A 53,272-nucleotide genomic window follows, 5' to 3' on the forward strand; every position below is an offset into this window, starting at 1 on the left:
TGTTCCACCACGCGCACGGATCATCGGGATCGATGATTGGAGTTGGCGAAAGTCGCAGAACTACGGGACGATCATCATCGACCTCGAGCGTCGCGCCGTCATCGATGTTCTCGAAGATCGTGATGTCGTCACATGCACCGACTGGCTAAGGCGTCATCCTGAGGTGGAAGTCATAAGCCGGGATCGCTGCGGTCTCTACGCCCAAGCCGCCCGAAAAGGAGCGCCGCAGGCGGAACAGGTCGCCGACCGGTTTCATATCGTGCAGAACCTTCGCATGGCAATCGAGGAGCAAATGAACTTGCACGGTCGCGCGACTGGCAGAGCATTGCTCTCCGATGCAGACAACATCAGCACGGCCAGTAACCTTCTGAAGTCACGTCTTGCGCACCGCAAGTCTCGCGAGGAGATATACGAGACAATTCGGGCACTTCGGCAGCAAGGGCTGACGTGCAGCGAGATCGGGCGGAGGACGGGGTTTCCCCGACGTAGCGTCGCGAAATGGCTGCAGTTCGAGACGCCACCGGACCGAAAGCGCGCGGTCCTCAAACGCTCGTCTGCATGGTATTTTGAAGAGTGCCTGAAGGAATGCTGGGAGAACGGTATTCGCAGCGGCAATGCACTGCTCCCTTTGATCCAAGAACGTGGTTACGAGGGCAGCCTGTCAAACTTGCAGCGGCTCTTGGCCGGATGGCGCAGAGCCGAAAAACAGGAACAGGAGGGACCCATCAAGGAAGATCAGATCCTTGCACCGGTCCGGGACCCGGAAACCGGGCACGCGATTTCCCCGGTTATCGCGGCCGCACTCTGCATCAAACCAAGAGGAAAGTTCACCTTGGAACAGGCGAGAAAAGTCGAAGTTCTCAAGGAAGGCTCGCCTGCCTTCACAACAATGCGGCGCCTCGCCATGCGTTTCAATGGCATCTTGCGTGGTCGAAAAGCAGACCCGCTGCCCGCCTGGATCGACGATGCGATCGAAACGGACCTAGCGCCCATCGTGCGGTTCGCCCGAACCTTGAACAGAGACATTGATGCGGTCAGGAATGCCATCGAAATGGAGTGGAGCAATGGTCAAGCCGAAGGCCAGATCAACCGATTGAAGACCTTGAAGCGCGCGATGTATGGGCGAGCCGGCCCGAACTTGCTCAGGGCCCGAATGCTCCCTCTGCACCACACAAATTGAGGATGACCCCAATTAAGGGCTACGCGACAGCTCAGCTTCCTGCTTCGGCATGGGTTGCGATACGAGAATGGCAGTTACTGGACGAAGCGCCACCGCCGTTGGCTCGCCGAACTCCGCCGCTTCCGCTTCTCGCATCAGCAACTGGCCTTCGAGGAGTTGAAGCGGGCTGTCGACCAGGCGGAGACCCGCGTTGCGACGCTGGATCAAGCGATCGATGAAGCGGTTCAGACGTGGCGCTTCGTCCCTGTCGTCGATGGCCTTCGCGCATTGCGCGGCGTGAACACGATCATCGCAGCGACCGTGGTCGCAGAGATTGGCGACATCACCCGCTTTGAAAATCCACGCCAGCTTATGGCCTGGCTCGGGTTGGTCCCAAGCGAGCATTCCAGCGGCAACACGACGCGGCGCGGGCGCCTGACAAAGACTGGGAACGCCTTGGCCCGCACGATGCTTGTCGAAGCGGGATGGTCCTATCGCCACCCACCCAAGGAGGGGCAGCCGTTCCTGAAGCGGTCAGCGCATCTGCCGCAGGAGATCAAGGACATCGGCTGGAAGGCGCAGACGCGGCTTTGCAAGCGGTTCCGCCATCTGTCAAACGCTGGCAAACCTCAGCCGCGCGTGCTCGCAGCCATCGCGCGCGAACTCGCGGGCTTCATCTGGGACATCGCACGCAAGACGCCGTTGCCCGCGTAATGCGGCGGCTCATACTGCCTGTGCAGTACGCTGGAGATGGCGGCCATTGATAGGGAAATCCTCGGCATACGTTGGGAAACATATCCGTTCTTAGAGAGAGGTAACCCGTATCGAATTTGGTCAGGCGGTAACCAATCCGCGGATGAGAGCATGACAATCATCGATTCGGCCACCGTCTCCAGCGCCTGCACAGGCTACATATTTGACGAACCCGTGTCAGCGCGGTAGTTTAATAGTGTCAGGAAACCTGAAAACGCTCATGAGAGGGTGTCATTCTGCACTCACCGGCATTCGACCCCAGAGATGACGGATCCGGACCAGCAGCGGCGCAGCACAGGTCGCAGCGGCGGCGACAGCGGGTTTGTGGGGCCAGCAGACAGTTCGTCCTATCTCAAAGCCCGCACGGCGCTGACGGTTTATCAGGCGCAGGAAAAACAGCTGGCGATCCAGAAGCGCAAGGGCACGCTGGTGGATCGCGCCCGCGCGGAAGCGCTGGTGTTTCGGCTTGCGCGGCAGGAACGCGACACGTGGGTCACCTGGCCCAGCAGAGTCGCCGCATTAATGGCCGCCGAAGTGGTCGCGGTGGTGGAAAAACAATCGGCCAAGCCAGTTACAATCGAGGCCGCGATCCTGCAGAGGGTGCTGGAAACCCATGTCAGAGCGCAACTCGAAGCCCTCGCCGATCTCAGGGTTTCGCTGGGATGAAGATGAGGGGGGGGTAAGAAAACCCAAAGACGATAAGATCAGCACATCGACTGGATAGCCTTCGCAATTTTATAGACGCCACCTCATTCTTGAGGTCGATCTGGACAAAGTTGCGGGCGTGACTGACCTCCTCAGGCGTTGTGTCCGACAGCGGCGAATTGTCGCAGCAGGTTTTCATAGCGGGAAGGTCGGCACTCATGCTCCGATGCGACCGGTCGGGTTTCAGGCGGGAAATGGACACTTTTGCATATGCCAATTGTAGCCCGACATGGCAGAAAGCTGTACCTGAGCCACAGCGCCTGCCTGGCAGACCGTGAAGATGCCTGAACATCCCCATTCTGCGCAAAACACCTTTCGAGGTGCTCGGGTGCGATGCTCTTAAGCGGCATTTAAGGGAAGGGGATCAGACAGGGTTCAGCGCGTCCAAAGAGATGCCGAAACGATCCTTGAAGGAGATCCAAATGCTGACTGTAAAATATATTGCCCCCGCCTTATTCGGGATTGCTCTTTCGCTGACCCCTGTGTCCGGGTTCGCACAAAGCACATCTCATGACGGGCATGCCGCAAGCGAGCTCGCCCTGACACTAAACGCTGGCGCCAAATGGCAGGGTGACGACAACATGCACAAGGGAATGGACGCCATCCGGACGGCCTTCGCCGCCGATCTCGACGCGATTCACGAAGATCGCCTGCCCGCTGAAGACTACAAGACGCTAGCGGCTGAGGTGATGGCGCAGACAGATTTCATGATCGAGAACTGTGTGTTGGAGCCAGCTGTTGATGAGCAACTTCACAGCGTCCTCGGTCAGGTCATCGAAGGTGCATCCGACATGGAGGCAGGCAGCGAGCCCCGCGCCGGTGCGGTGCTGGTCGTTGAGGCCCTCAATGCCTATGGCGAGCATTTCGAGCATCCAGGCTGGCAGCCGCTGGACTGATCCAGCCGATCACAGACACAAGTCGCACGGGCCGCAAGCGATCGTGGCCCGTGCTTGCTTCGCCACCGGTTCTGACGTTCAGTGTTCGGGCGGCAGAAAATCGGGGAAACAGGAGTTCATTCGGGCCATGCGCATTCTGCTGGTTGAAGACGACAGCCTTCTGGGCAAGGGCGTGGCCGCAGGTCTTGTCCAGGCTGGCTGGGCAGTCGACTGGGTCGTCGACGGCCTTGATGCCGAAGCGGCTTTGCGCACCAATTCCTATGACAGTATCGTCCTCGACCTCGGCCTGCCGGGCATCGACGGGCTCACCCTGCTCGGACGGCTGCGTGCGACGAAGGACAGCACCCCGGTTCTCGTGCTGACGGCGCGCGACACCCTTGCGGATCGCATTGCCGGACTTGATGCAGGGGGCGACGACTACCTGGTAAAACCGTTCGAGCTGACCGAACTGCAGGCCCGGCTGCGCGCACTTCTGCGCCGGTCAAAAGGTGCGTCAGGCCCGCTTTTGCAGCGCGGCAGGGTCGTGCTTGATCCCGCCAGCCACGCCGTGCTTCTGGATGGCGAACCGGTGGAGGTATCAGCACGCGAATTCGCAACCTTGCAAGCACTGATGATGAATGCAGGAAGGGTGCGCACCCGCAGCCAGTTGGAGGACAGCCTATATGGCTGGGGCGAAGAGATCGGCAGCAACACGGTCGAAGTCTATATCCACAACTTGCGGCGCAAGCTTTATGCCGACCTCATCCGCACGGTCCGCGGCGTGGGCTATATCATTGCGGCAGATGACAAATGATCCGCTCGCTGCGCCAACGGCTGCTGGTGATTCTTGGCAGTAGTATTGTCGCGGCCTGGCTGGCCACAGCACTTTTCTCATATCTCGACACAAGACAGCTGATTGATGAGATGCTGGACACCCAGCTGATGCAATCAGCCGATCTGCTTATTATCTTGCTCGACCGCCTGCCGCAGGGCGATCTTGCGGAACCTATGCTGCAACAACCGGACGCGGATGCAAATCAGATGATTGCTTTTCGTGTGCAGGATGGCCCAGTTGGCACGACAGGCGGAACCGTGGGTTCATCGAATTTTCCAACGGGCCGTTGGCAACCAGGGCTTCGCGATGCAGCCAATGATGGTCAGATGTGGCGCGTGTTCGGTACATCGGACGGTGCGGGGCGACGTATCCAAGTGGCGCTGCGCCAAGATGTAAAAGGAAAATTCGCCGACCTCGTGGCCGTTCATATCCTGCATCCGCTGTGGATTGCGATTCCGCTTCTTGCAGGTTTGATCTGGCTGTCTGTAGGATGGGGGCTGCGCCCGTTGCAGGACATCACCTCCGCCGTGGAGCGACGCAGCCCCGATGACATGCAGCCACTCGGCGTTGGTGCCGCGCCCGATGAAATCCGGCCGCTGCTTGAAGCACTTAACCAGCTGTTTGGCCGTATCGCCCTGCTTCTTGATCGCGAGCGCCGCTTTGCCGCTGATGCGGCGCATGAGTTGCGCACGCCGCTCGCAGCCATCAAAACGCATGCTCAGGTCGCCCGGCAAGAACGAGACCCCGGAAAGTGCGCATTGGCGATCGACGGGGTGATCGAAGGTGCCGACCGGGGCACCCGCCTGGTGGAACAGCTGCTTGTGCTGTCACGGCTGGAGCAGGAAGCGGTCATCGGCCCCTGCGAGACCGTGAACATATCAGATTTGGTGATCGAATGCGTTGCATCAATAGCGCCGGAAGCCGCAACCGATGGTATCGATCTGGGGGCCGCTGACATGCTTTGTGGTCGGGCGGTTGTGAACGGGAACGCTGATCTTCTTCGGATCATGCTGCGCAATCTGCTTGATAATGCGGTTCGCTATACCCTTGAGGGTGGCGAGGTAACGGCCTCCGTCGAAACCGTCAATCAGGCTGTCATTCTTCGGATCACCGACGGCGGGCCGGGTATTTCCTCGGACTTGCAGCAGCGGGTGTTTGATCGATTTTACCGTGTGGCGGGGAGCGGGCAGCAAGGGTGTGGCCTGGGCCTTTCGATTGTTTTGCGCATTGCCGAACTGCATGGCGGAACTGTCAACTTTGAGGGCGGAGCAGGCGAAGGCACGTTTGCCGTTATCGTTACTCTGCCTATCGTCGACCGGATGAAATTGTCGAGCTGAGGGCCCTACACGCATCTCCTGCCGCTTTGAGACTGCGTATCCCAGAATGGGGATGCACTCCCAGTCCGCAGCGTGCGCTGCGGCCCAGTGTCGTATATCCGGGCCGATGAAACGTTCGGATCAGATTTCCGGCCCTTTGGTACATTTTTTTAGGCTTTCCGCCAGTGCCGGTGTCAGGAATTCCAGCACGGCGCGGATGCGGGCGGTGTGGCGCAGATCTTCGTGGGTCAGCAGCCACAGATCAAGGCCGAAGGACTCAGGCAGTTCTGCGACGCGGATCAGGTCGGGTTTTTGTTCGGCAATGGCACAGGGCAGAACCGCGAGGCCAAGGCCCGCCTTGGCCAGTTGCACGGTGCAGGCGACCGAGTTTGAGCGGATGGCAGGCCGCACTCCGGGCAAGAGTTGCGCGAAAGGCCGGGTCAGGGCTGCGTGGCCGCCATCAAGGCCGATCCAGCTATGCGTTGCCAGATCGGGGTCGGTATGGGCGGCACAATAATCCGGTGCGCCATAGACGGCAAACTTCAACTGGCCAACGCGGCGCCCCACCAAAGTCTCGGGCGGGGTGTTGCCGATGCGCAGGGCAATGTCGGTTTCACGCCGCGACAGGTCCAGCGTCTGGTTGCCAACGGCGATGCCGACCTCAATCTTGGGATAGGCCGCGCGGAACTTTGCCAGATGGTCCGGCAAGAGCCAGAGCGCAAGCATATCGGTCGCGGTGATCCGCACGGTACCACTAAGCCGCAAATCTTGCCCCGTCACGGTGCGGTCAAGCGTGGCGACGTCTTCCTCGATCCGTTCCACAATGCCCAGCGTCTCCACGCCTGCCGGGGTCAGCGCATAGCCGGTCGGCATCCTCTCAAACAGCCGCACGCCCAGCATCTCCTCAAGCCCGGCGATACGGCGAAAGACGGTCGAATGATTGACCCCAAGGCTGCGCGCGGCCGCTGACAGGCCGCCCTTGCGCGCGACCGCAAGAAACACCCGCAAGTCATCCCAATTCGCAAGCTGTGTATTCATGCAAAGACGCCTTTCATTTTTAGCCAGTTCCTGTGCGCTGATTGTGTAGCCATATCATAAGCAGACGCAACCACGATCCCTTGAAAGGAACCAACCATGGCCGATACAAAAATCCACACAAAACTGCGCAGCGACGAGCTTTCCTGCCCATCTTGCGTGCCGAAAATTGAAAAGGCGCTGCTGGCCTTGCCGGGGGTGACAAAGGCTGAGGTGAAATTTGCCACTGGCCGCATTGAGGTCGAACATGACCCCGCGCAAAGCGATGTGGCCGCCCTCATCAACTCCATCGCCAAGACCGGCTACACCGCCAAAGCGTCGGCATTCTGACCCATAAATCACGCCGCCCCCACCCACCGCACACATGCGGTGGGTTTTTCTTGAAAGGAGAGAGCACATGTTTTCCGGGCTCATGGATATCTACCGACACCCCGCTGATCGGCGCAAATGGCTGACCATCGCCAGCGGCGTGTTCATCACCGCAGCACTGACCGCCTGGTACGGCTTCGGGATCGCCGCCCCCTGGGCACCGCTGATGACGATTGCCGCCGTGCTGGCCGGCTATGACATTGCCCTGCGGGCCTGGGCGTCACTGAAGCTGCGCCATCTCAGCATCGAGTTGCTGGTGATCGTAGCGGCCACCGGTGCGCTGTTCATCAACAACCACTGGGAATCCGCCGCCGTCACCTTCCTGTTCATGCTGGGCGCCTGGCTTGAGACCCGCACCATGAGCCGCACCCGTGGCGCGCTGAAGGCGCTGATCGACGCGGCACCGGCGACCGCAACAGTCCTGCGAAATGGCGAGACGGTTCAAGTGCCCGCCCATGAGGTGCAACTTGGCGAAACCGTTCTGGTCAGGGCCGGAGAGCGGCTGCCGGTCGACGGCGAGGTGGTTGAGGGCACCGCCGCGGTCAATGAGGCCTCGATCACCGGCGAGCCGATCCCGGCCGAAAAATCTCCCGGCTCAAAGGTCTTCGCCGGAACTCTGGCCGAAAACGGTCTGCTGCACCTGCGTGCCACCGGCGTTGGCGCCGATACCACGCTGGCCCGCATCATCACCCGTGTTGAGGAGGCGCAAGAGGCCAAGGCCCCGGCGCAGCGGATGATAGAATCCTTTGGGCGCTGGTACACGCCCGGCGTGTTCGTGATGGCGGTGGTCAGCTATATCGTCACGCGCAACGTCGAACTGGCACTGACGCTGCTGGTGGTTAGTTGCCCCGGCGCGCTGGTCATCTCGACCCCGGTTTCGGTGGTCGCAGGGATCGGCCGTGCCGCCCGCGCCGGTATTCTGATCAAGGGCGGCGAGCATCTGGAGAACGCCGGGCGCATCACCGCACTGGCGCTGGATAAAACCGGCACGCTGACCGAAGGCCAGCCGCGTCTGGCCGAAGTCATCGCGCTGGCAGGCCAAAACAAGGCCGATGTCCTGCTCTGGGCGGGTATCGCCGAGACTGGATCGAACCACCCGCTGGGCCGTCCGATCATCGAGGCCGCGCGCAAGCAGGGCCCGCTGCCCACTGCCGCGTCACTTGAGGAAATCGCCGGCATGGGGCTGATTGCGCGCCATGACGGTCACGACATCGCCGTCGGCAGCCACCGCCTGTTCGATCACCTCAAGATCGCCTTCAACGCCGAGGCGAAAGACGGCATCGCCCGCCTGCACGGGCTGGGCCATACGGTGGTGATCGTCGCGCGCAATGGCGAAGTGGTGGGTCTGCTTGGTCTGGCCGATATGGCGCGCGCCAGTGCCAAGCCGATGATCGACCGGTTGCACGCCCTTGGGGTGCACCGCGTGGTGATGCTGACCGGCGATCAGCGCCCGGCAGCCGAGGCGATTGCAGCGGCGGTCGGCGTCGACGAAGTGCATGCCGGGATGATGCCCGACGACAAGCTGGAGCGCATTCAGGCAATGCGCGCCGAAGGCCTGCACGTGGCGATGGTCGGCGACGGTATCAACGACGCTCCGGCGCTGGCGGCGGCTGATATCAGCATCGCCATGGGTGCGTCGGGCAGCGACATCGCCATCGAGACGGCGGATATCGCGCTGATGACCGACGATCTGGGCAAGATCGCCGAGGCGATGGAAATCGCCCGCGCCACCTTGGCCAACATGCGCCAGAACCTTGTGATCGCGGTGCTGACGGTCGTGGGGCTGCTGTTTGGGGTCTATACCGGCTCGATCCACATGGCGGGCGGTATGCTGGTGCACCAGCTCTCAGTGCTGATCGTCATCCTGAACGCCATGCGCCTGCTGCGGGTGCCAGCCGCTACGAAAGCACACAGGGCTGAAGCCAAGGCCAAAACAGCCGTGGCATAGCGACACCACCATCAAGACCCGAAAGCCCGCGCCAGATTGGTGCGGGCTTTTCGACTCGTAGCGCGGCGTGTCCGGTCCATAAATGTTTGATGATATTCCAGCCTGCAATGATCTGTCGCAATGACATGAAAATTTCTTCCGATCACCCTTCTTGAAAACAAAATGCCCATAAAGTGGCTTTCCCAGGGGGGGATCAATATGCATTGGATAACCAAAACACTCGCGCCTAGCATCATCTTATGCGGCCTGATCGCCGTTGGCTTTTCGGCCACGGCACAGGAACAGAGAAAGCCCGATCTGGGGAAGATCACCGAGGCGTGGCTCTCCTCGCCCCATGCCGACCGAAGCGCGGAAGCCTTCAAGCACTGGAATGATGAGGACATCCGGATGGTGCCAAAGGAATGTTCGACCTGCCATACCAGTCGCGGGATCATCGACTATCTGGGCACGGATCTGCGCGCGGTGAATGTGATTGAGCAGCCGCAGCCGCTGGGCTCGACCGTGGATTGCGTGACCTGCCACAACCCGAAATCAATGGCGCTGCAAAGCGTGGTGTTCCCCTCCGGCGCGCGTGTTGATGGGCTGGGCAAAGAGGCGATCTGCGCCACCTGCCATCAGGGTCGCGCCTCGGGTACGGATGTAACGGCAGCGGTTGCGGGGCGCGAGGATGATGTGGTCGCGGGCGATCTGACCTTCATCAACGTCCATTACAAAGCGGCGGCGGCAACCCAGATGGGCAGCGTGGCGGCGGGCGGCTATCAGTATGAGGGCCAGACCTATGCCGGCATTTTCATCCATGTGAAAGAGGAACCATCGACCTGCCTGTCGTGCCACAACCAGCACAGCCTGAAGGTAAAACCGATTGACACCTGCGTGACCTGCCACAAGGGGGCGACCAAATATTCCGATATTCGCAGCACAGAAATGGACGTGACCGGAACAGGCGACACGGCGCAGGGTATTGCCCATTCGATCACAACATTGCACGCCATGCTGGGGGCCGCGATCCAGAAATACGCCGCCGAAGTTGCGGGGACGCCGGTTGTCTATGACCCGCACGCCTTCCCGTATTTCTTCATCGACACGGATGGAAATGGCGCAATCACCCCCGGCGAGGCGATCTTTCCGAACCGCTATCAAAGCTGGACACCGCGCCTGCTGAAAGCGGCCTATAACTATCAGTTCATCGCCAAAGACCCCGGCGCCTACACCCATAACCCGCATTACGCGATCCAACTGCTGCAAGACAGCATGGCCGATCTGGGCAAGGCGGTAGAGGTTGATATGGCCGGGATGGTCCGGCCGTAACCTGCGCTACCGTTGATGCTTGCGGCAAGGCTGCCAATCCCCGCCCCGGTTTACTTATCTGACCGGCGTGGGGTCTTCAGCGCCTTACAACAGTCCGTGTTCGCCAGCTTCTGACCATTCACCCTCTTTTGCCAAGCCCTCCGCCGCTTGACCAAACACGCGCCCAACAGGCATACTTCGAATGCTATCCGTATTGTCACGCAGCAAAAACAACGCGTCGAGCCTAAATTGTCGGGCAAGCGTCGCACCATCGTCCAAGCCCATAACCATCAGCGCGGTCGCCCAGGCATCGGCCTCGGCACAGGTCTGGGCAATGACGGTGACCGAGACAGGCGGGGCCAGCAATGGCGCGCCTTTGGTTGGGTCCATGGTATGCGACAGGCGGCGTCCCTGCACATTGACCCAGTGACGGTAATCGCCCGAGGTCGCAACGGCGGCGTCTTGCAGCGCCAAGATGGAATGCGGAGTGCGGCGCGTCATGTCGGGGGCCTCTACCGCGATCGTCCAGGGGGTGCCGTCCGGCCTTAACCCAAGCGCGCGCATCTCGCCGTCGATGCCGACAAGGGCGGAGGTAATCCCAAAACCGGTCAGCACCTCAGTCAGCCGGTCGACACCGTACCCCTTGGCAATCCCGTTCAGGTCTAGCGTGATCGGGGCACGCTTGCGCGCGCGCCCCGCTGCATCAAGGTCTAACACCTCATACGCAGGCAAGCGCGGCGCGCTCATCGCGGCGCGGATGTCTTCGGGTGTTGCGCATTGCGGACCAAAGCCCCACGCTGCCACGGCGTCGCCCATGCCAATATCAAACGCCCCATCTGTCGCCCGCCCAATTTTCAAGCCAAGGCGCAAAACCGTCATCAGCCGCGCCGGAACTGCCACCCATTCATCGACAGGTGCCGCGTTCAGACGCGTCAGATCGCTGGTGGGGTTCCATGTGGACATCTGATCATCCACCTCTCCTACCGCTGCTTGAAGTGCGGCCTGCACGGGTGCGGGGTCAAACCCCTCTGCCCTATAAAACAGCGCAGACCAGCGCGTGCCCATGGTGGGGCCGTTCAGCGCATGGCGCTGCAAGTCAGTAAACATCTTCGACATAACGCCCCTCTGCTTTCAGTGCGATTGGCGTCAGCCCAACGGGGGCGAGAATATCCGCCAGCGCATCGGCGACCCCGACGGCCATCTCTCGGCCGCCGCACACCATCACCCGCGCGCCATCTCGGATCAGTCGGGCAACCTCCGCCCCCTCAGCGCGCAACGCGTCCTGAACATAATGCGGCTTGGCCCCGCGTGATATGGCTGTGACCAGTCGGGTCAGGTGACCCTGCGCCTGCCAGACCCCGAAATCTTCGCCGTAAAGAAAGTCACTGTCGGGGTGGCGCATGCCAAAGAACAGGTGAATCGGGCGGTTGCGGGCATTGGCACGGGTGAAGCCTGCAAGCGGGCCGATGCCGGTGCCCGCCCCGATCAGAATCAGCGGTGCAGCGCTGCGGTCCGCGTGGAACCTGGGGTTGGGGCGCAGGAAGGCGGCCACGCTGTCACCGGGTTCCAACGCCATAAGCTGGCCGGAGCAAAGACCGCCGGGCAGTTTTCGGACCACAACCTCAACAAAACCATCCCGACGTCCCGAGGCCAGCGAATAGAAGCGGGGCAACGTCGCACCCTCGGGCAGGATGCCCAAAAGGTCGCCCGCCTGAAACCGACCAAAGCCACGGCCCGTCAAACGTCGCCAAAGCGAAATCTTCGGCAGGGCAAAGCGCAGGATTGCGGTCTGGGCCTGCACCTCGGCCCCGTAATCGCGGCGGGACATCAGCGTCAAAGGCTGCGATTGCGGCACAACCGGTAGGTGGGTGAGGGCAAGGGTGATGCCCATAGCGGCCCCAAGCGCCTGGCCCCAGCGGGCAAAATCCTGCGGCGATTGGCGGTCGACGGTATCAAAAGCAAGCAGCTCCTGCCAGCCTTTGGCCTCGGCGGCAGTAGATACCGCTTTGGCAAAGGTGCAGTATTGCGGAAAACTGCGATCCCCAAAGCCAAGCACCGCGAGCGGGATTGCGGGGGCGGCGTCACCCTGCTCAAGCCGGTCAAGAAAACCTCTGGCCGAGGCAGGTGCAGCCCCATCGCCATAGGTCGCGGCAAGCACAATAATACGGTCCGCACGCGCATAGCGTTTTGGATCAAAAGCCGACATCGGTGCGGCATGAACAGTTTGCCCGGCCTCGGTCAGCGCGCGGTGCAGCGTTGCCGCAAAGCCCCAGGTGCTGCCGCCCTCGCTACCAACCAGCAGAATCGTTTGCGCCTGCTCGGCGGGTTGATTGCCCCGGATCTGCGGCCTGCCGCGTCGCGCCGCCAGCCAGATCACAACACCCGTCACGCCCATCACCGGCACGCCAAGCGCCATCATCCCCAGCACCAACCCCAAAACTGCCGCCCCCTGCCCGGTATGCAGCATCACGATGGTTTCCGATGCCCGTTCCCACCCGGTCAGATCGGCCCAGCCAAGCAACGCGCCGGTGCCTTGGTCAAGGTATCCGGTGCCGCTGTCAGTCTTCAGCGTAAAAACATCAGTGGCGTCATCCAGATAGGGAAAGCTCAACTCGCGCAGCGCTGACGCTGGGGTCTGCCCGAGCAGATCAATTGCACCCGGTATCATACCCGTCTGACCACTTGGCGCTGCATAGCTCAGCGTAGTGCCGCCATCGGGGAGAAAATCAAAGGTGGAGGCGGTCATCCACAGCGCCGTAAGCGAGGACAGCACAAGGCCGACAATGGCGACGCGCGCGATTTCCACATGCAGCCGCCCCGATAGCGGTCCGCGCAAGGGTGCGAACCAGCGCCGCCAGCCGCCGGCACGCCGCACCACAAGCACCGCGCCAGACAGCGCCAGCACCAGCATTGCCGCCGCCCCTGCTGCCATAGCAATGCGCCCGCCATCCCCCAAGAACAGTGAGCGGTGCAGGTTGGTCAGCCAGCGTTCAAATCGATTGGGGTCGGCTGATGCGACGCCCTGGCCGGTTGCAGGGTCGATGACCGCCGCGCCTGGTGTGCCGCCATCGAACCAATAAGCGGTGATCCGGCCAGACGGCGCGCGCCGGATTTGTTCAACCCCCGGATAGGCAGTCTGGATGCGCGCTGCGAGGTCGGCCACGCTCAGTCCGGCCTCGACCTGCGGCGCAGTCAAACGCTCGGCAGCTGGAAACACCGACAGCACAGCGCCGCTCAGCGCCAGAACGGTTATCAGGGCAAGGGCCAACAGACCCGGCCAACGGTGAAGGATGCGGATCATGGCCCTGCCTTTCTTACATGTCGTAGGTGAAGCTGGCGACGTAGCGACGCCCTTTCACGGCTGTTCCGGCACCAGTCGTGGTCAACGGCACCGCAACCTCATTCGGGCTGTTGCGCATCTCCTCAACCGCGGCGTCGATATGCAGGGTATAGCCCGCGTCAAACAGCGCATCGGCCAGATCCAGCGTAATCTCCAGTGTCCGGCCTGCGCCAACACTGGCCCCGGTGATACCGTTGATCTGGCCCAAATCGCCGCCAGTGGCACGATACCAATCGCTCAGGCTATCGTAATATTTCGACTTGCCACCCGCCATCCAAAGCGTGCCTGCATAGGCCCCCGAAGGATCAGTGACATAAAGCGCAAGATAGGCACCGTCGCCGCCGTAATTGCTCAGTTGCGTGGTCAGCGTGACCGGCCGTGCAATAGCAAGGCCGGGAAGCGTCAGCGCCGTTGTCAGCGCCAGAGTTGCGAGAAGGGATTTCATCGGGATTTTCCTTTTTAGTCTGGGAAGGAGCGGGCGTGCGGGATCATTTCACCAGAACCTTTGGTGGCGCGCCGTTGCCAAAGAGGGGGTTTGGAGGTGCCATGCTGGGTGCTGTGGGGTTTACTGCGTCCTTGCGATCACGACGCGGACGATCCTTGTCATCGTCATCATCGTCATCATCGTCGTCATCCCCGTCATCACTCTTGTATTTCATCTTGATTATCCGAAGCGTCGCGGGGTCGATCTTGGCCTTGATTTCCCGCCCAGTGGCATCGCGGCCTTTGATCTCATAGCAACCGTCATCGATCTTGATGCGGCGCAGGGTCCAGCCGTTGTCTTGCGCCAAGCGCTCCACCGCCTCGCGCGGCTGCCAATTGGCCAGCGGCACAGAGCAATCATCATCGGCAAACGCCATGCCCGCCGGGAGGGTGGCAAGCAAAGCGAGGACTGTCAGAGTCCTTTTTATGGGGGTCTTTTTCATTGGGGGTCTCCTTCCACCTGATAAGATCACCCTAGAGGGGGCACCTGAGGGGGGGCTGACGGTCTGGCCGTTTTTGCTTCAGCTTGGCGTCAGGAACGCGACAAAAAAGAAGGCCGACTGCGACAGTCGGCCTTTCATTGAAGTGTGCCCATGTGGCGCGACCCTTGGTTCAGTTCCGCTTGTCGGTTTCATGCGGATTGCCAACGCCCATCATCGGGAAGGGGCTTGAACCATTAAGCGGGCCGGGATCTATTTGAAATCCGGCGGGGCGTGGGATGCTCAGCTGCGCTTGCAACGATGCGCCGACAAGCAGTGCCGCGGGGTAAAGCACCTGAACATCGCTCACCTCATGCCAGATCATCCGCTCGGCAAGACGCACGGTTTCGGGTTGCCCGGCCTCATCCGCTGCGGCGTAGAGATCAACAAGGGCGATAACGAGGTCCACATCGCTGTCGTGTATCTGCGCCAGCTCTGCCTCCAGCACCTGCAACCGTTCAGGCATTTGCGGGTCCTTCGGCATCTGCCCACCGGCGGCGACATCGGTAAAGCCAAGGATCGGCAAGATGAGCCTTTCCTACGCTGCGTTATGCGGCCCCATAAGGTCGGCCGCGACGCGAGCTGTGCTGCCAACCGCGCCGGACTTGTCCGCGACCTGTTCAAGCTGTGACTGGAAATCCGCGTGAACGGCGCTCAGGGAATATGGCGCCTCAAAGGGGGCGGCCAATACTGTCGTGGCCAGTGCGGACAGGACTGCGGATACAACAAGGTTCGTATGCATGATATTCTCCTTTCATCTGATGTACTCAATCTGCGCTCACCAACTGATCCGCACCTGACGAAGCCGCAATTATTGCTTCAGCTTGCTGTCAGAAATGACAAAGCCCCGCCGGGAACCTGCGGGGCTTACGGGCACTGTTTTGCGGCCTATCGATCTGATGAACTGCATCTCATGCGAATTCAAAATGCTCAAACCGCACCCGTCGCGGCGTCTGGCCGCGGGTTTTCAGATCCTTGAGGATTCCATCCTTCAAGCCCTTCGGCCCGCAGAACCAAAGTTCGGCCTCCCCAACCGGGAAGCGGACCGACCCGATCACATGGTCCCCTGTCAAGCGCCCATCGCGCGCAGTCGCAACCACCTCATAGCTGAAGCGCGGATTGCGCCCGACCGCAGCCTGCAGGATTTCCAGACCGATTGCGTCTTCCGGCGTGCGGACACAGTAAAGGAGGTGGATTTCACGCCGCTCCGTCTCCGCGAGGCTCTCTGCCCAGGCGAGAAACGGCGTGATGCCAATACCGCCAGCCAGCCAGATCTGCCGCGTGCCGCCCTTGCGGAAATTGAACCGTCCGTAGGGGCCTTCGACCTGCACGCTCATGCCCGCTCGCAGGGCGTCGGGCAGTCGTCTTGTCCAACCGCCGAGCGCCCGTATATACAGTGTCAGCGTACCATCAGGGCGCGCGGCGCTGGCAATTGTGAAGGGATGCGGCTCTGACAACCCAGCCTCAGGCGCGCGGACAAAGGCAAACTGCCCCGGCCGCCAGCGCATGGCCCGCCCCTTGGGTGTCAGGGTCAGTGCTGTAATCTCCCCTTGCCGGCTGACCCGACTGACTGTGAACGCCCGGCGGCGCAGATGCGGGGCTATGAACTCGGTATGGACCCATGAGATCAGCCCGGCGATTCCAAACAGGTTCAGAAGCACTGATAGCGACGGATCAACCCCGGTTGGCAGGTCGACGAAAAATTGGTGAAACACGACGATAGCGAAAAGAACGCCCATGAAGCGATGGCTGAAACGCCAGAGCGGATAAGGAATCTCCAGCCTGACAAACGGAAGCCGTCGGAACCAACTGATCGCGATCAACGCAAGCAGCGCATTGAAAGCGAACTCGCCTGCGTCGCTGGCGAAATCGCCCAACCCGGTCTCCCGGACCGTGCGCTCAAAGTCGGGTTCAAACTGGTCATGCAGGATCATCAGGACCAGCGCCGATATGCCAAGCCATTTGTGAACCCGGTACATGCGGTCGAGCCCGCCAAAGGCAGGCTCCAGCAGGCGCGGGCGCGCCGCAAGGATCAGGGTCTGGCTCATGGCGACGACGGCAGCGGCCCCAACAGCGATTCCGATGGCCACATCAAATCCATAGGGCGCATAAGTGACGAAGCCGAGGACGCCCGCCAGAATGCACGGCAGCCCGACCATCAAGAGCCCGGTCACATTCAGGGCGCTGCTCGCGGCAGGAACCCCGGGGATGGATCGAAGGTTTGACGCCAGGCGGGTATTGCTGGCGCGTTCTGCTACATCCGACATTGCCTCGCTACTCCCTGTCCTGCCGCGCATCGGCCTCACGCAGGGGCCGATGCGCCAAAGCCACCCCAGCCGGAAAGACCATCAGAAGGTCGAGAATTGTTAATGTCTTCTTCATAGGTCAAACTCCTTGCAGGGTTCATCGTGCTACAACTCATGCGCGGTGAAACTGACAGCATCCTGAAGCGTTTGCCCTGGCCGCATCAGCGTTGCGTCAGGTAGACCGATCATTAAGGGTCATAGTGAAAGGAACCAACCGGCCATGCGCATCCTGCTGATTGAGGACGACACCGTCTTGGGCTCTGCCGTGCGCGACCAGATCGCTGGCGACGGCCAGTCGGTGGATTGGGTCACGCGACTTGATGCGGCGGGCGATGCGATTGCAGGGGCGGCCTATGATCTGCTCTTGCTTGACCTGATGCTTCCGGATGGGCGCGGCATTGGGTTTTTGAAAACCTTGCGCGCGCGGGGCGATGTGACGCCGGTGATTATCCTGACCGCGCTGGACCAGATTTCCGACCGGATTGAGGGGCTGAATGCGGGTGCGGATGACTACCTTGTGAAACCCTTTGATCTATCGGAACTTTCCGCACGGATCGGGTCCGTCGCGCGCCGCTATTCCGGCAACCCCAACCCGATCATCAGCCACGGCGCGCTGACCATCGACATCGCGTCGCGCACCATCCGCAGCGAAGGCAAGCCGATCCTGCTGACCGCCCGCGAATGGGCGTTGTTTGAGGCGTTTCTAGCCCGCCCCGGTCAATTGTTGTCCAAACCGCAGCTTGAAGAAAAGCTTTATACTTTTGACGCGGAAGTGGAGAGCAACACCATCGAAGTTCATGTCAGCCGCCTGCGCAAAAAGCTTGGTGCAAGCGTGATCGAGACTGAGCGCGGCATGGGTTATCGTCTGGGCACACCATGAGGTGGCCGCGCAGCCTGCAATCGCGTCTGGCCCTGTCGCTGGGTGTTCTGCTGACGCTTCTGTGGGTGGCAGCGGCTTGGGGGACCAGTGTCGCACTTCGGCATGAAATGGATGAGGCCTTCGATTCCGCCCTGCAAGAAACCGCACAACGCCTGCTGCCGCTTGCGGTTCTGGACGTGCTTGGGCGCGACGAGGATGATACCCCGCAACGTCTGGCCACTATCCGCGACCACGATGAATTCTTCACGTATATTGTCCGCGACGCACGGGGCCAGATGCTGTTGCAATCCCACGCGGCAGAGGCTGCGGTCTTTCCCCCTTATGATGGGGTGGGGTATCACCAGACTGCAACCCACAGGCTCTATACCGAGGCCGCCTTGCAAGGCAGCATCCGGATTACCGTGGCGGAGCCCGTGGAGCACCGCAGCACGGTTGCACGCAACATCCAGATCGGTCTTGCACTGCCGCTGCTTGTCGTAATTCCCGCAGCCCTGCTCGCCATTCTTCTGGCGGTTCGGACAAGCCTGCGCCCGCTGAGAGAGTTCCGCAAAACTCTTGGCGGACGCGATGCGCATGACCTGTCGCCGGTCCCGACCAAAGGCCTGCCTTGGGAAATCGCCCCGGTAGCGGCCACACTGAACGACGTCTTTGAGCGCTTGAAAGCCAGTTTTGATGCCGAGCGCAGCTTTGCCGCCAATGCCGGGCATGAATTGCGCACCCCGCTTGCGGGGGCCATCGCACAGGCACAACGCCTTCGGTCCGAAACCAGTGAGCCTGGCACCGTGCAAAGGGCCACTGACATTGAGGCCACACTGAAGCGGCTAACACGCGTGGCCGAACGCCTGATGCAACTGGCCCGCGCCGAAGGCGGGCAGCTTCGCCTGGATCACGCTTCGGACCTGCGCCTGGTGGCACGTCTTGTCGTTGCGGATATTGACCGCACGGCTGCGCCTGATCGCATTAGACTGACGCTGCCGGAACAGCCCGTGATGTCAGACCTCGATCCCGATGCATTCGGCATCCTTTGCCGGAACCTGATTGAAAATGCCCTGCGTCACGGACAGGAAGGCAGCGCGGTCGAGGTTGAGTTGACGGCAGACGGCACTTTGATCATTGCAAACGCGGGGCCGGTTGTTCCTGCGCAAACGCTGGCCCGCCTTACTGCCCGGTTTGAGCGCGCGGGGGCAAGTGCCGAGGGAAGCGGTCTTGGCCTTGCGATTGTCGCAGCGATTGCGGACCGGTTGGGAAGCGAGTTGATCCTCAAATCACCCCGGACCGGCCAAGCATCGGGTTTTGAAGCTCGTCTGAAACTATCGGTTTAGGCTCGGCGTCAAAATCATTCCGCCCGGCTTTGGGATTGCCTCACTGACGCTGATCCACATTACACCCGCGCCTGCATCTCATTTGACAAAAAATCGATGCCCGCGATGAAAATCGGCTCTCGCATCCCTATGTTGGTACGAGAATTCACAGTTTTCAAAGGGGAAAAGCCATGGATCTGCGGTTTGACGGCAAAACGATTATTGTGACAGGCGGGGGGTCGGGCATTGGTGCTGCCACAGCCGAGGAACTCGCGACGAGTGGTGCCACCGTGATTGTCGCGGACCTTGACCGGGCCAATGCCGACAGCATTGTCAAAAACATCGCGAGCAAGGGCGGCAAGGCCCATGCCTGTACCGTGGATGTGGCGAAGGCCGCTGAGGTCGAAGCGATGGTGAAATTTGCGGTCAAGACGACCGGCGCGTTGCACGGGATTGTCAATAACGCGGGCATCGGGGGCCCCTCGGCGCCAACTGGCAGCTATGATGTCGAGGCGTGGCAAAAGGTGATCAACATCAACCTGTCCGGCGTTTTCTATGGGATGCGTTTTGCCATCCCTGAGATTGAAAAAGCGGGTGGCGGCGCGGTGGTCAATGTGGCCTCGATCCTCGGCTCGGTCGGTTTTGCGGGGTCCTCGCCCTATGTCAGCGCCAAGCATGGCGTTCTGGGGGCGACAAAAAATGCGGCGCTTGAGCATGCAGCGACCGGCGTGCGGGTCAATTCCGTGGGGCCGGGGTTTATTCTGACGCCGCTAGTAAGCAACGCGCTGGACGCCGTAGCGCTGAAGCAGCTTGAGCGTGAGCACGCCCTGAACCGGCTTGGCACGCCCGAAGAGGTCGCGGCGCTGATCGTGTTTTTGCTGTCGGATCGTGCCAGCTTTATCACCGGGTCGTATCACTTGGTCGATGGTGGCTATACGGCGCGCTAACCTTGCGGGCCCGCTCTTGCCGGGCGGGCCACGGGGTCAAAGGCTGATCGCGATTGGGAACTGACGATCTGTTTAGCTGGGCTGCAAAGCAGCACATCAAAGCCCTGACATCTGGCGGCATTTATCGGTATTTTACCGAAACGCTTTCATATGGGGAACTGGCCTTTAGCGAGATAGGCCTCCTCCACGGCAGTCGATTTGCGGTTCAGCACGCCATTACGATGCGGATGCCGACCAAAGGCCGCGATGATTTTTCGAACGTCGCGGGCTTGACTGACCAAGCCGGAATAGATTGGCTGCAAAGGGGCCGGGGCTGTGATGGCAATCCCTTCGCGTAGGGTGATCAACTGGTCGAGACGCTGCAAATGGTCCGGCCCCTCGCAATGGCCCAAGGGCAGGCCAAAGACGATCTGGGACCACGGCGTTTCCAGCCGGGCATAATCACCGTTTGATATTCCGCTCATTGACAGCGATAGCGCGTAAGGATCTTGCGCAAAGGCGCGGGCATCATCGCGCCAGACCGAGCGGGAAAACTGATCCAGCACGGTGATCAGCGCCAGCCTGCCATGTGGGTCCTGCGCCCAAGCGTCAAGCCGCCCCTGTGCCGCGCTTTCGGTAAGATCCGCAAACCGCGCCATGATTTCAGCATCCGCACCGCCCTGCATCCGCCAGCGCCAATGCGCATGGTGCGCCTGTGGGTCCACATCCAAAGCGCGCCCTTCAGGAAACCAGAAATCGAGAACCTCGTCCCAGTCCTCACGGGGCTTTTCAGGCATCATAACAAAGCTCCCTTCGCAAAGCGGGCAAGGGCCACCACCCTCATGCAGCAGCCTCTTTCGGCCCGCGGATTGGCGCATTCCGCTTTGCCCTGCGCGCGGGGTTCGACAGCAGTCGCAACCCGTTCAGCACCACAAGCACCGTGCCGCCTTCATGACCGACGACCGCAAGCGGCAACGGCAGGTCAAAGAACAGCCCGGCGATGACCAAAATCACCATGACTCCGATGGCAAAGATCAGGTTCTGGCGGATGATCCGTGCGGCGCGGCGGGCAAGGCGGTGGGCATCGGCAAGCTGGCGCATATCCTCCGACAAGAGCGCCACATCGGCGGCTTGCAAGGCCACCTCGGACCCCGCGGCCCCCATCGCAATGCCGATATCAGCGCGCGCAAGGGCTGCGGCATCATTCACCCCATCGCCGACAAAGGCCACCTTGCCGCGTTCGGCCAGTCTGGCCACGGCCTTTACCTTATCCTCAGGCAGCATTTCGGCGTGGATTTCCCCCTCGGCAAGGCCGAGTTCCAACCCGATCCGCAGCGCCACGGCGCGCCTGTCACCTGTCATCATCACGATCCGGCGCACACCGCTGGCCCGCAGCGCGGCAATCGCGGGGGCAGAGCTGGGCCGTGCCTCATCCGCTACACTGACCGCGCCCAGCACCTCTGCCCCGCGCCCCAGATAAATCACCGTATCACTGCCGCCGGCCATTGCCTGCAAGTGCGGGGCATCAATCGACGCGCCCATATTTTCCGCCAGATAGGGGTTTCCGGCCCAAACCGGACCCAGATCATCCTGCCCGGCAATCCCGATCCCCGGCTGGGCGCTGACCTCGCGCACCTCAATCGAATCAAGCCCGCGCTCGGTAGCGGCGCGCCGGATTGCAGCGGCGACATGGTGTTCGGAATGCGCCTCCAGCCCGGCGAGAAGCGACAAAAACCCCGCCTCATCGCCGTTCAATGCCACGATTTGCGTCACCGCGGCCTGCCCTTTGGTCAGGGTGCCGGTCTTGTCAAAGGCAAAGGTGTCAACGGCAGCAAGGGTTTCCAGCGCGGCGCCGCCTTTGAACAACACGCCCATACGCGCGGCGGCGGACAGCGCCGACAGGATCGCGGCGGGGACCGAGATGACAATCGCGCAGGGACTAGCCGCAACCAGCAGCGTCGCCGCCTTGTAAAGTGCAGGCCGCCAATCGCCGCCCAGCCCGTAGAACGCCACGAAAGCCAGCACGGCCCCAATCAGCACCGCGATGGTATAGCGCTGGCCGAACCACGCGCTGAACCGTTCCGACGGGGCCTTGGCGGCCTGTGCCTCGGTCACCAGCCGGATCATGCGGGCGATGGTGCTTTCGCCGACCGTGCGAGTGATCGTGACCTCCAGCACGCCATCAAGGTTTACCGTCGCCTCAAACACCGGCTGGCCGACGGTTTTAGAAACAGGCATGGATTCGCCGGTGATATTGGCCTCATCAAGCCCGCCCCGCCCCAGGCTGATGGTTCCATCGCTCGGCACCCGCGCACCGGGACGCAGCACCACGATATCACCAACCTCCAGCGTCGCTGCCGAAACCTCCTCAACCCCGCCCGACGCGGTTTTGCGCAAAGCGGTTTCAGGGCGCAGCGCCATTAGCGCCTCGATTGCACTGCGCGCACGACCAAGCGCGCGCTCCTCCAGCGTGCCCGCCACGCTGAACAGCGTCAACAAAACCGCGCCTTCAAGCGGTGCGCCGACAGCCGCGGCTGCCACGGCGGCAACCACCATCAGCAGGTCAATATCCAGAACATGATCGTTCCAAAGCGCCGAGAGCGCCCGCCACGCCGCAGGAAGCCCCCCCGCAAGGTAAACAGTTGCCAGCGAAGGAAGGGTGACCATTGCAAGCCCGTCAACCGGCAGCCACGCCCCGGCCATACCCAAAAGCATGCCCAGAACCGTCAGCAACGACAGAATGAAAGCGGGGTCGCGCAGCAGCGCTTTGGTGGGGATTCGTTTGGCCAGCTCGGTCACATCTGCACCCCGCAGATGACCATATTCTGATCACCAGAGTCGAACGGTGCCAGCGCAAGCGCCATCATATATACGATCGCATTCATAACACTTCTCTTTGCCCTCTGAATTTTCCACGATAGAACTTCAAGCCGCCTTGGGCATTGGGGATTTCGACACATGGCTTGCATGGTGGTCGAAACCGGGATGCTTCACAAGGTGCCGGGTCAGCCGGGGTCAGTACCATCGGATCGTAGCGACCCATCACCCACGCCCGTGTCCTTTTGCACAAGCTGGCGACGATCAGCGAAAGCTCTGCGCCGTTGGGCGCGGAGTGGGGACGGTGGTGCCCCTCAAGATGGTTTGAATTGTCTTTTGCTGGCCTGCGGTCATGATCACTTCACGTCGTTGGTCGCTGCTGGCGTGGCTATATAGCGAAACGCTACGACCGAAATGACGGCCCAGACTTTCTTGCGCAGGAACATTGCGCCGACGATGCGCGACTCGAACGCGCCGCCTTGCAGCATATGAACACCGAAAACGATCCCGACCAGCGCTGTGCTGGTCGGAATGCCAAGGGAGATCCACACGGCGGGACGGTGCTGCAAGAATAGCCCGACGCTAGCCAGCATATAGGCAAACCCGGCCAGAAAGTTGAACCACAGCACAAAACCCACGGCATTGCCGACGGCCGCTTGGTCCTCGGCTGCTTGCGGCCGCACTTTACGGAATGGGCGACGGGATCAAAACCATCGCGCGCGGTACCCTGCCTTTGGCGCTATTCGGTACCAAAGGTTACGGTGCACGACTGGGGTGGATCTCCTTCGTGCAAATGGGGATCAACGCCTCCGCCCCTTTTGCTTTTGCATGGACCACACAAACCTACGGCGGCTGGTGGTCTTTTGCTGTCATGGCCCTGTGTCTTTGCTGTGCCATCGCTACCTATATGTTTATTCCCGACCCAAGGACCCACAGACATGACCCCGCTCAAAATAGGCGCCTGCCTGAAAACATCTGAGATTGCAGACCACCGCGATTGGCTGTTTGATGCCGCCCGCGATATCGAACTACAGGATTTCATGTCCCATGTCGCGCTAACCACCGGATTCGACGATCGCATTGCCGCCGCCAAGACGGCGCTTGATGGGCATACTGGACGCCTTGGCATTCATGGGCCTTTTGAAGGTCTGGATATCGACAACAAAGACTCGGAACTGCGCCCGATCATTACTGCGCGGTTCCTCAAAGCTCTCGAGGCCGCGGATCGGATCGGCGCGCGCCAGATGGTCCTGCATTCCCCTTACACGGCTTGGTATCAGAACAACTTCTTCAGCTTTCCGGGCTACGCCGAAAGCAAGATTGGCCGCATCCATCAAATTCTAGACCCCGTCGTGCGCGCAGCCGAAAACATGGGCATCACTCTTGTGATCGAAAACATTCAGGACGTTCGCCCAGAAACACGTCGCGCGATGGTGGATGGCTTTGGCTCACAAGCAATCGCACTTTCCATCGACACCGGGCACGCTCAGTTAGCCCGTCGCATGTCTGGCGCCCCACCCGTCGCTGACTTTATCACTGATGCCGGTGCGCAGCTTGCCCATGTCCACCTGCAAGACGTCGATGGCCATGCCGACCGCCACTGGGCCCCGGGGGAAGGGGAAATCGAATGGACAGCTGTCTTCCGTGCCTTGGCTGCTTGCGAAAGCGACCCGCACCTCGTGCTGGAACTGCGTGATAATGCGGACATTCCGAAGGGATTTCGCGCGCTGAGTGATCTTGGTGTGGTGATTTGACAGCTTGTTGCATGGGTCGCGGATTTTGGCGAAGACGCCGGTTCTGATATCCTCAAGGTAGCGCCCTATGCCGCATATATTCAACGCTGGTCGACGCGATAAGTTTTCCAAGGCGAAATACACGGTGACGAATTGGTCGGATTTCAACGAGGCTCTGCGCCGTCGCGGAGACGTTACGATCTGGCTTGAGGCCGGGGCTGCCGGGCGATGGTCAGCGCCGAAGCGAAAGGGTCGCGGTGGTCAGCCAAAATATTCGGACTTCGCGATTGAGACGTGTCTGACGCGGGGGCTGATCTTTCACCAGCCGTTGCATCAGACCCAAGAGTTCGTCCGGTCGCTACTTGGACTGATGGGCGTGGAGTTGCCGGTTCCAGACTTCTCGACCTTATCGCGGCGGGCGATTGACCTCTCGGTCGTGGACGAAAGGCCACAATCCAGTGGCCCCACCACGCTGATCGTGGATAGCACAGGCCTGAAGATCCATCGCGGTTCGGGCTGGCAGGACGAAAAGCATAGCACGTGAAAGACCCGCAAATCCTGGCGTCAACTGCACATCGGGTATGACCCGGACAGCGGTGAGATCGTCGCCTCACTGTTGACCACAGACCAGATCGGCGACGAAACCGCCTTGCCCGACCTCATCGTGGGGATCGCAAGCCAGGTGACCCGCGTTCTGGCGGACGCCGCTTATGATGGCACCGTAGTTTCCGATTGCTTGACCCAAAAGTTCTGACCCGATGTCGAGATCACCATCCCGCCACTAATTACCGCTGTTCCCGGCCTACGCGATGGGCGCAACGCTCACATAGAGCATATCGCCGAGCATGGCCGAATGGCAGGGTAGTCAGCAACGGGATACAATCGCAGAGCCCTCGTCGAAGCCCAGATCGGGCGCCACAAAGACCCTCAACCGCATGACCCGCCTCGGTCATGCGGTCTTCAAACGTGCCGCATAGTCGTTCGGGGAAAGGGGCGCCTGCACCCATATTTTGACCCATGCAACAAGCTGGCATGAAAGAAAACTGAACCGTTGAGGTGATGGCTCATTGTTCGAGCAAATCACCTTGGCATCTGCTTAAATCACCGGAACTTCGCACGGAGCATATTGCTGAGTATATCCACAACGGTCACACAGGCGAGGATGACCAGCAAAACCGCTGACACCTGTGGGTAGTCCAGAAGGCGGAGCGAGCCGACGAGCTCAGTGCCGATACCGCCTGCACCAACCATACCCATGACGGTCGAGGCTCGAAAATTATATTCCCAGCGATACATGCTCACATCTGCGAATTGCGGAAAGACTTGAGGCAGGACGCCATGCAGGATGACTTGCATTGACGTGGCTCCTGACGCCTCGGTCGCTTCAATCGGTGCAGGATGCGCGTGCTCGATGGCCTCCGCAAAGAATTTTCCGACCATTCCAACCGAATGGAGGCCAAGGGCCAAAACACCAGGCAACATGCCAAACCCTACAGCTGCAACGAAAATTATACCCATGATCAATTCTGGGATCGAGCGAAGCGTATTCAGGACGACCCGCGAGACTTGGTAGATAACCTTGTTGGGCGATGTGTTCCGTGCGGCCAAGAAGCCCAGTGGCAAAGAGAGAGCGACCGCCAGCGCCGTGCCGGCGATAGACATAGCCAGCGTCTCGACAAGGGGTCCTACCCAGTCGCGCCAACGGCCGAAATCCGGCGGGAACATCTCAGTGCCGAGGATACCGATAGCCGGCAAGCCGCTGGTCAACCGGCTCCGATCTAGCATCCCGGTCATCCATAGCGATACAATGACGATCGCGGCGACTACGGCGATTTGAAGGAGCAGCTTTCGCCGCCCCTTGCTGTCCTCGGCCAGCACATCTTCAGCGTTGGTCAGCGCAGGCTGGGCAGTCAAGAGGCGGGTCATGGCGGTCTCCTAGTTCGGGCATTCTCAGTCGGCTTGCAGGTTCTTGCGGATGTCACGGATGATGTCGTAGTCGGCATCCGTGATTGCTGCGAACCCGTCGGCCTTGAACGGCGTCAGGACTGCATCGCCCGCGTCGGTCCCTGGCTCCAGCGTCAGGAAGGCGTCCTTGATTGAGTCTTCAAGCGCCTCGGTCATGTCGGTGCGCATAACCCAAGGATATTGTGGGATATCGGCGGAGTAACCGATGACAATCAGCTTCGATGCATCAACCGACCCCTTGGCCAGCAGGCTCTCGTAGATCGGACGGCTCAGACCGCCGACAGCGGCATTGCCCAGCTCGACGTTGCGCGCCACCGCGTCGTGCGCGCCCGTGAAGTTCTGGGTATAGTCATCGCCCTCCGTCACGCCTTCGAGCATCATCGTGTATTTCGGCGCGAAGTGGCTCGAGGTGGATGCCTGATCGCCAAAAGCCACATCGATGCCCGACCCTTCGATATCGTCGATCGAGTCGATACCGCTTTCGACATTGGCAATGAGGACAGACTGGTAGGTGGTGCTTCCATCCGTCACGCGCGCGGCGAACGGCTCGATGTCCAGATCGCCATCCGCCATCTTGGCCTTGGCGATGGTGTAGGAGGCCGGCCCAAAATACGCGACATCCACGCGGCCAAAGCGCATCGCCTCGATCATCGAAGAGTAATCGGTCGTGACGATCAGTTCGATATCCTTGCCGAGCTTCTCTTCAAGATACGCGGCCAGCGGCTTGTTATCCTGGATCACGGTCGAGGCGTTTTCATCAGGAAGCAGCGCGACGCGCAAAGTGTCCGGATCATAATCGCCTGCTGCGAATGCGGCTGTTGAGGCCAGCAGCATGGCGGTGAGAGTTGCGATATTCTTCATGGCAGTCTCCAAGAGTTGAAAGATCAGTTGGTCGTATCGGCCGGCGCGCCGTAGATGCGCGACAGCGCGGCGTTATCCAGTGCCGAGGGCGGTCCGTCAAAAACGATGTCACCATCACAGAGGCCGATGATGCGATCGGCATAGGCCTTGGCAAAATCGAGTTGGTGAAGGCTGACAATGACGGGAATTCGGTCTTCGCGGCATACGTCGCGGAGGATTTTCATCACCCGGTCCGAAGATGCTGGATCGAGCGATGCGATAGGCTCGTCCGCGAGGATCAGCTTTGGCTCCTGCGTGAGCGCGCGCGCAATGCCGACGCGCTGCTGCTGGCCACCCGAAAGGCTGTCACAGCGTGTCAGCGCCTTGTCAAAGAGGCCCACGCGGCTGAGAGATTCCAGCGCAAGGTGTTTCTCGGCGCGCGAAAAGCCTGCCAAACTGCTCCAGACAGAATGGCGACCGAGACGCGCCATGAGGACATTGCGCAGAGCGCTCAGGCGGCCGATCAGTTGGTGCTGCTGAAAGATCATGGCGGTGTCGCGCCGATGAAACCGGATATCGCGGCGCGACTTCAACTGCTGGCCCGCCGATGTCACGATATGTCCTGCGCTTGGCTGGGTCAGCAGGTTGAGAGTGCGAAGAAGCGTAGACTTACCGGCGCCCGACGGACCAAGAAGGACGGTCACTTCCCCGTCCATGAATTGGCAGGTGGTCTTATTGAGTGCGCGTGTGCCGTTCGGGTACACGACTTCGACATCGTCGACGCTCAGAATATCACGTCCCATAATACTCATTGACCCATCCATCGCACCGATTCTCCTTCTGTTAGTTCTTTGATACGCAATATATATGACAGTTTTATTACATATTGCGATATATGTTCCTTGCTGTTAGTGATTGGAAAATCGCAGCTAAGGATGTTGGATAATGGTCAAAATTGTAGTGCCCAACTGGATCGAAGATGAGACGCTGGCACGCCTTTCAGCGCACGGGGATGTCGTGACCAGCGAGGGGCGCGATCCACTCGCCGACGACGAATTGCGTGCGGCTTGCGCGGATGCATCGGCGTTGATGGCCTTCATGACCGAGTGCGTCGACCGCCCATTTCTGGACGCCTGCCCCAAATTGAAGATTATTGCCGGCGCATTGAAAGGCTTCGATAATCTTGATCAGCGGGCCTGCACAGATGCCAGGGTGCTGTTGACCTATGTTCCGAACCTTTTGACCGAGCCGACGGCCGAGTTGGCCATTGGCCTCAGCATTGCGCTCGCACGGAACATGCGTGCGGGAGACGCGCATCTACGGTCAGGAACGTTCGCCGGGTGGCGGCCCAATTTTTATGGTGGCAGCCTGCAAGGCGCGACCGTGGGCATCATCGGCGGCGGTGCAGTGGGCCGCGAGACAATGCGGCTCCTTTCGGGTTTTCGAGGCCGGCGCATCTACTTCGACGAAAATCGCCTCGACCCCACGACGGAAAAAGCTCTCGATGCGCAGTACGCTCCGCTCGATGATCTCACCCGCCTGTCTGACTTCATCATCCTTGCGCTGCCATTGACGGACCAGACCAAGCACATCGTGAATGTATCTTTTCTAGCAGCGATGAAACAAGGGACTTATCTGGTCAATCCCGCGCGCGGATCGTTGGTGGATGAGGCCGCCGTCGTGGAGGCGCTGAACACAGGCCGCCTTGCCGGCTATGCCGCGGACACGTTCGAGATGGAGGATTGGCATCGCCCGGATCGGCCAAGGCAAGTTCATCCAGCGCTCCTCGCCTGTGACCAAACGGTTCTGACACCGCATATCGGATCGGCAGTCAGCGAGGTGCGCCGCCAGATTGCAGCCGAGGCCGCCGATGAGATCATCGCCTTTCTTTCTGGCAAGCGGCCGCGCCACGCCGTCAATCCCGAGGTGCTCGAGACGTGAACCCGACTGTTCTCAAAAGCTTCGTCGCGCTGGCCGAACTCGGCAGCTTCCAGACTGCCGCCGTCCGGATCGGCATCGCGCAGCCTACCCTGTCGCAACATATCAAGAAATTGGAGGAGGACTTAGGCGCGCCCTTGATCCAGCGCAGCCATAGCGGCAGCCGCCTGACCGACGCCGGGCTGCGACTCCTGCCACATGCACAGCAGATTCTTACATCCACTCAAAGGGCACAGGCCGCCGTTTTATCCGAGTCGCTCAAGATCGGGTGCAGCGGCAACATCGCATCATACTTCATGCCGGATGCGCTGGCATCCTTTCTCAAACAGACATCATCGCAGATGCGATGGGAGGTCATCTCAGCCCCAAACCCTCGCGTTGCGCAGATGTTGCTGGCCGAAGAGATCGACATCGCCGCGATGGAGTGGCCAATTTCCCACCCCGCCGTAACGGTGGCTCCTTGGCTCAGCGATGAAATGATCGTCATCCTGCCAAGCGATCATCCACTTGCCACGCGCGAAGAGATCAGCTTTGCCGAACTCAAGACGCTCAAGATGCTGGGCGGCGAGCGCGGCAGCGGGACCGGCACCCTTCTGACAGAAGCACTAGGGCCCCAAGCAGAAGATGTCGACACCATCGGCAATGTGGGCTCGACCGAGGCAGTTAAGCGCAGCGTGGCCGCCGGTCTGGGCGCGTCCATCGTGCTGGAGACGGCGGTGCGAGGCGAAATTGCTTCGGGCTCGCTGGCACGAGCAAGGCTCGAAGGAATGCCTTTGAGAAAGCAGTTTTTCATCGCGCAAATCACATCAAGCGCCGAGACCGGCCCAGCGGCCCGGCTTTTCAAGTTTCTACTTGAGTCCGACTGACGACCCTACCCGGATAGATTGGATCGACGCGCTAGTCACAGAGGGGGTTCCGTCGCAAAGTTCAGTGTGGCCAAGAAAGACGCTTCCTCGGTTGCGCGTCACGCGGCAAGACTGGCATAGATCTCGAAGGGGCAACCACTTCCCAACTCTCCTTTCCTGATCATGTGTGCCGTTTCTATACCGTCCAAAGTTGCAGTTGCTGATCTGAATGACTTGAAGCCCAACATCGGCCTGATCCGCCGTTTTACGCCTCGGTGATCCTGCTCAACGATGTTGTTATCCGGCATGAATGATCTCGGCACCCCAATCGGAGGTTTATAATACCTCGATGTGGGTTAGAATTGACCCACCGGGATTGGGGTGTTGGGAGCACGAATGGCGGGCAGGCCGAAGTATCTCATGAGCTGAGAGCTCGAGTTGTTATCTGGCCGCCCCTTCGACTTGCCCGGTTGCGCTGCGAGCGCGGATCCGTAGTTGTCGTGTGGCCCGCTGGCTCCCTTGTTTTTGAACATTGAAAGGAGCCAATCATGAAGATCATTGCCCTCGATGTGCATCGTACCTTCGCACAAGTGGCGATCCTGGAGAACGGCAAGATCAGGGATGCCGGTCGCCTGGAGCTTGAGCGCGAGCATATCCTGAAATTTGCAAAGCGGCTAAATGTGGAGGACGAGATCGTTCTGGAAGCGACGGTCAACACAAAAGCCATCGTGCGACTGCTGTCGCCCCATGTGAACCGGGTTGTCATCTCCAACCCTCTTTTGGTGCGCGCTATTGCCTGGGCCAAAGTCAAGACCGACAAGATCGACGCGTCGGTTCTGGCGAAACTACACGCCAGTGGGTTTCTGCCTGAGGTTTGGATGCCAGATGAGGAAACAGAACGGCTTCGTCGCGTCGTGGCTGAGCGGGTGCAACTGGTCTCCCAGATGACCCGTCTCAAAAACCGGATCCATTCGGTTTTGCATGCCAATCTGATCCCGCCCTTTTCCGGCTCTCTGTTCTCAAAGCGCGGAAGGGCCTGGCTTGAGGCGCTACCTGTTGCCGAAGATCAGCAGCGCGTCATCCTCCGCCATGCCAGCGAACTTGATCGGCTCGGTCACGACCTCAAGCAGATCGATGAGGATCTTGCACAGGCAGCACTCCAGGAACCGCGGGTGAAGCAACTGATGACTATCACCGGCGTCAACATGATCGTCGCATTGAGTGTCCTGGCTGCCGTTGGCGATATCGGACGGTTTTCATCGCCAGAGAAGCTTGTCAGCTATTTCGGCCTCAATCCCCGGGTACGGCAATCTGGTGACAAGCCTGCCTATCACGGGCGCATCACCAAGCAGGGTCGATCACATGCGCGAGCGATGCTGGTGGAGGCAGCCTGGTCGGTGTCTCGAACACCTGGCCCGCTGCGAGCCTTCTTTCAACGGATCAAAGAAAAGCGCGGGAACCAAGTCGCAGCAGTCGCGACAGCGCGTAAGCTGACGGTGGTCATCTGGCACATGCTATCGAAGGGCGAAGAGTACATCTGGAGCCGTCCTGCTCTCCTGGACTGGAAGCTGAGAAAACTGGAATTGGCCGCAGGGTACCCTTCTAAACGGGGTGGCAGGACAAAAGGGTCAGCAGCCGACTACAGCCTCAAATCGGTGCGCGATCGGGAAAGAGAAGCTGTCGGCCACGCGGAGGAAGTATACCGCCGCTTCGTCACAAAATGGAAGCAGAGGTCGCCAATGGCCAATCCGGTTTCACATCAGTAGGTCGACCAAAAAAAAGGAGCTCCGTACTTCAAAAACTTCTTGTCAAATACATCCGTGAGATATTTGAAACGATAGACCCTTATTCAGCGATCGGAACCGACCTTTCGAAGCGCGGCGTTCATCCCCTTCAGGCCGGCAGTGTTCGCCCCGCTCTTGTCGATCGCACAGGCCCGGGGGAGCCCGTTCGACGAAATCGTTTGCGCCAGAAAACTCAGCGCCGCCGCCTCATCGCGATGCTCAGAGAGCATGAAGTCAAGGGTTTGGCCGTTTCGATCGACCGCACGATAGAGGTAACACCACTCGCCGCGGACCTTCACATAGGTCTCGTCTAGGCACCACGACAGAGCCGTCGCGGCTTTCCTGCGTTGCGCCACCGTGGCCAAACCCGAGGCGTATCTGACCACCCAACAGTTCAGAGTAGCGTGGTCGACCACCACGCCGCGCTCCGCCAGGATTTCTTCGAGATCACGGTATGACACACCGTACCGCACGTAGAAGAAAACGGCATGCAGGATCACGTCCTGCGGAAACTGAGCACCTTTGAACGACACCATCTGACGGACCTCATCGACAAATCACGCTGCCTGATAGACCATCACGCCAAAGTTTGCGACAGAACCTCCTGCCTTTGCCTGACGGCTGACACTGCGCTCAGGGCCTTCAGTTCAGGGCGCGCCACATCCTGAACCGCCCCTGCCCGGTCAGCTCACGGATCAGGCCCTTCTGTTCCATCCAGGTGAGATTGCGCTGAACCGCTGCTCTGCTGGCGCCTGTCAGCTTTTCAGCCATCGGGGCCGATACCAGTGGCCATTCCGTCAGCACTGCGCGCAAGGCCGGTGGTGTTTTGCCTGACAGCGACATCATTATCGTTTCAGACCGCGCGGACCATGCCTCGATGTCGTCAAGGTGGCGCATTGCTGTGAGAGCTGCGGCCTCCATGCCATCCAGCCAACGGCGCAATCGCATGGCAGGTGGGCCACTGGCACGTATCCCCCCTGCCCCGCCCATGGCCAATGGTGCAAAGACTACCCCTTTTCCTTCGCTTGCCGCAATCCGTGCCGCAGTTACTGCGGCTTCCATTTGATCGCCTTGATGACCGAGACCTGCCGAGCTCCACAGATGAAAGCCCATGCAGGCCCGCGCAATTGGATGCAGATCATCCGCAGCCTGCATCAAGTCGGACCATCCAGCAGCGCGACCGGCAAAAGGTTCAGCGTCATCCGTTATGTTTTCAGGGTCACGACGGTCAAGAAACGCACCAAGACTATCCTGCGGTCCCGGCCCGCCCGTGAGGCGACGGACGGCCCAACCAACGCGCGCGAGTGCAGCCATGTCATCGTCTGCGCCTGACAGGCGTAAAGACATCCACAAGGCAAGGCGATCCAAACCAACTCTGTCGCCGACCAACCAGCTGAGATCAGCAGCCTCGATTTGCGCAAGCCGGTGACGCCACCCCTCAGGACCGCGGCGAAGACGATCGTCAAGGGAGCCGAGCCGGCCAGCCACTCGAGCAAGACGCGCCGCATCTGATGCTTGTGCTGCGAGCCAATCATTGATGACGGATGTTTCAGCAACCTGTGCCCTTGGTACTGGGGCAAGGTAATCCGGCTCCTCGCCCATGGGACCCGGCAGAAACCACAAGTGTCGCATTTTCTTCACCATTTCAGCACATGATTATTACGTGATTTCTGGATGATACGGGGTAAGCACACATCATTTTTCAGCTTAAGGCTTCAATTTTGGCTACGTATTTCAGCAAGTGGCCGCCCTGTTGGCGCATGACCCAGCCGGTCTCGGAAGTTTCATATCGATGACGTCCGGCGAAGCGCATGCCTCGGATGAAGCGTGGGCCAAGGCGACGCGTACCGCGCGCGAGTTGGACCGGATTCTTGACGGAGCGGCGCCGGTGCGTGAGGCCGTGATGCGCGCGGCATCCGAGCTGCGGCTCTCGACACGCCAAGTCTACAACTATCTGGCGCGGTATCGGGAAGAGCGCAGGGTATCGTCCCTTCTGCCGCGAAGGAGTGGAACAAGACAACCAAGGATCAACCCCGCAGTCGAGAACATCATCGCGGTGACCCTGCGGGAGATGTGGTTGCGCCCGGAGCAGCCGGACCTTGCACCGATCGTTGAAGAGATCCGCACCCGCTGCGCAGAGGAAGGGCACACTCCACCCGCCTATGTCACTGTCGCCCGGCGGATCCCCATTCTGTTCGCCCCGGAAGAAATTGCCCGCCGCCGCCTGTCGGATGGTAAACACCTGCACCGGCTGAAGGCGCGACCGGGCTACATCCGGGCTAACCACGCGCTCGACGTTGTCCAGATCGATCACACGCCGGCAGACATCCAATTTGTTGAGGTGATTGATGACCACGGTGTCTTCGTTGGTCGTCCCTATCTGACCATCGCTGCAGATGTGGCCACGAGCGCGATCATCGGCTTCTGCCTGACCCTCGAGCGGCCGTCACGACTGTCTGTCGCGCTTTGTCTGGCGCACGCGATGTGCTGCAAGATTGACTGGCTGGCAGAACGCGGTATCGATCATGCTTGGCCGATGCACGGTCGCCCGAAGCAAATCGTCGTCGATTCCGCCAAGGAGTTCCAGAGCAGCACCTTCAGCAGAGGATGCGCGGACTATGGCATCGCCATACGCATGCGGAACAAGGGCACCGTGCATCGGGGCGGAGTCGTGGAACGCCTGCTTGGGAAAGTGAACACCGCGCTACGCGCCTTGCCCGGCAAGACGGGGCGTTCCATCGCGGATCGGGGCGACTATGCCTCGGAAGCGCGGGCACGGCTCAGCTTCGCGGATCTTGAACGCTGCATCGCGCTCGCGATCATCGACCACAACCTGAGCCAGAATGCGCGCAGGCTGACCGTTCCGGCGAAAGAGTGGGAAGATCGGTTCCAGCCGAAGGACCGGCCTATCGATGCGCCTGTCGATGTGCTGCTGAATTTCCTGCCACGCAAGACGCGGAAAATTTCACCTCAGGGCATCAGTCTCTTCGCCATCGACTATTTCGAGCCCTGGCTTGGCCCGCTGGTTGCGCGTCGTGACCGGCTGGAGCCGCTCGATCTGTGCTATGATCCTCGCGACATCAGCCATGTCTACGTCAAGGATCCGGATACGCAGGCCTGGCGGCCGGTCAGGCGACGGGACGGACTGGCCGAGCCGATCACGCTTTGGCAGCACCAGGCGGATCGACAGCAGCGGCGTGAAATCCAGCGGCGCCCTGTGCAGGAGGCATCAGCCATCCGACGCGAAATCGCAGCCACTGCTGCCGCCGCCAAAACCCCCAAAAGCCGGTTGAAGGAGATGACCCGCGCCCGGCATGCCACCGAGGCAAAGAAGCCTTATGCCGACTTCGCCGCGCCTTCCGTCCCGACCCAAGAAAAGCTCGATCCGGATCGCCCTCGGCGGGTCTTCCCTGTCGAGGATTGGTAGGGTGCCGGATCACCTCATGCCCGCCATAATCCCGCTCTTGCAGGCCGATGACGCAGTGCGGATCGCCCATGTTCGCGCGCCGCGCTGGATCAGCCATCCGGCCGCCGGCGCGGCGCATGACGCGATGCGACTGCTGCTCGAGCGACCGCCATCGCTGCGCCCACGCGGTTTGCTGCTTGCCGGTCCCTACCACAACGGCAAGACCATGATCGCCGAACGCTTCGCCATCGAACATCTGCGTACCGCCGACCAGCAAAAGGTGTGGGTGATCCAGACCCGGGAAGGTGCAGGCCTGTCGCATTTCTATGCCAGCATCCTGTCCGGATTGCGCGCGCCACAAGCCGCGGGCTGGCGCAGCCTGTCCCGCGCCGGCGATCAGGTCGATCATCTTCTGGAGCGCCTGAAGCCGCGCCTTTTGATCTTCGACGAGTTCCACAGCGCATTGCGCGGGCGGCGCCAGGATGTGAAGGCCATCTTCTCGTTCTTGCGGCGGATCGCACGGGTGCATGACATCTCACCCGTCCTTGTCGGCGAAATCGCGATCTACGATGCGGTGCATGACACCGACGAAATGGGCTCACGTTTCGATACGATCCCCATTCCACGATGGGCGTATGACGAGGAATTCGCGACGCTTCTCGACAGCCTGGAAGCCAGTCTGCCGCTCGCCGACACCTCCGATCTGTCGCGCGAACCCTTGGCGAAGATCATCCATGATCTGTCAGAGGGGCTGATCGGCGAGGTTGTCGAGATCGTCACCCGTGCCGCAGTGGCGGCAATCTCGCGCGGTGAGGGCCGGATCACGGGCGCAACCCTGTGGGACCTCGGCTATGTGCCTCTCTCGAGGCGCCGTAATTCCGCTTTGCGTCACGATATGACATGAGGTTTGGGCCGACCGAGATATCCGTCACATCTGCAGAGCGGTATGAAAGTGTGGCGGGAAGCCGTTGGCCAGTGAGCATTATGCCCGCACCAGGTGAACTTCTGTCGAGTTGGCTGCACCGCCTCGCCTACGCGAACGGCATACCTCCGCACTATTTTGGCACGCTTCTCGGAGCGCCGGGTGAGAACTGGTCGGCGCGGCTTGATCGGGCGTTGCCCGATCGCATCCTGCAGTTTCTGCGAGAGCATACCCACATACCCTTGGAAGACATCGCGGCTCTGACCATTGCTCCTGACCCCTTGGCCCGGTTGCGTTTGCCCCTGCGGGCATCGCCTCAGCAGAGTTGCGCACCAAAGACGCAGGCGACCTGGCTGCAATTCTGCCCGGCCTGTCTGGCGGAAGACGAAACGCCCTATTTTCGCCGAGACTGGCGCCTCGCGACACGCGTTTCTTGCTTTCGCCACAGCTGCCGACTTCGGGACAGGTGCCCATCCTGCGGACAAGGATTGGCTCCGTTCAGCCAGAAGCGTCTTGTGCCGCATCAGATCTGCGCCTGGTGCGGCGCGGCCCTCTGCAAACGCATCCGTCCTGCCACCAATGGGGTTCGGCGTCTTGAGCGTCTGATCGACGATCTGCTTCGTCTGCAGGCATCAGGGCATCGAATGGCAGAGGGGCGATCACTCCCGGACCTTCTTGGATCAGCCTGCTTTCAATTTAGTCGACGGCCAATGTCCATCGCGCGCCTCTCTCATCGGGATCGCTATCAGCTGTTTCAGAAATTGGCGGAAGGGCGGTCGACGCCGTTCGAAAAGAGAAGAAGTTCCGCGATTATCTATTGGAAACGCGTCGTTCAGGCTGCGCCAGCTTGGAGCGGACTGGTCACATCTTTCAGCGATGCCGTCCTGCCTCGGCCCAAAGCTGGGCCTTGCTCTACCACCGCTGGCCCGCATTTGGCGGATCTCGTTCAGGCGGCCGCGCGGCTCGATCAGCAGCGGCAAGCGCTGTAAAAATTCCCGGTGAGTTTCAGGCGCGCGCGGCCAGCCCGGCATCATTCAGCTGTTCAGGATCCGGCAGGTCCCGCAAGCTCTCCAACCCGAAGGCCGCGAGGAACGCGTCTGTGGTGACGAAGGTATAGGGGGCACCACGACGCGGCGCGCGCGGCCCAGTTCCAATCAGACCGTGTGCATGGAGCCGCCCGATCAGGTCCCGACCGATCTCCTTGCCGAAGATGTCCTTCAGCCCATCGCGCGTGATTGGCTGATGGTAGGCGATGGCCGCCAAAATCGCGACGTCGAACTCGTTCAGGTCCAGCAACTGGTCCCCGACATCCGCTGCGGAGCGGATCGCAGGCGCGTAAACAGACCGCGTCCGGAACATCCACCCCCCTGCGACCATGGCAATCTCGAACGCCCGCCCTTCTAGATCGGCGGCAAGATCCTCGATCAGCAGATCAACCGAGGTCGCCTGCCCCACTATGCGCGCCAGATCCTCGCGCGGTACAGGCGAGGCAGAGGCAAACAGTACCGCCTCGATCCGCCGCATCCATTCGCGCCAGCGCAGCTCCGGCGGCAGGTCGGACAACTCGCGGTCAAATTCAGGCTCGGAGCGATCCTTGGCCATCGTTACACCCCGTAGAGCCGGAAGGTGTCGCGGCCAGTCAGTTCGCGCACAGCGCCGAGATCGACCAGCCGGTCGCAGAGCCGCCGCGCCGCGCGGTCCGGCAAAGGCAAGACTGAGGGAGCGACCGCGTCCTGTTTCAGGAATATCTCGACGGCGTCGGCCGCCCCCTTGGCCCGAAGCTTTGGTGCGACCGCCTTCAGATGCGCCGCCCGGCGCGCGAGGTTGGTGGAGAGACGCACGGCCTCGGCCGCCGATGACACGAGCGCCCGATGACAGGCGAGCTTCAATTCGTCGCCTTGCTTGCGCAGGTCGGCACGTTTCAGGCCAGCCGCCAGCAGCGGCACGACATGATCCCAACCAAGCGCCTGGGCGAGTGCAGCATCCGCGAGGATCAGCGCAGCTTCGTCAGCACGTGGCGCCTCGCGCAGAACAGCTTCCAGCACCAGTGCTGCTCGTTTGACCGGCGCCCCCACCCCCGCATCGAGCCACGTCGCGATCTGGCCCGGCTCGAAGGCCGACAAGGCTCGGCCCAGAGCCTTGACCGCCACCGGCCGCTCCACCGCGCGCCGCCAGATCAGATAGGTTTCACCTGCCGGTCCGGGTAGATCGCCGGGACGCAGAAGGTGCGCTGCATCGCGCAGTTCCCCTGCCCGCTCCCGTCGGCCAGAAAACGCAACACAAGCCTCAGCTGCGCACAGCGCGAGCCGCTCCCGCAACAAGGCTTGGGGCACCTCCGCGCATCCCAGCACAACATGCAAGTGGTTCAACGCAGCGCCCGACAAAAACGCCACATCTTCAAGGGTTTCAACCCGTGCCGAGGTGACCCAGGCGGGCATCCGGGGTAGAGTGTCTGTGTCGATGGAGTGTTCCGGTCGGGCAAATGTCATGACTGAAGCCTAAACCATCGCGGCGCTTTTCTCCAGAAAATAGCACAGAAAACGCCTCACTCTATCTTTTGCCATAATGTCCGATAACCTTGCGTTATCGGACGTAAAAATGATATGCTCAAAAACATGGGTAGTCTCACAACTAGCAGCACCAAAATCGAGGGTTTGGGCGGGTCGGAGTCCGAGATTTCGAGCTCAGCGTCCTATGACTCGTTGAACGGTGACGAACACGACGAGAGAACCTCTCGGGATCGAGCCTCAATCGCCCTGCCCGCCAATGTGGCCGGCTCCGGCGCGCTCGACCGGCTGATCGATACCGCCCGGGACTACGCTGAGGCCTCGACTGCTGGGAACACGAACAAGGCCTACGCCGCCGACTGGAAACACTTCACCCGCTGGTGCCGACTGAAAGGCACAGAACCTCTGCCCCCCTCACCCGAGATGATTGGACTTTATGTGGCTGATCTGGCTGCACCAACCGGGAAGACCCCTGCCCTTTCGGTCTCCACGATCGAGCGTCGTCTCTCGGGGCTTTCCTGGAACTATAGGCAGCGCGGCTTCACTCTTGATCGCAAGAATCGCCACATCGCCACTGTTCTGGCTGGGATCAAACGCAAGCATGCGCGCCCGCCGGTTCAGAAGGAAGCTATCCTGCCTGAGGATATCCAGGCCATGGTGGCCACCCTGCCCTACGATCTCCGCGGGCTCCGAGATCGGGCGATCTTGCTTCTGGGTTATGCAGGCGGCCTGCGCAGGTCGGAGGTGGTCAACCTCGACATACACAAGGATGATACACCGGACTCCGGCGGCTGGCTGGAGATCTTCGACAAAGGCGCGCTGCTCACGCTTAACGCCAAGACCGGGTGGCGCGAGGTCGAGGTCGGGCGCGGCTCAAGCGACCAGACCTGTCCCGTCCACGCGCTGGAGCAATGGCTACACTTTGCCAAGATCGGCTTTGGCCCAGTCTTCGTGCGCACCTCGCGGGACGGCAAAAGCGCCCTCGAGGCGCGCCTTTCCGACAAGCACGTCGCAAGACTGATCAAGGCAACCGTTCTTAAGAGTGGTGTCAGATCCGATTTGCCGGAAGCCAAACGGTTGGCAATGTTCTCAGGGCATTCCTTGCGTGCCGGGCTCGCCTCGTCGGCAGAGGTTGATGAGCGCTATGTTCAAAAGCACCTAGGACATGCGTCGGCCGAGATGACCCGGCGCTACCAGCGCAGGCGCGACAGGTTCCGGGTGAACCTGACCAAAGCGGCAGGGCTGTGAAGACCAGGAATCTTGAGGCGTTGGTGAAGCGCTAAGGTGAAATTCCAGCGCTTCAGTTTCAGCTTACTGCTTCAATTGAAATCGGGAGCTAAACGCGACAACCAAAGATCATCCTCGGACGACTGTTCCGCCTCCTCAGCATCGAGGAAGAGAGCGTCAGAATCATCATGGAAGTCAGGTGCTTGAGGCTTCATATATGCAAAATAATACTATTTTGCAGATTACCCAAGGGTTTTTTCAGAGTGTGCCCACGCTCCCTATATAGCACGCGCGGGCGATGGTCGGCGAGGGCTCTCTGATCGCGCTCATTGTATGGAAACCAAGAGCTTTCCGGTAAGCAGCGCCAGAGATCGCGCCCTTGCATTCGTTTACAAACGGTCGTTTATTAGTGGTATCTGAAACTGCAAACGGCCTGTTTTGATGCCCCTGATCGGCTATGCGCGCGTCTCAACCGAGGATCAGACCCCCCTGCCCCAGTCGCAGGCCCTGAAATCCGCAGGCTGCGTCGAGATCCACGAGGAGCAGGCCTCGGGCGGGAACCGCGCACGACCGGTGCTGGCGCGGGTGCTGGAGCGGATCGGCAAGGGCGACACGCTGGTGGTGGTGCGCATCGACCGTCTGGCGCGGTCACTCTCCCACCTCCTCGAGGTGATCGAACGGCTGGAGGCCAAGAGCGCCTTCTTCCGCTCGCTGACCGATCCCATCGACACGTCGTCTCCGCAGGGCAAGTTCACTTTGCAGGTCTTGGGCGCCGCGGCCGAGTTCGAGCGCGCCCTGATCCGCGAACGCACCAAGGCCGGGCTGGCCAGCGCACGAACCAAAGGCCGGGTTGGCGGCAATCCGGGCCTGCGTGCCCGGGATCCAGCGGCTCTGCGCAAGGTGAGGCTGGCGCGGCAGGACGGCTACATGAAACGCTTGAACGAGACGGCACAGGACTGGGTTCCCCATGTCCGTCGCCTGCGCCCCGACTTGGCCTGGGAAGACGTGGTACGCATCATCAACGGCCCCCTGCCCCGCGATCGCCAGTGGACGCAAAGCCGCCTTTTGCGCGCCGTGAATGCCTATGTCGGCGATGGCTTTCTGCTCGAGACTGTGCTCGCCCGCGCCGGCCGCCGCGAGACCGACGACCGCCTGCCCGCCATCGTCGCCGCTATCAAGGGCGCGGACCCCGACATCACGCTTCAGGCGATTTGCACCCGGCTGGAGGCGATGCGCGAGCGCACGCCCCGCGGGCGGACAAGCTGGCAGCCGTCATCCGTGAAGATGCTGCTGGAGCGGGCGGAGAGGCTGGGCTTACTGCTCCAGAGGTAGTCAGCAAAAGTGTTCCGTAAGCGTCCGGTCTGACCGCCCTGCTGCGATTTAAGAGTGTGAGAAAGTGTCCGCGATGGATAGAGGTACTTCCGTGATGGCGTGGCGCGGCGGACGAAGCGGCTCTGGACGGATGACGAGAGCGGTCGATCTGTTTCCAGACGACTGCACCGGGTGTTTCGGTTGCGTAGGTTGCGCTGCGCTATGCGGTGAATGCCAATCTGATCTTCACATGGTTGCGTGATGCTCGCTATGCGCCGGAACAGGCACTGACAGTGTCCTCACCGTCGGAGTAACTGTTTCTGCCAGTACAGAGCGTCGCGGATGCGGGGCCAGCACCGGCAGCGCATGTCGTTTGGAACCTCATCGAGATCAAATTGGCGGACGGGCACCGCCTGCGGTCAGCGACAGTTGTGTGTTCTCCCTCATCTGAACCCTGACTGGGTTTGTTCTTGTCGAAGACTCCGCCGAATCGTCTACGCTTCAACAAAGGGGCTCGAACCCCGCATATTGATCGCGCATATGCTGTGGCGATGGGCGACGTTGCCTCTAGGCCAAAAGTGCCCAGCATGATAATTTATTGTTTGAATTCATATTATTACGTTATTTTCTCGAGTCTTTGGATTAAGTCGCACCACCACATCCTGTAGCAGCTCGTCACGAAGGAACGACATGTCGGGCAGAATTTTCTTGATTGAGGGCAATGTTTGGTGCCATTCATAGGAAAAGAACGCTGCGCATGGTTTTTCAGGGTGCAGAGCGTTCAAAACGAAAAGCTGCGGTAGCGCGGCAAAGTGCGCTCCGTGAGGCCGGAGCAACGGGGGCAGTATGGCTGGCGTTCGCCGGATTGACGAGATCATTCAAGAGAATGCCGACCGCCTTGCCGTCGCGCTTGAAAATCACATGCGTACAAGCTTCATGCCTGACGCACGAAAGGAACTGAGGGCATTTTCGGCTGGTGAAGCGGCTGAATTGTTGGGAATCGACCCTGCCCGCCTGCGCAAGCTCCATTTCGATGACAAGATCCCCGTTGTAGAAGCTGATGCTCGCGGCCGCCGTATGTACACCGCCGCCGACCTGATTGGCATTAGGCGGTCTCTCGAAGAGCAGTCGCGAAAACGGGGGACCTTTTTGCCGGGGCGCCGTGAGGGTGACCGCGTCCAGGTTATTGCTGTAGCCAACTACAAAGGTGGGTCGTCCAAGACCACCACGTCCATCCATTTGGCACAGCGCCTTGCCCTTCGCGGCTATCGCGTCTTGGCGATCGACATCGATCCTCAGGGCAGTTTGACGACGATGTTCGGGTATACTCCCGAAACGGAATTTCAAGGTGGCGGAAACATCTACGATGCGATCCGTTACGAGGATCCCGTTCCCATGAGGGAGGTCATCCGCAAGACCTACTTCCCGAATCTGGATCTCGCGGCGGCCGGGCTTGTATTGGCCGAGTTCGAACACGAAACGCCCAGAGCTCTCCACGAACGTCGAGAGCCTATGTTTTTCAAACGCTTGGGGCTCGCCATTGATCAAGTGGAAGCGGATTATGACATCGTCGTGATCGACTGTCCGCCGCAACTTGGGTTCTTGACTATGAGCGCCCTGATTGCTGCGACGACAGTGTTGATCACCGTCATTCCGTCGATGCTGGATATCGCCTCGATGAACCAGTTTCTGCAAATGACCGCTGGGCTACTGAATGTTGTCGCCAGCTATGGGGCGTCTCTTGAGTACGACAACCTGAAGTTTCTGATCACCCGGTTTGAACCGTCTGACGGGCCTCAAGCGCAGATGGCTGGATTTCTGCGTGCGCTTTTCGCCGAGCAGGTCATGACCAACACCTTCTTGAAATCCACAGCGGTTTCGGACGCAGGCCTTACCCAACAAACACTATATGAAGTAGATCGGAGTGAGTTCAACCGCAACACCTATGACCGCGCGGTGGAGTCGATCAATCAGGTGACAAGCGAATTGGAAGGCCTGGTTCAGGCTGCATGGGGGCGCAACTGATGGCACGTAAAGATGTCTTCAAGGGCACCCTGGAGGCCCTGATCAACCCCCCTGCCCGTCCGCATTCGAAAAGCATCCTGCAATCAGCCGCGCTTGGGGCCGTAGAGAGCGGCCTCGCTCGGGGGCTTCAACTCACCGAACTCGAACCGGATCAGATCATCCAATCCGAGTTCGAAGACCGCCTACCTTACGATGATGCGTCATTGGCCGATCTGGTCGAAAGCATCAAAGCGCACGGCCAGCAGATCCCTATTCTCGTGCAACGCGCTGAAGATGGGTATTTCCGTATCATCTACGGTCGGCGCCGTCTCGCGGCAGTCCGAGCTTTGGGTCTTAAGGTCCGCGCACTGGTCACGCAAATGGATGACGAGCAACGGATCATCGCTCAGGGCATCGAGAACTCGGTCCGGCAGGACCTTTCCTTTATCGAGAAAGCGATGTTTGCCCACCGGCTTAGAGAGTCGGGCGTTGAAGACGGTACAATCCGATCCGCTCTGAACATCGATTTGGGTTCCCCGAAGGCAACGACTATTTCGACGATGAAGATGGTCGTCGAGACTCTGGGCGAAGACATCATACTCGCCATCGGTCGTGCTCCTGGCATTGGCCGCCCACGTTGGCGTGCTCTCGCGGACGCAATTCGCGGGCGTACGGCAAGCTTTGCCCCGGAAGATCGTCAGGCTATCATCTCAGCGATCATGAGTGGGCCCGAGTTTGCAGCTGCAAACCAGGAAGAGGGGCCCGATCCGTCAGATATGCGCTTCGCTCGCGCGGTCTCAATTCTGAGTTCCAAGCCGTCGCATACGAGCCCGCAACTGACTGACGTGGCTAACTCGGTTGGCCGGGTCAAAGCATCGCGGTCTGCATTCGCAGTCACGGTGCGAGCCAAAGACAATCCCGAATTCCATTCATGGCTTGTCGCCAAAGGCGACCGCCTTCTGCAGGCATGGCATGATGAATGGCAATCTGAAGTGAACAGCAACCCCAACAAGGAGGCACGCTAGAAACAGAACGGCCCCCCGAGTTATCCCGAGAGGCCGATTTGCCGATCAAACAGAGTTGGCGCTCTGATCTGACCACGTTCTGCACGGGAAGAATCGCGCAAATCGCCTAGCAAGTCAACGCCGCGTCAGCGGTGAACGAAGGTATTTTGCCCTTTGCCGACCTTCGTTGCGTTCGGAAACCGTCAGGTACAGCCTGATCGGTACGGGAAGTCGCATGTTTGCGTGAAAACCAATGCGCAAAGCCCCCTACCCCACTTTCCTTACCCCTCCCAAAGTCGACACACACAACGAAAGATCGAGTGCGACATCAGCGTCGTGGGAAGTCCTGGATGCTCTGGCTGCATGTCGGGAGAAGTTTGGCCTGACATCCACAAGTATCACCGTTCTTCGCGCTCTTCTAAGCTTTCTCCCGAAGACGCAGGACCAACGGTCTGATCCATTTCTCGTTTGGCCATCCAACGAGGCGCTCGCGAAACGTGCTGATGGTATGGATGAACGAACTCTCCGTCGCCACCTGGCCCGCCTATGCGATGCCAGCCTGATCGAAAGGCGCGGAAGTCCAAACGGGAAGCGATTTGCACTTCGGTACAAGAGCACAGTCGTCGCGGCATACGGTTTCACGTTGTCGCCTCTCTTTGCACGCAAGTCCGAAATCCTGGAAACCGCAGAGACCATGCGTCTTGAATCGGAGATGAGAGACATAGAACGGGCTCGTATCCTCGATCTTCTGCATCAGTTGGGAACTCAGAGGTTCCACAGCGGAGAACCGAAGCTTTCAGACGAGAGTGATCGCGAGATCCGGAGACAGCTTCGTCGCTCAATTCAGGCAAATGAACTGGTAAACATAAAGAAATCTTTGGCTGAACTAGTTGAGCCTTACGCACCCGATATCGTGGTTGTGTCCGCCAGCAACAGCCAAAATGACCGCCACCATCAGAAGACAGATAAAGAATCCTTAGAATCTGTAGGCGAACGTCAAAAAGAGCCTTCAGTCATTTCAAACAGCAACCCCGAGGCGCCTCCCAAACCTTGCGTTGACGAACTGACGTTTGAAGATTGCTTAGAAGCAGCCAGTGAAAGCCTCGCGTTTTCACCTGAACCAGTCCGCAGTTGGCGAGACCTGATCAAACTTGGGGAAACGCTTGCGCCAATGATCGGCATTGGTTTGGAATTGATGGATCATGTCAGACGAGCGATGGGACCACTTGCGGCGTCCCTGAGTGTGCTCTGCTTGGTCCAACGCTCAGACAAGATCAACCGTCCAGGTGCATACCTTAGGGCACTCGCCCTCAAGGCTGATGCGGGGGAATTCTCGTTAAACTCGCTTGTAAGATCCGCAAAGAGGTCAAGGTTTGCAGCTGTAAACTGACTTTCGAGGTTTGGCGCACCTACCATTCCGGGTGCAGCCTGTCGGGTAGATCTGGTCTGTTTCCGAAAGGTGCTAAGATTGCGGCAAGGGCACGAGAGTTCGAGGCAGGCTGGGGGTCTGATGACGGGCCAAGGCCGGGAGAGAGGCTTCCGGCGCCCGTCACGGAGAGACTGCTATGAACAATATGGAAATCCTGCAACCCGCGCGGCCGGTGACAACCGGCGGCTACAAGGTGGATGTGAGCCGGGGTGAGCGGAACGGGCGGGTGTCGTCTGAATGGTTCAACCGTCCCGATGACGAGCGGTATCTGTCACTCGATGATCTTTGGGCATCGGTGAAGGGCCGGTCCGAGCGCAGCCGCAGCCGGGTGGTCCAAACGGCCGACATCCGGGTCGAGGCCACGCGCGACAGCGCTGAGCGGTTGCACCTGGTACTGCCGAAAGCGCACGAGCCGGTGGCGCCCACGCACTGGGCCTTTGGTCAGCTCGCCAGCATCGTCGGCGCTCCGGCGTCCTACCTCCGACAGCTGCCCGCGCCGCTGGCAGGGATCAACCTGCAATACGGTCTGACCAACCATCGCGCCGAACAGGTGAAAACCTTTGAGACCGAGGATGGCCGCACAGAACTGCGCGCCGTGACCGGCCCCGACTATGGCCGCATCCATGACCATGAACTGGTCGAGGCGGTGCAGCGCATCGCGGGCAATGGCACCGGCGACACGCGCTGGAAAGTGCCGGGCGTGCTCGATTGGTCGACCGGGGTCTACAACCCCGATGTCGAGATCAGCCGCGACACGACCACGCTCTATGCCTCGGACCGCGATGTGTTCCTGTTCCTGGTCGACGATCACAACCCGATCGAAGCGGGCCGTCTGCCGGACGGCTCCCCCGATCTCTACTTCCGGGGCTTCTACTGCTGGAACTCTGAGGTGGGAGCCAAGACCCTCGGCATAGCGAGCTTTTATCTGCGGGCTGTCTGCCAGAACCGCAACCTCTGGGGTGTCGAGGATTTTCAGGAGATCACCATCCGCCACTCGAAGTATGCCGCCTCGCGCTTTGCCCATGAGGCGGCCCCGGCGCTGACGCGGTTCGCCAACTCCTCGCCGCAGGGCTTTGTGAATGGCATCAAGGCGGCACGGCAGCAGATCGTGGCGCGCAACGATGAGGACCGGGATGATTTCCTGAAGAAACGGGGCTTCTCGAAGGCCGAATCCGGCAAGATTATCGAGAAGGTGCTGATGGAAGAGGGCCGACCTCCGGAGAGTATTTTTGATTTTATTCAAGGGATTACGAGACTTGCACGCGATAAAACGCAGCAGGATGCGCGTCTCGACATGGAAAGCCGGGCCAAGAGGCTGCTCGATCGCGTCAGCTGAGGTGAGGAGCGGGGCAGGGGGCTCGGATATCGCCTGCCCCCTGTCATCAGAACGTCCCCTCTTTCCCCTTCCCGGCCAAGTTCGCCGGCGCAGCGCGTTGCCGTTGGGCTGATGCTGGTCGGACTCAACACATGAGGTCTACATGTCCCGATTTTCAGAACACCCCACTGCCTTCCTAAACCGGCGCACCGGCAGCTTCGAGCTGAGCGCGCAGGAACAGGCCACGATCTTCGCCGCCCGCGAAATCCTGGCCCGCCATATCAACCGCAACCCGGTCCTTTCGTCATGGCAGGCCGTGATGGACTATTGCGCCTTCTCGGTGCGCGGTGAAGTCGAGCGGTTTCACGTCCTGTACCTGGACCGCAAGAACCGGCTTATTTCCGACGAACGCCTTGGCGTCGGGACTGTCGATCATGTGCCGGTCTATCCGCGCGAGGTCGTCCGGCGTGCCTTGGACCTCAATGCTTCGGCCCTGATCCTCGTCCACAATCACCCATCCGGCGACCCAGAACCATCGGAGGCGGACATAGCTATGACGAAGGAGGTGGAGAAGGCTTGTGGCGTGCTTGGGTTGGCCCTGCACGACCACATCATCGTCGGCGCGGGCCGGGAAGTCAGTTTGCGCGGGCTTGGTCATCTCTGAAGCCTGGCCGTGGGAGAAAGGAAGGGGAGGGCAGGGGGTTTTCGACAGGTTGGAAGTCGAGAGAGAGGCTCTCGGCGCCTGTCGCGGAGATTGGTCCGATGACCAACATGCAGAAAATCACCCTCGCCTCGTCGCGGGATATTCCCTTCAACAACCTGGTCCTGAGCCAGTCCAACGTCCGGCGCGTGAAGGCCGGCATCTCGGTCGATGAACTGGCCGAATCCATCGCCCGTCGGGGCCTGATCCAGAGCCTGCATGTGCGCCCGGTGATCGGCGAGGACGGGGCCGATATCGGCAAGTTCGAAGTGCCCGCGGGCGGGCGGCGTTTCCGGGCTCTGGAGCTGCTGGTGAAGCAGAAGCGTCTTGCCAAGACCGCACCGGTTCCCTGCATCGTCAGCGCGGCCGATGACGGCGTGCTGATCGACGAGGTCTCGCTGGCCGAGAACATTGAACGGGCACCGCTTCATCCGCTGGACCAGTTCCGCGCCTTCCAGGTCCTGCGCAAGAAGGGCATGACCGAAGAGGCCATCGCGGCCGCCTTCTTCGTCGATGTGAAGGTCGTCAAGCAGCGCTTGCGCCTCGTCTCGGTCGCCCCCGCGCTGTTGGAGGTCTACGCCGAAGATGGCATGACCCTGGAACAGCTGATGGCCTTCACGATCTCGGGTGATCACGCTCGGCAGGCGCAGGTCTGGGATGCCGTCAAGAACTCCTGGTCGAAGGAGCCCTACCAGATCCGTCGCATGCTAACGGAAACAGCCGTGCGGGCATCGGACAAGCGCGCCCGCTTCCTGGGGCTCGACGCTTATGAGGTTGCGGGTGGCTTCGTCCTGCGTGACCTCTTCCAGCAAGATGATGGCGGTTGGCTGCAGGACCCGGTCCTGTTGGAACGGCTGGTCAGCGAGAAGTTGAAAGCGGAAGCCGAGGCCATCGCTGCCGAGGGTTGGAAGTGGATCGAGGTCGCCGTGGGCTTCCCCTACGGTCACACGATGGGCCTGCGCGAGCTTTTGGGCACCACGGTCGATCTGACCGATGAGGAGCGGGCCACGCGCGAGGCGCTGCGCGTTGAATACGATCGTCTGGAGGCTGAATATGCTGAGGCCGATGATCTGCCCGAAGAAGTCGATGCGCGACTTGGCGAAATCGAGCGCATCCTTGGCGTCTTCGACAGCCGCCCGATGGCCTTCGATCCGGAACAGGTTTGCAGGGCAGGGGCCTTCGTCAGCATCGACAGCGACGGCACCTTGTTGATCGAACGCGGATTTGTCCGGCCCGAGGATGAACTGCGCGAAGTCCCTGCGGGTGATGCGACTGAAGACGGTCCCCATGAAAACGCGCCAATGGATGCGGATCATGGCGCAAGCCATTCCACAGTGATCAACATGGGCGGTGAGACCCGACCGACCGAGGACGAAGAGGACGAAGGCGACGCAATCAAGCCGCTGCCCGAACGGCTCGTCATCGAGCTGACGGCACATCGCACACTGGCGCTGCGGGACGCAGTGGCCAACAACCCGCGCATTGCGATGACGGCACTCCTGCACAAGCTTGTCATCGACTGCTTCGTCTCCCGCGCCTCTGGTGCGGCCATCGAGGCGACTGTGCGCGAAATCCATCTGCCGGTGCAGTCCGCCGATCTCGCCGACAGTTTCCCGGCGCAGAACATCGACGCGCGCCACGCTGGCTGGCGTTCTGACTTACCGCTGGGGCAGGGGGATGACGTGCTCTGGGACTGGCTCCACGCCCTGGACGAGGCAAGCCGGCAGGCGCTCCTCGCCCATTGCCTCAGCTTCGGGGTGAACGCCCTCTATGAGCGTCCGAACCCCTACAGCGGCATGGGGATCAGCCAGCACGGCCTCGACCGTCGTCTCCGCGAAGCAGACCGCCTGGCACGCACCACCCAGCTCGATCTGGTCGAGGCGGGTTGGAAACCCACCGTTGCCAACTATCTCGGCCGCGTCACCAAGAGCCGCATCCTGGAAGCCGTGCGCGAAGGGGCAGGGGCGCAGGCCGTTGAGTTGATCGCCCACCTGAAGAAGGGCGACATGGCGCGCGAAGCGGAACGCCTCCTCGATGGCTCAGGCTGGCTGCCGGAGCCGCTGCGCCTGGATGATCTCGATGTTGGCACGCAAGCCGTGACTGAGGACGTCAGCGTTGAACTGCCCGCCTTCCTCGCCGAGGATGACGAAGTCCAGCCCGACGACGAAGAGGAGCGCCAGCACCTGATCGCCGCTGAATGACTTTCAACGGGGCGGCTTCGGTCGCCCCGTTTTTTCATGCGGAGGTATGGAGAGGTGATGCCTTCAGGCAAGCCGCTCGGAATACCGCTTCTTCACTGCCCGGTTGATGAATTGGTTCAACCCATCCCCCGCCCGTGCCAGCACGATCATCCGGTCGAGATTAGCCTGCCCGGCCGAAACCGAGGTGTAGCGGTAGATCGCGCCGTCTTTGAATGCGACATCCATATATGACGAGCCAAGCTCATAAGCCCTGATGCCAGAATCCTGGTCCCAATCACGATATGGAGTCATGCTGCATCTCCGTTCACAAAATGTAGCTATAGCATAAGGCCTGTTCGTGTTTCGTTCAAGCGTGGGTGCGGTGTCATGGCCTCGGGTTTCGACGGACCTTTGCCAATCGATCATTGAAACGGCAGGTATTGGGGCGGGAAGCGAGGGCAGGGGCCCCGCCGTCAGATCATTATCGAGTTGCGCCGGTTGCGGTAGGGTCTCAGCTTGGATTTACCTGCATCTTGCCCGCCCGCAGCACTCGTTCGGATGTCGTCCTTTATCTTCCATCTTTCTGGCTGACCTGAACCAAATGGAGTGGCGGGTGCCGCGAGGCCGCAAGTCAGGTGGGAGGCGCAAGCTGGCCAGACTTCTGGCAGAGGTGGTTTTATCGCCGGTGGTGCCTGTCCTGTCTCTCTTGACGGGCCTTCAGGTTCGCCTTGATCTCCGTTGTCTCTCTGTCCCAGCCCGCGTCCAGTGGCCTCTGTTGATGGGCTGATCTGCCCGAAGGACGTCTTCGCTTCGACCGCTTCGGCGCAACAGCGTCGTCACAACTTTCTTCCCCTGCCGGTGCGGGCACCGTCATTCCTCGCGAAGCAAGAAAGTTCCTCCTGTGCTGTCTGGCCCCCGCGAGGGGGGTGCGCCACCGGTCGCCTTCGGGCTGTCGATCGCCATCGAGGCCGCAAGGACGCGGGCCCGAAACAGAGCAAAACGGAGAAAGAACATGGCGACCATCGGTACCTTCAAGAAGACCGGCACTGAATACACCGGCGAAATCTTCACCCTCAGCCTGCAGGCCAAGGGTGTGCGCCTCGTCCCCGATCTGCGGGCCTCGGGCGAGAACGCCCCCTCCCACCGGGTCCTGGTCGGCCGCGCCGAGATCGGCGCCGCCTGGACGAAGAAATCGAACGAGGGCCGCGAATACCTGGGCCTGAAGCTGGACGACCCGAGCTTCGCCGCCCCGATCTACGCCAACCTCTTTGATGACGAAGAGGGCGAGGGTTCGAGCCTCATCTGGTCCCGCCCCAACACCCGCCGCGGAGACTGATCGCCAAGGCAAAGGCCCCGGTCGAATGACCGGGGCCGAAGGCGTTCTTGCTTTAGAGATTAACGGCTGCCACGCCGCATTGGCTTCAGCCGTTCACCAAGTCTTGGAGGTGCCCGATCCTCGCAATGATTTCGTCGAAAGCCGGTGGCTTCGCGTCGAACATCATCGGGGCCATGGCCCGATAGTCGGCTCGCAGATCCTTGATGCGTGCCTCACTTGGCAGAAGGCGTAGGGTGCCCGGGCGGGCAGTTGCATAGCTCGCCCATGCCGAACGGAAAAACACAGCCTTGTGCTTGGCCACCTGCATCAAGAGTTCGTAGTCGCTGCAGACTGCCTTGCCATCGTCGGTGTCGAGCAGCATCGCGAGATCATAGAAATGCCGTGAGAAGTACTGCGGCGTTGGCGATTCCGGTGGGCGATGAGCTTCTGCATGGAGCGCCGTCGCCTTCTCCCAGAAGGTACGTCGTGCTGAAAGCACGCGGACTGTGGTATCTGCATCCTCAAAAAAGGCCGGGTAGTCCTCGGCCGCGTACGGTCGGATGACCTTTTCCTCGGTTGGCCAAGGATCACCGCGCGCCCCGAGTTCTAGTTTCACGCGAGGGGTGATGTAGGACATGCCTGCATATTCGGTGGTCGCAAATGCTGCCGGGTAGTGAAAGTTCACAGTTTGGGCGTCGTTGGGGTCTATGTCCAACGACCACCCACCTTCGCTTGGTTCGCCCAGTTCCTTGGCGAATGCTGACTGCAAGGCTGGGAGCAGCTGGTTGGCGATGTGAGTCTCGACGTCGCGTACCAGATTGTCGATCAGCTTGGCGGCCTTGTTCTTTCCGAGACCTTCTTGCTCTGGGTCGCGATCCCCGGCGTAGCCAAGCTCGGCACGATCAAAAGAAAGGTCGATGTCTTCGGAAAACCGCCGGATCGCGTTGAAGGCTTTCGAAAGTGAAGTTCCACCTTTGAATACTAGCGAAGCCGTCGGGCCTTTCGGCAAGTTGAAAATGCGCCGCAGGGTCCAGCAGATCCAGAAGTCCTTTTCGATGATGGTGTTCGCCACGCCCCGACCGGCACCGGTTTCCCCGAAGAGGGCGGCGCGGTCCGCGGCGGAAAGGCGGGCGACCTTATCCAAGGAGGTCGCCCGTCCCGAGATCGGCAATCGACAGCAAGGTGGCACGCATCCAGGCGGGCGCTTGGGCGGCGCTTTTGGCGAGGGTCCTCTTGTCGCTGTCGGTGAGGCTTCGGGCAGCGACTTGTAGCACATCTGCTGCACGGGAAGCGCCCACATGGCGCAGCGCCTGAACTACGGTTCCTGCCGGGCTGCCAGGCGCGATCAGATGCTTGGGTGAGGCATGACGGAGATCGACCACGCGCTTACCCAGAACCACGCGCCGGGACGGCCCATCCGTCAGCCAGGAGCTTTGGGCTGCGACCTGAGTCGAGAGGCCAAGTGCATTCGCTGCACGCGCGCCATCGATCTGCAAGTGCGATCCGGTTTCCCGGGCGAGAGCCTGTGCCACATCATCAGGTGCAGGGGTAAGGGCCCCAAGCTTGGGGTGCAACTTGGGGAAGTCGTAGAGCCCCCGGGCAAGCCGTCTGAGATGGCCTGCCCTGGCCAGGCGTGACAGCGCCTGATCAACCGCAGCACGTGCGGCCATATCGAGGAAGTCGCGCGGCGTGAACACGCTGCCGCGTCCGCTTGCGCGGACACGCTTCATGACTCGATCGGGAACGGAGGCGGACGTCGTCATCATATGTCAGAAAATAGGCTATGTTTTTCTGACAATCAAGTGCGGAGATTTCAAGATAGGTTTCGCATTGACCGACTGCAGAACTTCGGCAGGGAAGACTATAGCACATCCCGGCAGAGCCGGGACCGGGTGAGAACGGCAGTGCAAAAGTTTGCCACGGAAGTGGCGGGATAGTCCTGCTGCGGGCAGAGTAAAACTTTGCCACTTTGGCCCTTTCTGGCGACAGGGAGGGCGGGGGTATTTTAATCGTGGAACTCTATCGGAAGGTCC

The 53,272-nt window shown here is 60.5% G+C and carries 48 protein-coding genes and 4 pseudogenes; 30 read left to right on the top strand and 22 right to left on the bottom strand.

What is annotated here, in order from left to right:
- From Q8K08_RS13655 to Q8K08_RS13680, 6 genes and pseudogenes are all read left to right on the top strand, one after another.
- The coding region (locus tag Q8K08_RS13655) for an ISL3 family transposase (protein WP_305250392.1) at positions 1-1,180 on the top strand (1,180 nt) is incomplete at its 5' end.
- Positions 1,181-1,234: 54 nt separating this feature from the next.
- Complete coding sequence (locus Q8K08_RS13660; protein WP_305250393.1) at positions 1,235-1,873, top strand: IS110 family transposase; 639 nt, start codon at positions 1,235-1,237, stop codon at positions 1,871-1,873.
- Positions 1,874-2,173: 300 nt separating this feature from the next.
- Positions 2,174-2,578: pseudogene (locus Q8K08_RS13665) on the top strand (hypothetical protein); the annotation flags it as partial.
- Between the two features lie 461 nt (positions 2,579-3,039).
- Complete coding sequence (locus Q8K08_RS13670) at positions 3,040-3,513, top strand: hypothetical protein (protein ID WP_305250394.1); 474 nt, start codon at positions 3,040-3,042, stop codon at positions 3,511-3,513.
- Positions 3,514-3,640: 127 nt separating this feature from the next.
- On the top strand, positions 3,641-4,306 hold the full coding sequence (locus Q8K08_RS13675) for a response regulator (protein ID WP_050526753.1): 666 nt from the start codon (positions 3,641-3,643) through the stop codon (positions 4,304-4,306).
- Positions 4,303-5,664, top strand: coding sequence for an ATP-binding protein (locus tag Q8K08_RS13680; RefSeq protein WP_305250395.1), 1,362 nt, complete (start codon positions 4,303-4,305; stop codon positions 5,662-5,664). Before Q8K08_RS13675 ends, Q8K08_RS13680 begins: the two co-directional genes overlap by 4 nt.
- A gap of 120 nt (positions 5,665-5,784) precedes the next feature.
- On the opposite strand, the gene Q8K08_RS13685 is transcribed toward Q8K08_RS13680, so the two are convergent.
- Entirely contained in the window at positions 5,785-6,681 is an 897-nt protein-coding gene (locus tag Q8K08_RS13685; RefSeq protein ID WP_305250396.1) for a LysR family transcriptional regulator, read from the bottom strand.
- 96 nt (positions 6,682-6,777) lie between these two features.
- On the opposite strand from Q8K08_RS13685, the gene Q8K08_RS13690 reads away from it, so the two are divergent.
- The 3 genes from Q8K08_RS13690 (at position 6,778) to Q8K08_RS13700 (ending at position 10,303) form a co-directional block, all read left to right on the top strand.
- Positions 6,778-7,008, top strand: coding sequence for a heavy-metal-associated domain-containing protein (locus Q8K08_RS13690; RefSeq protein ID WP_305250397.1), 231 nt, complete (start codon positions 6,778-6,780; stop codon positions 7,006-7,008).
- Positions 7,009-7,075: 67 nt separating this feature from the next.
- Positions 7,076-8,995 (top strand): cation-translocating P-type ATPase, encoded by a 1,920-nt coding sequence (locus Q8K08_RS13695; RefSeq protein WP_305250398.1) that lies wholly within the window; start codon positions 7,076-7,078, stop codon positions 8,993-8,995.
- Between the two features lie 198 nt (positions 8,996-9,193).
- Positions 9,194-10,303 (top strand): polyheme membrane-associated cytochrome C, encoded by a 1,110-nt coding sequence (locus Q8K08_RS13700; protein WP_305250399.1) that lies wholly within the window; start codon positions 9,194-9,196, stop codon positions 10,301-10,303.
- An 84-nt stretch (positions 10,304-10,387) separates the two neighbouring features.
- On the opposite strand, the gene Q8K08_RS13705 is transcribed toward Q8K08_RS13700, so the two are convergent.
- The 7 genes from Q8K08_RS13705 to Q8K08_RS13735 all read right to left on the bottom strand — a co-directional run bounded on the left by Q8K08_RS13705 (position 10,388) and on the right by Q8K08_RS13735 (position 16,851).
- Complete coding sequence (locus tag Q8K08_RS13705) at positions 10,388-11,398, bottom strand: FAD:protein FMN transferase (RefSeq protein ID WP_305250400.1); 1,011 nt, start codon at positions 11,396-11,398, stop codon at positions 10,388-10,390.
- Positions 11,379-13,583: a PepSY domain-containing protein gene (locus Q8K08_RS13710; protein ID WP_305250401.1), complete on the bottom strand. Its 2,205-nt coding sequence runs from the start codon at positions 13,581-13,583 to the stop codon at positions 11,379-11,381. The genes Q8K08_RS13705 and Q8K08_RS13710 overlap by 20 nt, the downstream gene beginning before the upstream one ends.
- Positions 13,584-13,596: 13 nt before the next feature.
- Positions 13,597-14,067 (bottom strand): DUF2271 domain-containing protein, encoded by a 471-nt coding sequence (locus tag Q8K08_RS13715; RefSeq protein WP_305250402.1) that lies wholly within the window; start codon positions 14,065-14,067, stop codon positions 13,597-13,599.
- A 43-nt stretch (positions 14,068-14,110) separates the two neighbouring features.
- On the bottom strand, positions 14,111-14,548 hold the full coding sequence (locus tag Q8K08_RS13720; RefSeq protein WP_322573401.1) for a PepSY domain-containing protein: 438 nt from the start codon (positions 14,546-14,548) through the stop codon (positions 14,111-14,113).
- Between the two features lie 169 nt (positions 14,549-14,717).
- Positions 14,718-15,050, bottom strand: coding sequence for a hypothetical protein (locus Q8K08_RS13725; protein WP_305250403.1), 333 nt, complete (start codon positions 15,048-15,050; stop codon positions 14,718-14,720).
- Between the two features lie 72 nt (positions 15,051-15,122).
- Positions 15,123-15,326 carry a hypothetical protein gene (locus Q8K08_RS13730; RefSeq protein WP_305250404.1) on the bottom strand — a complete coding sequence of 68 codons (204 nt, stop codon included), beginning with the start codon at positions 15,324-15,326 and terminating at the stop codon, positions 15,123-15,125.
- Between the two features lie 169 nt (positions 15,327-15,495).
- Complete coding sequence (locus Q8K08_RS13735) at positions 15,496-16,851, bottom strand: ferredoxin reductase family protein (protein WP_305250405.1); 1,356 nt, start codon at positions 16,849-16,851, stop codon at positions 15,496-15,498.
- Positions 16,852-17,110: 259 nt separating this feature from the next.
- On the opposite strand from Q8K08_RS13735, the gene Q8K08_RS13740 reads away from it, so the two are divergent.
- From Q8K08_RS13740 to Q8K08_RS13750, 3 genes are all read left to right on the top strand, one after another.
- The gene (locus tag Q8K08_RS13740) at positions 17,111-17,770 is read left to right on the top strand and encodes a response regulator transcription factor (RefSeq protein ID WP_305250406.1); all 660 of its coding nucleotides are present in this window, start codon (positions 17,111-17,113) and stop codon (positions 17,768-17,770) included.
- Positions 17,767-19,092 (top strand): ATP-binding protein, encoded by a 1,326-nt coding sequence (locus tag Q8K08_RS13745; RefSeq protein WP_305250407.1) that lies wholly within the window; start codon positions 17,767-17,769, stop codon positions 19,090-19,092. Before Q8K08_RS13740 ends, Q8K08_RS13745 begins: the two co-directional genes overlap by 4 nt.
- A 170-nt stretch (positions 19,093-19,262) precedes the next feature.
- Positions 19,263-20,018 carry an SDR family NAD(P)-dependent oxidoreductase gene (locus Q8K08_RS13750; protein ID WP_305250408.1) on the top strand — a complete coding sequence of 252 codons (756 nt, stop codon included), beginning with the start codon at positions 19,263-19,265 and terminating at the stop codon, positions 20,016-20,018.
- Between the two features lie 146 nt (positions 20,019-20,164).
- On the opposite strand, the gene Q8K08_RS13755 is transcribed toward Q8K08_RS13750, so the two are convergent.
- The 3 genes from Q8K08_RS13755 to Q8K08_RS13765 form a co-directional block, all read right to left on the bottom strand.
- Entirely contained in the window at positions 20,165-20,797 is a 633-nt protein-coding gene (locus tag Q8K08_RS13755; protein WP_305250409.1) for a DUF924 family protein, read from the bottom strand.
- Positions 20,798-20,837: 40 nt separating this feature from the next.
- A complete protein-coding gene (locus tag Q8K08_RS13760) occupies positions 20,838-22,712 on the bottom strand; it encodes a cation-translocating P-type ATPase (protein ID WP_305250431.1) in 1,875 nt (624 codons plus the stop codon).
- Between the two features lie 458 nt (positions 22,713-23,170).
- Positions 23,171-23,497: a hypothetical protein gene (locus Q8K08_RS13765; protein ID WP_305250410.1), complete on the bottom strand. Its 327-nt coding sequence runs from the start codon at positions 23,495-23,497 to the stop codon at positions 23,171-23,173.
- Between the two features lie 255 nt (positions 23,498-23,752).
- Between Q8K08_RS13765 and Q8K08_RS13770 the strand changes: the two genes are divergently transcribed.
- The 3 genes and pseudogenes from Q8K08_RS13770 to Q8K08_RS13780 form a co-directional block, all read left to right on the top strand.
- A complete protein-coding gene (locus Q8K08_RS13770; protein ID WP_009573553.1) occupies positions 23,753-24,568 on the top strand; it encodes a sugar phosphate isomerase/epimerase in 816 nt (271 codons plus the stop codon).
- 67 nt (positions 24,569-24,635) lie between these two features.
- The gene (locus tag Q8K08_RS13775) at positions 24,636-25,091 is read left to right on the top strand and encodes a transposase (protein ID WP_305250411.1); all 456 of its coding nucleotides are present in this window, start codon (positions 24,636-24,638) and stop codon (positions 25,089-25,091) included.
- Between the two features lie 15 nt (positions 25,092-25,106).
- Positions 25,107-25,301 (top strand): annotated as a pseudogene (locus Q8K08_RS13780) (transposase); the annotation flags it as partial.
- Positions 25,302-25,648: 347 nt separating this feature from the next.
- Here Q8K08_RS13780 and phnE read toward each other — a convergent pair.
- The 3 genes from phnE to phnC are packed head-to-tail and all read right to left on the bottom strand — an operon-like array spanning position 25,649 to position 28,164.
- Entirely contained in the window at positions 25,649-26,473 is an 825-nt protein-coding gene (gene phnE, locus Q8K08_RS13785; RefSeq protein ID WP_009573551.1) for a phosphonate ABC transporter, permease protein PhnE, read from the bottom strand.
- Positions 26,474-26,497: 24 nt separating this feature from the next.
- A complete protein-coding gene (phnD, locus tag Q8K08_RS13790) occupies positions 26,498-27,373 on the bottom strand; it encodes a phosphate/phosphite/phosphonate ABC transporter substrate-binding protein (RefSeq protein WP_009573550.1) in 876 nt (291 codons plus the stop codon).
- Positions 27,374-27,396: 23 nt separating this feature from the next.
- On the bottom strand, positions 27,397-28,164 hold the full coding sequence (phnC, locus tag Q8K08_RS13795; protein ID WP_198430635.1) for a phosphonate ABC transporter ATP-binding protein: 768 nt from the start codon (positions 28,162-28,164) through the stop codon (positions 27,397-27,399).
- Between the two features lie 133 nt (positions 28,165-28,297).
- On the opposite strand from phnC, the gene Q8K08_RS13800 reads away from it, so the two are divergent.
- Both Q8K08_RS13800 and Q8K08_RS13805 read left to right on the top strand, forming a co-directional pair.
- Complete coding sequence (locus Q8K08_RS13800) at positions 28,298-29,293, top strand: NAD(P)-dependent oxidoreductase (RefSeq protein WP_009573548.1); 996 nt, start codon at positions 28,298-28,300, stop codon at positions 29,291-29,293.
- Entirely contained in the window at positions 29,290-30,156 is an 867-nt protein-coding gene (locus Q8K08_RS13805) for a LysR family transcriptional regulator (RefSeq protein ID WP_009573532.1), read from the top strand. The genes Q8K08_RS13800 and Q8K08_RS13805 overlap by 4 nt, the downstream gene beginning before the upstream one ends.
- A gap of 98 nt (positions 30,157-30,254) precedes the next feature.
- Here the strand turns inward: Q8K08_RS13805 and Q8K08_RS13810 are convergent.
- A pseudogene (locus Q8K08_RS13810) lies at positions 30,255-30,434 on the bottom strand (DDE-type integrase/transposase/recombinase); the annotation flags it as partial.
- A 249-nt stretch (positions 30,435-30,683) separates the two neighbouring features.
- Between Q8K08_RS13810 and Q8K08_RS13815 the strand changes: the two are divergent.
- A complete protein-coding gene (locus tag Q8K08_RS13815; RefSeq protein WP_198362933.1) occupies positions 30,684-31,901 on the top strand; it encodes an IS110 family transposase in 1,218 nt (405 codons plus the stop codon).
- A gap of 86 nt (positions 31,902-31,987) precedes the next feature.
- Here the strand turns inward: Q8K08_RS13815 and Q8K08_RS13820 are convergent.
- Positions 31,988-32,455: pseudogene (locus Q8K08_RS13820) on the bottom strand (IS6 family transposase); the annotation flags it as partial.
- 106 nt (positions 32,456-32,561) lie between these two features.
- Positions 32,562-33,563, bottom strand: coding sequence for a helix-turn-helix domain-containing protein (locus Q8K08_RS13825; RefSeq protein WP_305250413.1), 1,002 nt, complete (start codon positions 33,561-33,563; stop codon positions 32,562-32,564).
- Positions 33,564-33,711: 148 nt separating this feature from the next.
- Here Q8K08_RS13825 and Q8K08_RS13830 point away from each other — a divergent pair, with 148 nt between their 5' ends.
- The 3 genes from Q8K08_RS13830 to Q8K08_RS13840 all read left to right on the top strand — a co-directional run bounded on the left by Q8K08_RS13830 (position 33,712) and on the right by Q8K08_RS13840 (position 37,236).
- The gene (locus Q8K08_RS13830) at positions 33,712-35,346 is read left to right on the top strand and encodes a transposase (protein ID WP_305250414.1); all 1,635 of its coding nucleotides are present in this window, start codon (positions 33,712-33,714) and stop codon (positions 35,344-35,346) included.
- 16 nt (positions 35,347-35,362) lie between these two features.
- A complete protein-coding gene (locus tag Q8K08_RS13835; protein WP_305250415.1) occupies positions 35,363-36,229 on the top strand; it encodes a TniB family NTP-binding protein in 867 nt (288 codons plus the stop codon).
- A gap of 80 nt (positions 36,230-36,309) precedes the next feature.
- A complete protein-coding gene (locus Q8K08_RS13840) occupies positions 36,310-37,236 on the top strand; it encodes a TniQ family protein (RefSeq protein ID WP_305250432.1) in 927 nt (308 codons plus the stop codon).
- A gap of 16 nt (positions 37,237-37,252) precedes the next feature.
- Here Q8K08_RS13840 and Q8K08_RS13845 read toward each other — a convergent pair whose 3' ends face one another.
- Together Q8K08_RS13845 and Q8K08_RS13850 are read right to left on the bottom strand one after the other, a co-directional pair.
- Positions 37,253-37,849 (bottom strand): SMC-Scp complex subunit ScpB, encoded by a 597-nt coding sequence (locus Q8K08_RS13845; protein WP_305250416.1) that lies wholly within the window; start codon positions 37,847-37,849, stop codon positions 37,253-37,255.
- 2 nt (positions 37,850-37,851) lie between these two features.
- Positions 37,852-38,736, bottom strand: coding sequence for a DUF1403 family protein (locus Q8K08_RS13850; RefSeq protein ID WP_055688038.1), 885 nt, complete (start codon positions 38,734-38,736; stop codon positions 37,852-37,854).
- Positions 38,737-38,850: 114 nt separating this feature from the next.
- On the opposite strand from Q8K08_RS13850, the gene Q8K08_RS13855 reads away from it, so the two are divergent.
- The 8 genes from Q8K08_RS13855 to Q8K08_RS13890 all read left to right on the top strand — a co-directional run bounded on the left by Q8K08_RS13855 (position 38,851) and on the right by Q8K08_RS13890 (position 49,945).
- Entirely contained in the window at positions 38,851-40,002 is a 1,152-nt protein-coding gene (locus Q8K08_RS13855) for a tyrosine-type recombinase/integrase (RefSeq protein ID WP_305250417.1), read from the top strand.
- 420 nt (positions 40,003-40,422) lie between these two features.
- Complete coding sequence (locus Q8K08_RS13860; RefSeq protein ID WP_305250418.1) at positions 40,423-41,313, top strand: recombinase family protein; 891 nt, start codon at positions 40,423-40,425, stop codon at positions 41,311-41,313.
- Between the two features lie 825 nt (positions 41,314-42,138).
- Positions 42,139-43,317: a plasmid partitioning protein RepA gene (repA, locus tag Q8K08_RS13865; protein WP_305250419.1), complete on the top strand. Its 1,179-nt coding sequence runs from the start codon at positions 42,139-42,141 to the stop codon at positions 43,315-43,317.
- The gene (gene repB / locus Q8K08_RS13870; protein WP_305250420.1) at positions 43,302-44,321 is read left to right on the top strand and encodes a plasmid partitioning protein RepB; all 1,020 of its coding nucleotides are present in this window, start codon (positions 43,302-43,304) and stop codon (positions 44,319-44,321) included. Before repA ends, repB begins: the two co-directional genes overlap by 16 nt.
- Positions 44,322-44,553: 232 nt before the next feature.
- Positions 44,554-45,690, top strand: a complete 1,137-nt coding sequence (gene repC, locus Q8K08_RS13875; RefSeq protein ID WP_305250422.1) for a plasmid replication protein RepC — start codon at positions 44,554-44,556, stop codon at positions 45,688-45,690.
- Positions 45,691-45,874: 184 nt separating this feature from the next.
- A complete protein-coding gene (locus tag Q8K08_RS13880; RefSeq protein WP_370870550.1) occupies positions 45,875-47,065 on the top strand; it encodes a DUF932 domain-containing protein in 1,191 nt (396 codons plus the stop codon).
- A gap of 142 nt (positions 47,066-47,207) precedes the next feature.
- On the top strand, positions 47,208-47,708 hold the full coding sequence (locus Q8K08_RS13885) for a RadC family protein (protein ID WP_305250424.1): 501 nt from the start codon (positions 47,208-47,210) through the stop codon (positions 47,706-47,708).
- 98 nt (positions 47,709-47,806) lie between these two features.
- Positions 47,807-49,945, top strand: a complete 2,139-nt coding sequence (locus tag Q8K08_RS13890; protein WP_305250425.1) for a ParB/RepB/Spo0J family partition protein — start codon at positions 47,807-47,809, stop codon at positions 49,943-49,945.
- A 63-nt stretch (positions 49,946-50,008) separates the two neighbouring features.
- Here Q8K08_RS13890 and Q8K08_RS13895 read toward each other — a convergent pair whose 3' ends face one another.
- Positions 50,009-50,236 carry a hypothetical protein gene (locus tag Q8K08_RS13895; protein ID WP_305250426.1) on the bottom strand — a complete coding sequence of 76 codons (228 nt, stop codon included), beginning with the start codon at positions 50,234-50,236 and terminating at the stop codon, positions 50,009-50,011.
- A 700-nt stretch (positions 50,237-50,936) separates the two neighbouring features.
- On the opposite strand from Q8K08_RS13895, the gene Q8K08_RS13900 reads away from it, so the two are divergent.
- The gene (locus tag Q8K08_RS13900) at positions 50,937-51,260 is read left to right on the top strand and encodes a DUF736 domain-containing protein (protein WP_305250427.1); all 324 of its coding nucleotides are present in this window, start codon (positions 50,937-50,939) and stop codon (positions 51,258-51,260) included.
- A gap of 85 nt (positions 51,261-51,345) precedes the next feature.
- Here Q8K08_RS13900 and Q8K08_RS13905 read toward each other — a convergent pair whose 3' ends face one another.
- Positions 51,346-52,383, bottom strand: coding sequence for a nucleotidyl transferase AbiEii/AbiGii toxin family protein (locus tag Q8K08_RS13905; protein ID WP_305250428.1), 1,038 nt, complete (start codon positions 52,381-52,383; stop codon positions 51,346-51,348).
- Positions 52,376-52,969: a DUF6088 family protein gene (locus tag Q8K08_RS13910; protein WP_305250429.1), complete on the bottom strand. Its 594-nt coding sequence runs from the start codon at positions 52,967-52,969 to the stop codon at positions 52,376-52,378. Before Q8K08_RS13910 ends, Q8K08_RS13905 begins: the two co-directional genes overlap by 8 nt.
- Between the last annotated feature and the right edge of the window lie 303 nt (positions 52,970-53,272).

It is taken from the genome of Pseudotabrizicola sp., from assembly GCF_030684215.1.
In the GTDB taxonomy this organism is placed as follows: Bacteria; Pseudomonadota; Alphaproteobacteria; order Rhodobacterales; family Rhodobacteraceae; genus Pseudotabrizicola.

Excerpts from the sequence above, each read along its gene's own strand:
- Q8K08_RS13670 (WP_305250394.1), top strand. The coding sequence starts at position 3,040 with ATGCTGACTGTAAAATATATTGCCCCCGCCTTATTCGGGATTGCTCTT.
- Q8K08_RS13675 (WP_050526753.1), top strand. The coding sequence starts at position 3,641 with ATGCGCATTCTGCTGGTTGAAGACGACAGCCTTCTGGGCAAGGGCGTG.
- Q8K08_RS13680 (WP_305250395.1), top strand. The coding sequence starts at position 4,303 with ATGATCCGCTCGCTGCGCCAACGGCTGCTGGTGATTCTTGGCAGTAGT.
- Q8K08_RS13685 (WP_305250396.1), bottom strand. The coding sequence starts at position 6,681 with ATGAATACACAGCTTGCGAATTGGGATGACTTGCGGGTGTTTCTTGCG.
- Q8K08_RS13690 (WP_305250397.1), top strand. The coding sequence starts at position 6,778 with ATGGCCGATACAAAAATCCACACAAAACTGCGCAGCGACGAGCTTTCC.
- Q8K08_RS13695 (WP_305250398.1), top strand. The coding sequence starts at position 7,076 with ATGTTTTCCGGGCTCATGGATATCTACCGACACCCCGCTGATCGGCGC.
- Q8K08_RS13700 (WP_305250399.1), top strand. The coding sequence starts at position 9,194 with ATGCATTGGATAACCAAAACACTCGCGCCTAGCATCATCTTATGCGGC.
- Q8K08_RS13705 (WP_305250400.1), bottom strand. The coding sequence starts at position 11,398 with ATGTCGAAGATGTTTACTGACTTGCAGCGCCATGCGCTGAACGGCCCC.
- Q8K08_RS13710 (WP_305250401.1), bottom strand. The coding sequence starts at position 13,583 with ATGATCCGCATCCTTCACCGTTGGCCGGGTCTGTTGGCCCTTGCCCTG.
- Q8K08_RS13715 (WP_305250402.1), bottom strand. The coding sequence starts at position 14,067 with ATGAAATCCCTTCTCGCAACTCTGGCGCTGACAACGGCGCTGACGCTT.
- Q8K08_RS13720 (WP_322573401.1), bottom strand. The coding sequence starts at position 14,548 with ATGAAAAAGACCCCCATAAAAAGGACTCTGACAGTCCTCGCTTTGCTT.
- Q8K08_RS13725 (WP_305250403.1), bottom strand. The coding sequence starts at position 15,050 with ATGCCTGAACGGTTGCAGGTGCTGGAGGCAGAGCTGGCGCAGATACAC.
- Q8K08_RS13730 (WP_305250404.1), bottom strand. The coding sequence starts at position 15,326 with ATGCATACGAACCTTGTTGTATCCGCAGTCCTGTCCGCACTGGCCACG.
- Q8K08_RS13735 (WP_305250405.1), bottom strand. The coding sequence starts at position 16,851 with ATGTCGGATGTAGCAGAACGCGCCAGCAATACCCGCCTGGCGTCAAAC.
- Q8K08_RS13740 (WP_305250406.1), top strand. The coding sequence starts at position 17,111 with ATGCGCATCCTGCTGATTGAGGACGACACCGTCTTGGGCTCTGCCGTG.
- Q8K08_RS13745 (WP_305250407.1), top strand. The coding sequence starts at position 17,767 with ATGAGGTGGCCGCGCAGCCTGCAATCGCGTCTGGCCCTGTCGCTGGGT.
- Q8K08_RS13750 (WP_305250408.1), top strand. The coding sequence starts at position 19,263 with ATGGATCTGCGGTTTGACGGCAAAACGATTATTGTGACAGGCGGGGGG.
- Q8K08_RS13755 (WP_305250409.1), bottom strand. The coding sequence starts at position 20,797 with ATGATGCCTGAAAAGCCCCGTGAGGACTGGGACGAGGTTCTCGATTTC.
- Q8K08_RS13760 (WP_305250431.1), bottom strand. The coding sequence starts at position 22,712 with ATGCTTTTGGGTATGGCCGGGGCGTGGCTGCCGGTTGACGGGCTTGCA.
- Q8K08_RS13770 (WP_009573553.1), top strand. The coding sequence starts at position 23,753 with ATGACCCCGCTCAAAATAGGCGCCTGCCTGAAAACATCTGAGATTGCA.
- Q8K08_RS13775 (WP_305250411.1), top strand. The coding sequence starts at position 24,636 with ATGCCGCATATATTCAACGCTGGTCGACGCGATAAGTTTTCCAAGGCG.
- phnE (WP_009573551.1), bottom strand. The coding sequence starts at position 26,473 with ATGACCCGCCTCTTGACTGCCCAGCCTGCGCTGACCAACGCTGAAGAT.
- phnD (WP_009573550.1), bottom strand. The coding sequence starts at position 27,373 with ATGAAGAATATCGCAACTCTCACCGCCATGCTGCTGGCCTCAACAGCC.
- phnC (WP_198430635.1), bottom strand. The coding sequence starts at position 28,164 with ATGAGTATTATGGGACGTGATATTCTGAGCGTCGACGATGTCGAAGTC.
- Q8K08_RS13800 (WP_009573548.1), top strand. The coding sequence starts at position 28,298 with ATGGTCAAAATTGTAGTGCCCAACTGGATCGAAGATGAGACGCTGGCA.
- Q8K08_RS13815 (WP_198362933.1), top strand. The coding sequence starts at position 30,684 with ATGAAGATCATTGCCCTCGATGTGCATCGTACCTTCGCACAAGTGGCG.
- Q8K08_RS13825 (WP_305250413.1), bottom strand. The coding sequence starts at position 33,563 with ATGGTGAAGAAAATGCGACACTTGTGGTTTCTGCCGGGTCCCATGGGC.
- Q8K08_RS13830 (WP_305250414.1), top strand. The coding sequence starts at position 33,712 with ATGACGTCCGGCGAAGCGCATGCCTCGGATGAAGCGTGGGCCAAGGCG.
- Q8K08_RS13835 (WP_305250415.1), top strand. The coding sequence starts at position 35,363 with ATGCCCGCCATAATCCCGCTCTTGCAGGCCGATGACGCAGTGCGGATC.
- Q8K08_RS13840 (WP_305250432.1), top strand. The coding sequence starts at position 36,310 with ATGCCCGCACCAGGTGAACTTCTGTCGAGTTGGCTGCACCGCCTCGCC.
- Q8K08_RS13845 (WP_305250416.1), bottom strand. The coding sequence starts at position 37,849 with ATGGCCAAGGATCGCTCCGAGCCTGAATTTGACCGCGAGTTGTCCGAC.
- Q8K08_RS13850 (WP_055688038.1), bottom strand. The coding sequence starts at position 38,736 with ATGACATTTGCCCGACCGGAACACTCCATCGACACAGACACTCTACCC.
- Q8K08_RS13855 (WP_305250417.1), top strand. The coding sequence starts at position 38,851 with ATGCTCAAAAACATGGGTAGTCTCACAACTAGCAGCACCAAAATCGAG.
- Q8K08_RS13860 (WP_305250418.1), top strand. The coding sequence starts at position 40,423 with ATGCCCCTGATCGGCTATGCGCGCGTCTCAACCGAGGATCAGACCCCC.
- repA (WP_305250419.1), top strand. The coding sequence starts at position 42,139 with ATGGCTGGCGTTCGCCGGATTGACGAGATCATTCAAGAGAATGCCGAC.
- repB (WP_305250420.1), top strand. The coding sequence starts at position 43,302 with ATGGGGGCGCAACTGATGGCACGTAAAGATGTCTTCAAGGGCACCCTG.
- repC (WP_305250422.1), top strand. The coding sequence starts at position 44,554 with ATGCGCAAAGCCCCCTACCCCACTTTCCTTACCCCTCCCAAAGTCGAC.
- Q8K08_RS13880 (WP_370870550.1), top strand. The coding sequence starts at position 45,875 with ATGGAAATCCTGCAACCCGCGCGGCCGGTGACAACCGGCGGCTACAAG.
- Q8K08_RS13885 (WP_305250424.1), top strand. The coding sequence starts at position 47,208 with ATGTCCCGATTTTCAGAACACCCCACTGCCTTCCTAAACCGGCGCACC.
- Q8K08_RS13890 (WP_305250425.1), top strand. The coding sequence starts at position 47,807 with ATGACCAACATGCAGAAAATCACCCTCGCCTCGTCGCGGGATATTCCC.
- Q8K08_RS13895 (WP_305250426.1), bottom strand. The coding sequence starts at position 50,236 with ATGACTCCATATCGTGATTGGGACCAGGATTCTGGCATCAGGGCTTAT.
- Q8K08_RS13900 (WP_305250427.1), top strand. The coding sequence starts at position 50,937 with ATGGCGACCATCGGTACCTTCAAGAAGACCGGCACTGAATACACCGGC.
- Q8K08_RS13910 (WP_305250429.1), bottom strand. The coding sequence starts at position 52,969 with ATGAAGCGTGTCCGCGCAAGCGGACGCGGCAGCGTGTTCACGCCGCGC.